This is a genomic window from Streptacidiphilus alkalitolerans (assembly GCF_042511045.1).
In the GTDB taxonomy this organism is placed as follows: Bacteria; Actinomycetota; Actinomycetes; order Streptomycetales; family Streptomycetaceae; genus Streptacidiphilus; species Streptacidiphilus alkalitolerans.
Map to the genome: position 1 here is coordinate 54,409 of NZ_JBHEZX010000007.1, position 54,054 is coordinate 108,462.

The window sequence follows — 54,054 nt, forward strand, 5'->3', positions numbered from 1 at the left end:
ACCCGGCCAGCGAGCTCAAGCACGGTCCGCTGGCGCTGATCGGCCCGGACCTGCCGACCGTGGCGATCGTCCCGGACGACGAGCTGCGGGACAAGAACCTCACCGCGATGGGCGAGATCCGGGCCCGCAGCGGCCCGGTGCTGATGGTCGGTCACACCGCGCCCGACCCCAAGCTGGCCGAGGACTGCATCCTGGTCCCGAAGAACGAGCCGGAGCTGGACCCGATCCTGCTCGGCATCCCGCTCCAGCTGTTCGCCTACTACGCGGCGGTGGCGCTGGAGCGGGACGTCGACAAGCCGCGCAACCTGGCGAAGAGCGTCACCGTCGAGTAGTCAGCGGCGGGTGGCGGCGGTCTCCATGGTGAGGTGGGCGGTGATCACCAGGGTGCCGTCCTCCACCTGGTAGTCCAGCGGGACGCCGAGTCGGCGCAGGGTCGCGATCATGCCGCTGTTGGACGCGGTGGTGACCGCGTAGACCTGGCCGATCCCGGCGTCCGCCGCCAGCTCCACCAGCCGGCGCACCAGCTCGGAGCCCAGGCCCCGGCGCTGCCAGGCGTCCTCGACCAGCACGGCGACCTCGGCGCTGTCGTCGTCCCACATCAGGTGGGCGAGCGCGACGAGGTCGCCGTCCGGCGTCTCCGCGGCCAGGGTCTGGCCGAACCGGGGCTCCAGCAGGTGGCCGAGGTAGCGGTCGCTGTCGGCGGTCGGACCGTGGTAACGGCGGCGCAGGGTCGCGGTGCTGCAGCGGTCGTGCAGCGCCACGGCCGCGGGCCGGTCGGACGGGTCGGCCCGGCGGACGGTGAGCTCGCTCAGCCCGCTGCCCCGCCCGGGGGCCAGGGTGAGCAGGTCGCGGGTGTCCGGGACGCGCGGTCCGAGCTGGGCGTCCAGCTCGATCAGGGCCCGGGCCCGGGCGAACTCGGTCGGGGTGAACGGCGGCTCGTCCCTGGTGACCACCAGCACCCCGCCGGACGGGTCGCGCAGCCGCATGGTGCTGCCGTCCAGGTCGTCCTCCTCGATCTCGGCGGGCAGCGACCTGATGCTGCAGCGGCCGAACAGCTGGCGCAGCGCGAGCGGCAGTTCGGCGGCGTCCAGGGCGGTGCGGGTGGCCAGGTTGAGGATCCTGGTCGGCACGTCCACCAGGTCGTGGGCGTCGGCGCGCTCCAGCCAGACCTCGGTGCCGCCGGCCTCGACCACGGCCCGGGTGATCTCCTGGGCGGCGGTGTCGGCGCTCGCCTGCACCACGAACTCGTCGACGGTCTCCTCGGCCAGCGGGTGCGCCTGCATGGAGATGACATTGACCGGCAGGTCGGCCAGTGCCCGGCAGAGCCCGGCCAGGCTGCCCGGGGCGTCGGGCACGGTCGCCCTGATCCGCCACAGCGCCTGCTCCTCGCCGGGGACCGCGGCGGAGGTGATGTCGCCGGGGGCGGGCCCCGGCGGGGCGTCGGGATGGCGGTGCTTCCACCAGCTGTGCCAGGCGGCCGTGGCCATCAGCGCCAGCGCCGAGGCCACCAGGAGCACCGGACCGTCGTGACCGTGCACCACCACGTTGGCGATCAGATCGGCCAGGGCGACGGCGAGGAAGACGGCGGAGAGCTCCACGGTGTCGCGACGCCAGTTGTGCTTACGGTTCGTCAGTTCGTCCATGGAAGCATCCTGCCTAAGCGGTGTTTCACGTCCACAAACGGATCATGACCAGAACGTTAAGACTCTTTGGTGAGGTTTTGTCCGTAATTTCGGATTCCGGTTACGGTGCTACCGTCGTTCCATGGACGAGCAACGCCTTGCCAACCTCGCGCACCTGCGCCGGGCGCGGGATCTGGTCGACCGTGAGTACGCGCGCCCGCTCGACGTCCCGGCCATGGCCCGGCACGCGCTGATGTCGCCCGGGCACTTCTCCCGCGAGTTCCGGGCCGCCTACGGCGAGACCCCCTACAGCTACCTGATGACCCGGCGGGTCGAGCGGGCGATGGCGCTGCTGCGCGCGGGTATGAGCGTCACCGACGCCTGCATGGAGGTCGGCTGCACCTCGCTCGGCTCGTTCAGCTCGCGCTTCACCGAGCTGGTGGGGATGACCCCGAGCGCCTACCGGGCCCAGGAGCACCCGGCGGTGCGGGCGATGCCCAGCTGCGTGGCCAAGGTCCGCACCCGGCCGATCCGGAACCGGGGAGCGGACGGCCTCGGCGCCGTCTAGCGTTGGCCGCATGACCATTTCGCTCCAGTACTGCCACATCACCGTCAACGACCTGGACGAGTCGCTCGCCTTCTACCGCGACGGGCTCGGCTTCGAGGTGCTCAACGACGTCGCCTCGGGCAGGTTCCGCTGGGTCACCCTGGGCCACTCGGCCGAGCCGGGCCCGGAGCTGGTGCTCTCCGAGCCGCACGCGGGGCGGTCCGGGGCCGACGGCGATGTGCTGCAGGAACTGCTGGTCAAGGGCGTGCTGCCGATGACCGTGTTCAGCACCGACGACCTCGACGCCACCTTCGAGCGGGTCCGGGCCTCCGGCGCCGAGGTGCTGCAGGAGCCGACGGACCAGCCCTGGGGCCCGCGCGACTGCTCGTTCCGGGACCCCTCGGGCAACATGGTGAAGATCTCGCAGGCGCCCAAGGCCTGAGGCCTGAGGCCTGTGCGGCCCGCGGCTCAGGCGGGGTAGCGCTCCAGGGCGGGGCGCTTGGCCGGGCGGTTGTCGCCGGAGGACCGGCCGGTGATGCGGCGCAGCAGCCAGGGCCAGACGTGCAGCCGGAGCCAGCGCAGGTCCTCGCGCAGCTTGGTCGCCCGGGGGACCGGCGCGGCCGGCGGCAGCGGCTCGCGCCAGTCGAAGGCGGCCGGATGGCCGAGGCCCTGCAGCACGGCCTCGGCGACCCGGCGGTGGCCCTCGGCGGAGAAGTGCAGCCGGTCCTCGGCCCACATCCGGGGGTCGTCGAAGGCGGGGACGTGGAAGAGGTCGACCACGGTGATGTTGTCGTGGCGCCCGGCCAACTCGCCGACGAAGCGCTGCATCCGCAGGATCTGCGGCATGATCCGGCCACTGCTCCGCATCCGGCGGCTGGGGTCCACGCTGTAGAACAGCACGAGCCGCCGCGCGTCGGCGGCCAGCCGTTCCGCGAGCGCGCCCAGGGTGCGTTCCACCTGGGCGATGTCGCAGCCGGGGCGCATCACGTCGTTGAGCCCGCCGGCCAGGGTGACCAGCTCGCCGCCCAGCGCGACGGCGGCGTCGCCCTGCTCGTCGGCGATCTGGCCGATCAGCTTCCCGCGGACGGCGAGGTTGGCGTAGCGGAACTCACCCCCGGCCGCCGCGGCCAGCCGCTCGGCGACCCGGTCCGCCCAGCCGCGGTAGTGGCCGTCCGGGAGGACCGTGTCGCACATGCCCTCGGTGAACGAGTCGCCGAGCGCGACCATGCTGCGGAAGGGTGGGATCTGGTTCATAGTGCAACGATCCTAGAGCCTCGCCCCGAGCGGTCTCACCGGGCCTCGTCCTGGTCCAGGGCCTCGTCCAGGGCGATGGCGGCGCTGATCAGCGCCAGGTGGGTGAAGGCCTGGGGGAAGTTGCCGAGCTGCTCGCCGGAGGGGCCGATCTCCTCGGCGAAGAGGCCGACATGGTTGGCGTAGGTGAGCATCTTGTCGAAGGCGTAGCGGGCCGGGTCCAGCCGGCCGGCCCGGGCCAGGGCGTCGACGTAGAGGAAGCTGCACAGGTTGAAGGTGCCCTCGGAGCCGCGCAGCCCGTCCGGGGAGGCGGCGGGGTTGTAGCGGTAGACCAGGCTGTCGGAGACGAGTTCCTGGTCCATCGCGTCCAGGGTCGACAGCCAGTCCGGGTCCTTCGGCGACAGGAAGCCGACCAGCGGCATCAGCAGCAGCGAGGCGTCCAGCACGTCGGTGTCGTAGTGCTGCACGAACGCCTGGCGCTTCTCGCTCCAGCCGCGTTCCATCACCTGGACCAGGATGGCGTCGCGGGCCGCGGTCCAGCGGGGGAGGTCGGCGGGGCGGGAGGACCGCTGGGCGATCCGGATGCCGCGGTCGAAGGCGACCCAGCACATCAGCCGGCTGTAGGTGAAGTCCTGGCGGCCCCCGCGGGTCTCCCAGATGCCCTCGTCGGGGCGGTCCCAGTGGTCGGAGAGCCAGTCCAGCAGGCCGGCCAGGGCGTGCCAGCCGCGGTAGCCGGGGAGCTCGGCCGGCCCGGCGGCCTGCGCCAGGGCGTACGCGGCCTCGCCGTAGATGTCGAGCTGGAGCTGGTCGGCGGCGCCGTTTCCGACCCGGACCGGGGCCGAGCCCCGGTAGCCCTCCAGGTGGTCCAGGACCTCCTCGCCCAGGTGCGGGTCGCCGTCGACCCGGTACATGATCTGCAGCGGCTCGCCGGACGGGGCTCCGCCGTCCCGCAGCCGGTCGCCGAGCCAGCGGCGGTAGGCGTCGGCCTCCTCGGTGAAGCCGAGGTCGACCAGGGCCCGGACCGACAGTGAGGCGTCGCGGATCCAGGTGTAGCGGTAGTCCCAGTTGCGCTCCCCGCCGACCTGCTCGGGCAGGCCCATGGTGGCGGCGGCGATCGGCGCGCCGGTGGGCGCGTAGGTGAGCAGCTTGAGGGTGATCGCCGAACGGTGCACCATCTGCTGCCAGCGGCCCCGGTAGCGGCAGCGCTTGATCCAGTCGTGCCAGAAGTCCCGGGTCGCCTCGAAGGCCGCCCGCGCCGCCTCGGCGGTGAAGGCCGCCGGGGCCGCGCCGTCGGCGTCGCAGGAGGTGAGGGTGATGCCGGCGGTCTGGCCCGCCTCCAGGGTGAAGACGGCCACCAGGTCGGCGTGGTCGCCGGCGGCGTCGTCCCGGCCGAGCTCGATCGGCGCGGCGGCCTGGACGTGCAGGTCGGTGCCGGGGCCGCGGAAGACCGCGGTGTCGCCCTCCAGCTCCAGCGTGTGCGGGGCGCGGCCGTAGTCGAAGCGGGGCCGGCAGCTGAGGGTGAAGCGCAGGCTGCCGCGGACCACGCGCGCCGCGCGGACCACGGTGTGCCGGTCGCCGGCGGTGTGCGGATCGTCCACCGGCATGAAGTCGATGACCTCGCCGACCCCGTCCGGGGTCATGAAGCGGGTGACCAGGATCGCCGTGTCGGGGAGGTAGATCTGGCGGACGGTGGCGTTCGGGTCGTCGACGGACAGCCGGCACTCGCCGCCCCGCTCCCGGTCCAGCAGGGCCGCGAAGATGCTCGGGGAGTCGAAGCGCGGGGTGCACCACCAGTCCAGTACGCCTTCGGTGGAGATCAGCGCCGCGGTCTGCAGGTCGCCGACCAGGCCGTGGTCCGCGATCGGCGGATAGCCGTCCATCATGATCCTCTCGTCGCCCGGGCCTCCAGGCTAGGTCGACCGGCCCGGGACGGCATTCGGAGCGGCGGCGGACCTGACCTCGACGGGGCGTCAGTAGCCGCTGCTGTAGCCGGAGGTGGTCGGGGCCGGGGCGGCCGGGGTGGTGGCGGCGGTGCTGGTGATCGCGCTGCCGCCGGGGCCGACCAGGTACCAGGTGCCGCCGAAGGCGGTGAGGCCCTGGCCGTTGATGTCGCCGGCCGCGGTGTCGTGCGAGAAGTAGTACAGCGGGTGGCCGCCATAGGTGACCTGCGTCGACTTGTCGGCCCTGGTGCTCTCGCCGACGGACGAGGCGGTGAGCCCGGTGGCGCTGGGCGTGCCGGTGGTGGTGTCCGGCGGCCAGGCGACCGCGCAGGCGCCGTTGCAGGTGGAGGTCGTGCCGGTGTCGGCCTGGAAGAGGTACAGGGTCCGGCCGGAGCCGTCGACCAGGATCTGCCCGTCGGCCGAGTCGGCGACCTTGAGCGCGGCGGCCGAGCCCGAGGCGGCGGCCGGCGCGCTGCTCGTCGCCGGTGCGGGAGCGGACGAGGACGCGCTGCTGGATCCCGAGGTGCTGGAGCATCCCGCGGCCAGGGCCACCAGGGCGGCGGCGCCGGCGGTTGCTGCGAGGACACGCTTCATGGCGGACTTCTTCCGTTGGAATCGCCGCTGCGCCGGATGTGCTGCGGCAGAGGGGCCGACCCGCGGGAAGCGGGTCCGCACTTCCCAGTACGCGGTCGGTCCGCCGGGGGTTCACGGCCGGCCGGTGCCGTGCCGACTGGTGCGGACGGGGACGAGTGGGCAGGATCTGGGCATGGCGGAGACCACCGAAGTGCTCGCACGGGCGGGGCTGATCCCGCACGCGGGCCAGCCGTACGCGTATCTGATGCTGGAGGATCCGCGCCGGAGCGTGGTGGTGGAGCAGGGCGGTGAACCCACCACGGTGTTCGTCGCCGCGGCGCTGGCGGCCGGGCTGTACCTGGCCAATACCGGCGACAGCCTGGAGGTGCCCACCGCCGAGGGGTGGAGCGCCGAACTGCGGTCCGGGCGGCTCTCGTTGACCAGTCCGGAGCACCGCGAGCCGTTCCTGCCCTCGGCCACCCTGCAGCTGCCGCACGGGTGGCGCACCGCGGCCCGCTACGACGACGACATCGTGGTGTTCGTGGGCGACGACCTGGGGCTGGCCCGCGAGCGGTCCGGGTCCGCCGGTCCGCTGCCGCTGGGGCAGGCGCTGGCCCGGGCGGCGGAGCGGGGGATGCTCGCGGTCGGCACGGTCGCTTACCACGAGGCCGGGTACTGAGAAAAAATACTGACCACTCATTGACCAGTTGACAGGTGCTGGGCCAGTATCCAGACATGGCCGGTACGGAGAGTCGGGGACGGAAGCGGGAACGGATCCGGGAGCATCTGCTCGACCTGGTCGAGGAGACCCGGGTGGGTGCGGCGATCCCCGGTGAACGGCAGCTGTGCGAGGAGCTCGGGGTGTCCCGTCCCACCCTGCGCTCGGTGGTGGACGACCTGGTGCGGGACGGACTGCTGGTCCGTGAGCACGGCCGCGGCGTGTTCGTCGCCAAGGCCAAGGTCGCCCAGCACCTCGCCCAGGCCACCGACCACACCCTCGGCGTCGGCGGGGTGGACGGGGTGTGGACCAGCCGCACGGTCGACTTCCGCAGCACCAACGCCGGTCCGAGGATCGGCCGGCGGCTGCGGGTGTCCCCGGGCGAGCCGGTGCTGCGGATCACCCGGCTGCGGATCGTGGACGGCGTCCCCATGTCGGTGGAGACCCTGCACGTCCCGCAGGCCCTGGTGCCGGGGCTGACCGCGCACGACCTGGAGCAGCACTCCTTCTACCAGCTCCTCGGCCACCGCTTCGGCATCCTGCTCACCGACGCCTCGCAGATCATCGAACCCACGGTGGTCGACGAGACCGAGGCGGAACTGCTGGGTGTGCCCGTGCACGTCCCTGCGCTGCTGTTCGAACGGGAGACCAGGGACGCGGACGGCCGGGTGGTGGAGTTCACCCGCTCCGTCTACCGGGGCGACCGCTACCGGATCTTCACCCAGCTCTCGCTGGCCGCCCGGCCCGACAACGGACGGGTGCTCGGCGGCTCCTGGTCGGCGGCCTCCACCGTTCCCGGCGCGGACACCCTGGTGGCCGACCCGTACTGGACCGGCCGGGCCTGACAGCTGCCCCCGTACGAACCCGTGTCGGCCGTTCCCGGTCGGCGCGGTGATCCCGCACGCCCTCCGAAGGGATGGATCATGCTTCGTCGCACGCTCGTTCTCACCGCCGCTGCCGCCTGCGCGGTCGCCGCCGTCGGTATCGGACTCGGCTCCGCCGACGCCGGGACCACCTCGCCGCGGTCTGCCCCCGCGGTGACCCCCGCCGCGGCCTCCGGGGTGGCGCTGGAGACCTGGCTCTACCCCGGGTCGCCCGGCGACACCCAGTGCACCGCGCCGTCCGAGTACGCCGACAACCGGGTCCGCGGCGGTGCGCTCAAACCGGAGTACTGGTCGGTCACCGGCAAGGGCAAGGTCACCCTGGAGACCGCGGCGAGCGGCCTGTGCAACGCCTACAGCGCCGCCAATGTCGCCGACCTCAAGGCGCACTCCGCCTACCAGTACCCGACCGTCTCGGGGATGACCACCGCCGACGTGCACGCCCTGGTCAGCAGCAGCGCCAACCGCGGCAGCGCGGTCTCCCAGCTCACCTCGCTGGTGGTCGGCGCCGACCTCAGCGGGGTGGACGTGGACCTGGAGGACTACTGGTCCTGGAGCAGCCAGGACTTCGCCAACTACAAGGTGTTCCTGAGCCAGTTGGCCACCTCGCTGCATGCCCAGGGCAAGAAGCTGCTGGTCGACGCCCCGGCGATGACCGAGAACGCCTCCTTCTACGACTACGCGGCGGTCAGCGCCACCGGCGTGGACGAGCTGGAGGTCATGGCGTACGACGAGGAGTTCGACACCGCGCCGGGCGCCCGCTGCCTGCCGATCACCCCGCTGGCCTGGCTCAAGCAGGTGACCCAGTACGCCCAGAGCAAGGTGCCGGACCACTCCCGGCTGGTGATCGGCCTGCCCTCCTACGGCATCAGCGCGCCCGACCCGTGCGACCTGGACAACGTCACCGGCAACATCCAGTTCAGCGACATGAGGCAGAGCCCCGGCTTCTCCAGCGACCCGTCCACGATCGCCGCCCGCCGCGACCCCTCCTCGGGCGAGATCCGCTGGGTCTCCGGCGGCACGCTGTACGACTACGTGGACAGCACCGCGCTCAACACCAAGCTGGCGGTGCTGACCTCACTGGGCGTCACCAAGGTCTCGGTCTGGTCGCTGGGCGGCGGCAACCCCTGGTTCACCGGCTGACGCACCGTCGAACCGAGGCACCGTCAGAGCCCGAAGGCCTCGCGGTGCTGCGCGCTGAGGGCCACGTACCACTCGGCGTTGAGCTTGATGTGGGCCCGCTCCTCGTCGGTGAGCTCGCGCTTCACCTTGGCCGGCACCCCGGCGACCAGCGAGCCCGGCGGCACCCGCATCCCCTGCGGCACCATCGCGCCGGCCGCCACCAGCGAGCCCGCGCCGATCACCGCGCCGTTGAGGACGGTCGCGCTCATCCCGACCAGCACGTCGTCCTCGACGGTGCAGCCGTGCAGCACCGCGTTGTGGCCCACCGAGACCCTTGCGCCGACGACCGCGGGGAAGCCGAAGTCGGCATGCACCGAGCAGTTGTCCTGTACATTACTATCGGCGCCGATCGAGATCGTCTCGCAGTCGCCGCGCAGCACCGCTCCGTACCAGACGCTCGCCCCCGCGGCGAGCGTGACCGAACCGAGCACCACGCCGTTGGGCGCGACAAAGGCGTCGGCGTCCACGGTGGGGGTCCGTCCGGCGACGGCGGAGATCAGGGGGTCGGCCATGTCGTGCTCCTGGGACAATCGGATGAAGAGGGTTGATGTCCACGTTATCGCCGCCGGGGGGACACTCGGGGGATGACGACCGCGCTCCCCGGTGGGCCCTCCGGCTTCCAGCTGCACCGCTACCGCTTCACCACCCTCTGGGACCTCCCGGCACCGCCCGCGCGGGTCTACGCCGTGCTCGGCGACCCGCGCCGCTACCCGGTCTGGTGGCCGGAGATCCGCGAGGTGCGGCAGCTGGACCCGACCACAGGACTGATGCGGTTCCGCTCCCTGCTGCCGTACGAACTGGCGGTCGTGGCAAGCGAATCGCGGCAGGACCCGGCGGCCGGGGTGCTGGAGGCGCGGCTGACCGGCGACCTGGAGGGGACCACCCGGTGGACCGTCACCTCACGCGGCGACGGTGGTTCGGTCGCCGTGTTCGAAGAAGACGTCGAGGTGCACCGGCCGCTGATGCGGCGGCTGGCCCTGCCGGGGCGCCCCGCATTTCGTCTCAATCACGCCCTGATGATGAAAAATGGGCGCAAGGGATTGACGCACTATCTCTCCGTGTGCGCTCGGACCCGCATTGGTCTTGACCAATGATCGGGGCTGCCCCTACTGTCGCCTTAGTGCAGGGTCCTTTAAGAAATAAGGACTCATAAATAACCAGCGTCACGGACGCACAGGCGGAGGACAGGGTGGGGACCACACAGGCCGCGAACGGGACGGTTGCCGCGACGGCGCCGGAGCCCAAGTACTGGCATCTGCGCACCGTCCTGGTGCGTGCACTCGACTCGGAGTTCAACACCGGCGAGGTGCTGCCCAACGAGCGCGACCTGTCCGCCCGCTTCGGCGTCGCCAGGGCCACGCTGCGGCAGGCGCTGGACCAGCTGGAGCTGGAGGGCCGCCTGGTCCGCCGCCGCGGCATCGGCACGCTGGTCGCCGCGCCGCGGATGGGCGTCCCGGTGAGCGAGGCCGCCGAGGGCTGGCCCGGCACCGGCCGGGACAGCTGGCGGATCGTCGACGCCCAGTCGCTCCCCGCGCCCGCCGCGGTCTGCGCCGCGCTCGGCGTCCCGGCGGACGAGCCGGTGCACACCGTGCGCCGACTGCGGATGATGCACGGCCAGGCCATCGGCGCGGAGACGCTCTACGTGCCCGACGCCGTGGTGCCGCACGTGCCGGCGATCTTCGCCAAGTCCAGCATCGCCGACTCCAGCCGGGCCCGTTCCGTGCTGCGGCAGCTGCAGCGCCTGGAGCTGGACGGCGAGTCCCGCTCGGTGGAGCTCGGTGTCGCCGAGGAGGAGCAGGCCCGCCTGCTCGACCGCCCGCCGGGCACCCCGGTGCTGGTGCTGACCACCCGCTACCAGGCCCAGGGCGGAATCGCCGCGGTCGCCGTCTCCACCTACCGCGCCGACATGTGCCGGCTGACCTTCGGCGCCTCCGGCATCGTGGACGTCACGCCCGCCGCCGACCCGGCCGAGGTCCGCACCGCTTCCTGATCCACCGAGAACAGCTGCTCCTCGGCGTGCTCCAGCGCCAGGCGCAGGGCGCCGGTGGCGATGACCTCGTCACCGAGCGTCGACAGCCGCACCTCCGGCGGCCGCAGGCAGAAGCGTCCGAGCTGCTCCCGCAGCGGCTCCAGGACGCCGTCGAGCCCGGCCGCCCAGCCGCCGATGACCACGACCTCCGGGTCGATCGCCAGCACCAGTGCGGCGACGTCACGCACCAGCCGGGCCAGGAAGCGGTCGCGTACGTCCAGGGCGACCTGGTCGCCCTGCTCGGCCAGCCGCAGCACCCGGGCCACCGCGGCCTCGTCCAGCGGGTCGATCGGCTTGCTGGGGGCGGACAGCAGCTGGGCCGGGTTGGACTCGCGCCCCAGCAGGTGCAGCGAGCCGATCTCCCCGGCCGCGCCGCCGAAGCCGCGGTGCAGCCGTCCGTTGATCAGTGAGCCCGCGCCCGGGCTGAGCCCGGCCAGGACGAACACCACATCGCCCATGCCGACGGCCGCGCCCTGCCAGTGCTCGCCGATCGCGGCCAGGTTGGCGTCGTTCTCCACCAGCACCGGGCAGCGGAACGAGCGGCGCAGCCGTGCGCCCAGCTCGAGGCCGGTCCAGCCGGGCAGCGCGGTGCCGAGCCGCACCACGCCCTCGGTGTCCACCACGCCCGGCGTGCCGACGCCGACCGCCCACAGCGTGTCCCTGGACACCCCGGAACGGCGCAGCAGCTCGGCGACCGTGGCCCGGACCAGGGCGAGCCGCTCGGTCGCGCCGGTGGACTCGTCGATCGGACGGGCGTAGGAGCCCAGGATCCGGCCGGTCAGGTCGGACAGCGCGGCCCGCGCGCCATGGGTGCCGATCTCGATGCCGAGCAGGTGCCCGGCCTCGGCGCGGAAGCGGAAGTGGCGGGCCGGACGGCCGCGCTGGCGGATGCTGTCGGTGCGGCGCCCGGTGTCCGGCTCGACCTCGACCACCAGGCCGGACTCCATCAGGCCCTCGATGACGCCCTCGACGGTGGGACGGGACAGCCCGGTGTCCCCGACCAGCTGGGTCAGCGTCAGGGTGTCGCCCCCGCGCAGTGCGTGCAGTGTCACGGCGGAGTTGATCCGCCGCAGCAGCGAGGAGTCCCCGCCGGTGAGCTGTGCCAACTCTCCGCCCTTCACATCCGCGTCCGGACCCGTCCGCCGTCGTCGCCGGGGGTAGCCGGATCGTATCCGGGCGTGGTCCAAAGCCGCGAGCATTTGTGCTGCTCATGAACGGCTTCGGTATCAAACGGCAACACTGCGCCACGTTTCGGCCAAACGCCGGACCGCCCGGACGATCTCGGCGGTCCCCAGATGGGCGTAGCCCAGCACAAAGCGCCGCGGCGTCGGCGCGCCGCTCGCGGTGTAGTCGCCCAACGGCCGCAGCCGCACCCCGGCCCGGGCGCACAGCTCGGGCGGCACCGGGGAAGGGAACTCCGCGATCAGGTGCAGCCCGGCCGCGATCCCGCTGATCCGCACCTCGGGCAGGACCTCGGCCAGCACCCCGATCAGCGCGTCCCTGCGCTCGCGGTAGCGGCGCTGGCACAGCCGCAGCTGCCGGTCGTAGCGCCCGCTTCGCAGGAAGCCGGCGAAGGCCGCCTGCTCGGTGACGCTGTTGCCGAGGTCGCTGACCCGCTTCGCCTCGACCAGCTCGGGCAGCAGCCGCGCGGGCGGCAGCAGCCAGCCCAGCCGCAGCCCGGGGGCGAGCGACTTGCTGACCGAGCCGGTGTAGGCGACCAGGTCGGGGGCCAGCCCCTGGAGCGAGCCGACCGGCGCCCGGTCGTAGCGGAAGTCGCCGTCGTAGTCGTCCTCGACCAGCAGGCCGTCCACCCGCCGGGCCCAGTCCAGCAGCGCGGCCCGGCGCGCGGGGGAGTGGACCACGCCGGTCGGGAACTGGTGCGCCGGAGTGAGCACGGCCGTCCGCGCCCCACTGGCCGCCAGCGCGGACAGCACCAGCCCCTCCCCGTCCACCGGCACCGGGACCGGACGCAGGCCCGCCGCGCGGTACAGCGGGTACACCGAGACGCTGCCGGGATCCTCGACGGCCACGGTCCGCTGCCCCCGGGCGGCGAGCACCCGGCCGAGCAGGGTCAGCGCCTGGGCCACCCCGGAGCAGACGATCACCCCCTCCGGGGCGACCACCACCCCGCGCCTGCGGCCCAGCAGTTCGGCCAGCGCGGCGCGCAGCGCGGGCAGGCCCTGCGGGTCCGGGTAGTCCAGCGCGGCGTCCGGCAGTTCGGCCAGCGCGGCCCGCTGCGCGGCGGCCCAGGCCGTCCGGGGGAAGGCGGAGAGGTCGGCGAGCCCGGGCCGGAAGTCCACCACCGGGGCGGGCCGGGCCGGATCCGGCCGGGGACGCGGCGGCGCGGACGGCGGGCTCAGCGCGGCCACCCAGGTGCCGGCCCCCTGACGGCTGGTCAGATAGCCCTCCGCGGTGAGCTGCCCGTACAGCTCGCTGACCAGGCCGCGGGACACCCGCAGATCCCGGGCCAGATCCCGGCTGGACGGCAGCCGGGTCCCGGCCGCGAGCCGGCCGTCCCGCACCGCGGCGCGGAGGGCCGCGCCCAGCTCCCGGCCCCGGCCGCGCGGCGGCCCGGAGGCGGCGGGCAGCAGCAGCTCCCAGGCGGGGGAGGGGGCGGGTGGCGGCGGCGAAGTGGTCCATGAACTCGGCACGGGAATGGACCTTATCGTGGACCAGTCGGGGCGGCGAGGCTCGATCCATGCAGAGCCGATCCGTCCACACCCCTTCCCCCGTCAGTTCCGCCGCCGCCGCCCTCGCCGGTGGCGCGGCCATGCTCATCGGCACCTCGTTCGTGGCGATGAGCCTGCTCGGCGGCTATCCCGCGCTGGGCGGCCAGGCCCTGCGCTACGGGCTGGCCGCCGCCGTCCTGCTGCTCCTGGCCGCCCGGAGCCCGGCCGGGCTCGCCCCGGCACGGCGGCTGCGCCCGCGGCAGTGGCTGCGGGTCTCGCTGGTCGCCGCGGCCGGGATGGTCGGCTTCAACCTCGCCGTCATCGCCGCCGAGCGGACCGCGGAGCCGGCCGTCCCCGGGGTGACCGTGGGCTGTGCGCCGCTGGTGATCGCGATCCTGGCGCCGCTGCTGGAACGGCGGCGGCCGTCCCCGCGGATCGCCGGCTCGGCGCTGCTGGTGGTGGCCGGGGCCGCCGTGGTGCAGGGCCTCGGCCGCACCGACGGCGCGGGGCTCGGCTACTCGCTGCTGGCGCTGCTCGGCGAGGTGGCCTTCGGCCTGGTCTCGGTCCCGCTGATCAGGCCGCTGGGCCCGATGCTGCTCGCGGGCTGCGCCTGTGCGGTGGCCACGGTCCAGGCGCTGCTGCTGGGGCTGCTGCTCCGGGGCGGCGCGGCCTTCCGGCTGCCCACGGCGGAGGAGGGGGCGGCGCTGCTGTGGATGGCGCTGCCGGTGACCGTGCTCGCGTTCTGGGCCTGGTACTCGGGGGTGCAGCGGCTCGGGCCCGAGCGGGCCGGGCTGTTCCCCGGGCTGATCCCGGTGGCCGCCGCGGCCACCGCGCCGCTGGTCGGGACCGGCAGCCTGGGCCTCGGCCAGGTCCTGGGCAGCCTGCTGGTCGCGGCGGGTGTCGCGGCCGGGTTGCGGGCCGGGACGACGGCGGCCGCGCCGGTGCCGACGGCACCGGTCAGAGCAGGGCGAACTGGCCTTCCGGCCCTTCCTCCTGATGCAGCAGCACCGACGCCGGGCGGCGGCACCACCCCGGGACCGGCAGCACCCCCGCCGCTGTCAGCTCCGCGGCGCTGACCCACGGCCCGCGCCGCGCCGCCCGTAGCTCCCGCAGCGCCGGGCGGCAGTCCGCGAGCAGGGTCAGCACCGTCGCCAGATCCACCAGGTCCGCGGTGGACTGCTGCGGCCAGCCGCTCAGCCCCAGCGCCTCCAGCGAGCCCGGCTGCGCCTCCGGGTCGGGCACCCGCCGGGCGAACCACTCGGCCAGCACCGGTTCGCCGCCCGCCCGGAACTCCCAGGCCGCCGCCGCGACCGGGGCCAGCCGTCCGTCCCCGAGCAGCACCGACTCCGTCTCCGGCTCGTAACCGAGGGTGTCCGGCGAGCCGCTGATCCGCTCCCGGACGAAGGGCCGCCGCCCGCCCGGCATCCGCGGCCGTCCGATGGGCCGGCCGGCCGCCGGGTCGCCGTAGCGGGCGCCGAAGCTGTGCAGCCACAGCAGCCGCCGTCCCAGCGCCACGCCCTCGGTCCACAGCCCGGGGTCGGCGGGCAGCGGGACCGGGACCTCCTCGCCGCTGCGGCGGTCGGGGCCGTCCTGGCCGTCCTGCTCGGTGGAGGTGGTCGCGGCGATCCAGGCGAGCAGGTCCTCGGCGGTCACCCGCAGCCCGAGCACCCGGCCCAGCCGGCGCAGCAGCCCCGGTGCGAGATTGGGCTCACGGCCGCCCGGGCGGCGGTACAGCGGATGGATCCGCCCGCTGCCCCTGCCGCGGTGGCCGTCCGGCAGTTCGGCCGAGAAGGTCAGCACGGGCCCGTCCGGGTCCTGCGGCTGCACCGTCGCGAACACCTGGGCCTGGTCGGCGACCCGCCACAGCTCGGGGCGGGCCTGGTCCAGCAGCCGCTGGTCCGGCAGCAGCCAGAGCCGGTCGAAGGCCCCGTGCCGGATCTGCACCGGCGCGGGGCACGGTCCCGGTTCGCGGGAGAGCCGGTTGCTGCTGGTGGACTGGCCCGGCAGCTGGGCGACCGAGCTGTCCACCGTCCGCGACCGGCTCGGTCCGAACAGGGCGGCGCGGCGCTCCGGCGCGGCCTCGGCCAACCGCTGCCAGCGCGCGACCAGGACCTCGGGATACGGCGAGACAACCCACCCGCGCCCGGTCCGCAGTCCGGCCACGGACCACGGCATCAGCTCGCTGAGCAGCGGCGCTCGGTCCACTGGCACCTCCCGCGGACATCGTACCGAGCCGGTCCGACCGGCCGATATTGACTGGAGAACGCCCAGCTCAACCTGCTAACCCTGGCTCATGAACGATCTCACCCTGCGCTCCGCCACCCCCGCCGACGTGTCCGCGCTGCTCGACTTCTGGAAGTCCGCCGCCGAGGGCACCAGCATCAGCGACGACGAGGCCGGGGTCGGCCGCCTGATCGCCAGGGACGCCGACGCCGTGATCATCGCCGAGCGGGAGGGCCGCTTCGTCGGCACGGTCATCGCCGGCTGGGACGGCTGGCGCTGCCACCTCTACCGGCTCGCGGTCGCCCCGGACGCCCGCCGCCAGGGCGTAGCACGCGCCCTGCTGGACGCCGCCCACCAGCGCTTCGTCGCCCTCGGCGGCCGACGCGCCGACGCGATGGTGCTCGACCGCAACGCACTGGGCCGCAGCGCCTGGGAGGCGGCCGGCTACGCCCCCGAACCGCAGTGGAGCCGCTGGACCAGGCCACTGGGCTGAGGCTGATCAGGTGTCAGTACGGCGATTCGCACCGGGTGTGCGGGACGATGGCAGCAGGCCGCGATCGAACCCGGGAGGACGCCATGCGCCGACGAGTGTTCGTCTCCGGGACGGCGGCGCTGCTGCTGTCCGCCTGCTCGTCCAGCGGCGGCGGTAGTACTCCGTCGCCCTCCCCCTCCTCGCTGCCGCCCGCTCCGACGACCGCACCGCCGCCCACCAGCGCTGCGCCGTCGTCCGGTGCCCCGGCGGCGAAGGGCGCGGTCACCGTGACCGGGACGGTGGCCACCGGGATCAACGTGCCCTGGGGGCTGGCCCTGCTGCCGGACCGCAGCCTGCTGGTGTCCTCCCGGGACACCTACGGGATCCACCGGGTGGACCACGCCACCGGCGCGACGACCCTCGCCGGAACCGTTCCTGACGTGGTGTCGAACAAGGACGCGGGCGGCGAGGCCGGGCTGCTGGGCATCGCGCTGTCCCCGCGCTACGCCACCGACCGGCTGGTGTACGCGTACTACTCCACCGGCTCCGACAACCGCATCGCCCGGATGACCTACGACCCCGCCAAGGCCGCCGGACACCAGCTGGGCACACCGCAGGCGGTGCTCAGCGGCATCCCGCTGGGCGTGCACCACAACGGCGGCCGGATCGCCTTCGGCCCGGACGGGATGCTCTACGCGGGCACCGGCGAGACCGGGAACACCGCGCTGTCCCAGGACCTGGGCTCGCTGGGCGGCAAGATCCTGCGGATGACCCCGGACGGCAAGCCGCCGCCGGCCGGCAACCCCTTCGCCGGATCGGTGGTCTACAGCTACGGCCACCGCAACGTCCAGGGCCTGGCTTGGGACCCGCAGGGGCGGCTGTGGGCCTCCGAGTTCGGAGACCGGGAGGCGGACGAGCTGAACCTGATCCTTCCGGGCCGCAACTACGGCTGGCCGGCCACCCAGGGCAGGACCTCCAACCCGAAGTACACCAGCCCGGTGGCGCAGTTCGGCACCGAGGAGGACTCGCCCAGCGGCATCGCCTTCGCCGCCGGATGCGTCTGGATGGCCGGGCTGAAGGGCGAGCGGCTGTGGCGGATCCCGCTGGCCGGTGCGAAGACGGCTGCCGCTCCGGCGTCCTTCCTGGACGGCAGCTACGGCCGCCTGCGCAGTGTGCTGGCGGACACCGACGGAACCCTGCTGGTGACCACCAGCAACACCGACGGCCGCGGCACCCCCCGCCCCGCCGACGACCGCATCCTGCGCCTGACCGTCCGTTAGGTCAGCCGCAGGACGCGGTCCGTCCGCTACTCGTGGGCGATCGCGCCCAGGACGTTCATCCGGGACGCCCGCGCCGCAGGCGCGAGCGCGGCGAGCAGGCCGACCAGCGCCGCCCCGACCATCACCGCGATCACCGTGGTCCACGGGATCGACAGCGCCTGCATCCCCTTCAGGGCCAGCAGCCGCTGCGCGGCGAGCCCCCAGACCAGGCCGAGGGCCAGCCCCAGCACCGCCCCGAACAGGGCGATCACCACCGACTCCAGCCGGACCATCCGCCGCAGCTGACGGCGCGACATGCCGATCGCCCGCATCAGCCCGATCTCCCGGGTCCGCTCCACCACCGACAGCGCCAGGGTGTTCACCACCCCCAGCACCGCGATGATGATCGCCAGCGCCAGCAGCCCGTAGACCAGGTTCAGCAGGATGTCGATCGACTGCCGGATCAGCTTCTTGTAGTCGGCCTGGTCCCGCACCTTGACCTGCGGGTTGTCGGCGAGGGCGGTCGTCAGCGCGGTCTTCACCGCGCTCTTGTCCGCGCCCTTGGCGACATCGACGAACAGGGTGCTGTCGAGCGCACCCGGCACGTACCTGCGCAGGGTGTCGGTGCTGACCACCGGGTTGTTGCCGACGCCGCCCAGGTTGGCGGGGTCGACCACGTCGACGGCGCCGATGGTCAGCGTCACCTGCTGCCCCTCCGGGAAGCGCACATTCAGCTTGTCGCCCACGCCCAGCTTGTGGGCGTCCGCGTAGGTGGAGCCGATCATCACCGCGCCGGGGGCCGTCCCGGCCGCGATGCTGCCGGAGCGCAGCTCCAGGTGCACCACCTGCTCCAGCCCGGCCGTGGTGCCGAGCAGCGTGGTCCGGCTCTCGGTGCCCCCGGTCGAGGGTGCCACCCTGGCCTGGGTGGCCTGGGCGTGGACCACGAGGCCGACCCCCTGCACGCCCTGCACCGCCGTCCCGACCTCGGCCGGGAACGGCAGGCCCTGCCCGGTCTGCACGATGAAGTCGGCGCCGATGGTCTTGTCCACCTGGGCGTCGAAGGACGCCGCCATCGACGCGCCCACCACCGACAGCGCGGCCACCAGCGCCAGTCCGATCATCAGCGCGGACGCGGTGGCGCTGGTCCGCCGCGGGTTCCGCAGGGCGTTGCGCTGGCTCATCGCGCCGACCGAGCCGAACACCGCCGGGAACCAGCCGCCCAGCACCCGGATCACCGGCCGGGCCAGCAGCGGCCCGGTCATGATCAGGCCGATCAGCGACAGCAGGATGCCCAGCCCCAGGTATCCCGCCGCCGTACCGGCCGCGTGCAGCGCGGACGCCGCCACCAGCGCCGCCGCGCCGAGCGCCAGCACCGAGCCGCCGAGCCAGGCCCGCCGCCGCAGCGGTGCGCCCTGCCCGGGTGTGTCCGCCTCCCGCAGCGCGGCCATCGGCGACACCGACCCGGCCCGCCGGGCCGGGAGGTAGGCCGAGACGGCGGTCACGATGATGCCCACCGCGTAGGAGGCCACCGGAGTGGGCCAGCGGAAGGCGATCTCACTGCCCTTCAGCTGCATGCCGGCCCCGCCGATGAGCTTGATCAGCAGCTGGGCCAGCCCGATGCCGACCAGCAGCCCGAGGGTGGAGCCGATGATGCCCAGCAGCAGGGCCTCCACCAGCACCGAGCGGTTCACCTGGCGCCGGCTCGCGCCGAGCGCCCGCATCAGTCCGAGCTCCCTGGTCCGCTGCGCGACCAGCATGGAGAAGGTGTTGAGGATCAGTGAGATGCCGACCAGCACCGCGATCCCGGCGAAGCCGAGCAGCGCGTCCTTGATCACGCTGAGGAACCCGCCGAGCTGCTGCGCGGAGTCCTTGGCGGCCTGGGCCGCCGTTTTGACGTCGTATCCGCTGCCCACGACCGCGGTGACCCGCTGCTGCAGCACCTCGTCGGAGACGCCCGGCGCGGCGGTCACATCGACCGAGGTGACCTGGCCGGCCTGTCCGAGCAGCCGCTGCTCCGCCGTCGCGGTGTCCAGGAAGACCAGGGTGGCGCCGGGGTTGGTGGTGTTGAAGGTGGCGAAGCCGGTGATCCGGACCGGGAAGCTGCCGGGGGCGGCGATCACCCGCAGCTGCTGACCGATGACCAGGTGGTGCTTCTTCGCGGTGTCGGCGTCGATCACCGCCTGGCCGTCGCCGGCCGGTGCGTCGCCCGAGGTCAGGGTGACCACGGACTTGGAGGTGGGGACCCAGTTGACGCCGATGGTCGGGGCCCCGCCGACCGAGCCGATGTCGTGGTTGCCGGCGTCGACCAGGGTGATGCCGGACACGCCGACCCCCGGCCGGGCGGCGGCCACCCCGGGCACCGCGGCGACCTTGGCCACCAGCGAGTCCGGCAGGGTGGGCACGGCGCCCGAGGAGTTCGGCTGCGTGTTGTCCAGGTCGGTGTGCACGGTGACGCTGACGTCGGGGGAGGTGTTGCGGAACAGCCGGTCGAAGGTGCCGCTGATGGTGTCGGTGAACATCAGCGTGCCGGCCACGAAGGCCACCGAGAGCACCACGGCGAGCAGGGACAGCACCAGTCGGCCCTTGTGGGCCAGGAATCCGCGCAGAGTTGCCTTCAGCATGGCTCTCCCGCCCCTCAGTCCGTCGGCCGGGTGCCGTCGAAGCGGTTCATCCGCGCCAGCACCGCGTCCGCGGTCGGGTCGGCCAGCCGCTCGACGATCCGGCCGTCGGCCAGGAAGAGCACCAGGTCGGCGTAGGAGGCGGCGACCGGGTCGTGGGTGACCATGACCACGGTCTGGCCGAGGTCGTCCACGCTGCCGCGCAGGAAGCCGAGCACCTCGGCGCCGGCCCGCGAGTCCAGGTTGCCGGTGGGCTCGTCGGCGAAGATGATCTGCGGACGCGAGGCCAGCGCCCGCGCCACGGCGACCCGCTGCTGCTGTCCGCCGGACAGCTCGGAGGGGCGGTGCCGCAGCCGGTCGCCGAGGCCGAGGGTGACCACGACCTGCTTCAGCCAGTCGGGGTCGATCCGCCGCCCGGCGATGTCCGCGGGCAGGGTGATGTTCTCCTCGGCGGTGAGCGTGGGCAGCAGGTTGAAGGACTGGAACACAAAGCCGATCTGGTCCCGGCGCAGCCGGGTGAGCTGTTTGTCGTTGAGCGAGGTGAGGTCGGTCCCGCCGATCCAGACCTGCCCGGAGCCGGCGTTGTCCAGGCCGGCCAGGCAGTGCATCAGGGTGGACTTGCCGGACCCCGACGGGCCCATGATGGCGGTGAAGCGCCCCTGTTCGATCTCGACGTCCACCGCGTCCAGAGCCACCACGCGGGTGTCTCCGGTGCCGTAGGACTTGGTCAGTCCCACCGCGCGGGCGGCGGGTGCGGCTGCTGCGGCGGTGCTCATACGGTTCCCCCGGATGTCGGCCTGTGTGCGGCCGAGCGTAGGGGGTGGCACCGACACCCAGCATCCTCCGCACGCAGGAGCGTGGCCCTGAGAGGGCCCGGTAATTGGTGGCTGGCGTCGCGGGCCGATGGCCGTCGCCTGGCCGGGTTGTCGTCAGTCGCCAGGGCTCCGCCATGGCTCCCTCCTCCGCCCCGCCCAGACTCTCCCCCAAGACTTCGTCCAGGGAGGTGCCCCCGCCCTCGACCCGCTCCTTCCTCCAGCCACCAATTACCGGGCCCTCTTACATGTTCCGGGGGCCTTGACAGCGACACGGCAAGAGGCCACGATCCTCTCCAAGCTGTTAGGAAAGCTTCCTAACAGTTGATCGACACCCCCACCGCAACGGTTTTGAAAGGTCGTCATGGCCAAGTCTCCCGCGCGTTCGCTCGCCCTCGCAGCCACCGCGCTCACCCCCGCACTGGTGCTGCTCGCCGGGGCCCTTCCGGCCCACGCCTCGGGGTCCTTCCCCACCCACTACTCGGCCCCCTACCTGGAGCTCTCCAGCAGTTCGGCCGGGGACATGGCCGCCGACCTGAAGGCCAGCGGCGACAAGTACTACACACTGGCGTTCCTGATCCCCAAGTCCGGCTGCACGCCCAAGTGGGAGGACGGCGACGCCGCCCTGAACGCCTTCACCTCGCAGGTGAACTCGCTGAAGTCGTCCGGCGGCAACGTCATCATCTCCTTCGGCGGCGCCGAGGGCGGCGAGCTGGCGCAGACCTGCACCTCGGTGACCAGCCTCACCGCCGCCTACGCCAATGTCGTCAAGACCTACGGGATCACCCGGCTCGACTTCGACATCGAGGGCAGCCCGCTGGACAACACCGCCTCCATCGCCCGCCGGGACTCGGCGCTGGCGGCGCTGCAGAAGTCCAACCCCTCGGTGCAGGTCGACTACACCCTGCCGGTCGACGCGACAGGCCTGGAGTCCAACGCGCTGAACCTGCTCAAGGACGCCAAGAGCAAGGGCGTCAACGTCAACCTGGTCAACATCATGACCATGGACTTCGGCGACGGCGAGAACGCGCTGAAGGACGCCGAGTCGGGCGCCACCGCGACCGAGAAGCAGCTCGCCTCGCTCTACGGCACCAGCGCCTCGGCGACCTGGAACAAGATCGGCCTGACCCCGATCGCCGGGAAGAACGACGACAACGAGAACTTCACCCAGGCCAACGCCGCCACCCTGGAGACCTTCGCGGCCTCCAAGGGCGTGCAGGAGCTGGCGTTCTGGGAGGTCGACAGCTACGACAAGGCCACCAAGTACGCCTACTCCAAGGTGTTCAACAAGATCACCGGCTGATCGGATCAGCGGGGGCGACACCTGCTGATCCGTCCCAGACCCCGCCCAGGGCGGGTGCCAGACAGGAGCGGGCCGTGGCTTGGAGGGAGACACGGTCCGCTCCCTGGCGTACCAGCCCGGCGGGCAGCGCGCCCAGCAGCGGGGCGCCGGCCACCACCGGCAGGTCCGCCAGGTTGCAGCGGGCGGCCAGGTCGGGCGTGGCCGGCCAGGCGCCGATCACCAGGCCGAGCAGCGGGACGCCCCGGCCGCGCAGCGCCTCGGCGGTCAGCGCCGTGGTGTTGAGCGTGCCGAGCCCGGCCGTGGTGACCAGCAGCACGGTGGACTCAAGCCCCAACTCCCGCAGCGCGGACGGGACATCGGCCAGAGTCGAGCCGCGCTGGTCGTAGCGGACCAGCAGGCCGCCGGCGCCCTCGATCAGCACCAGGTCGTGGTCCACGGTCAGCCGCGCCGCCTCCTTGGCGACCTGCTCCGGCGAGACCGGCGGCAGCCCGCTCCGCAGCGCGGCCGTGGCCGGTGCCAAAGGCTCGGGGTAGCGCGCCAGTTCACTGACCGTCAGTTCCCCGGCCAGCCGCCGGACTTCGTCCGCGTCACCGGCCTCGCCCTCGGCCACCCCGGTCTGCGCGGGCTTCAGCACCGCCACCCGGCGGCCCTCGGCCAGCGCCAGCGCCGCGACGGCGGCGGTGACCACGGTCTTGCCGATCTCGGTCCCGGTGCCGGTCACCAGCATGATCGTCACGATGTGTCAGCCCTTCTCGGCGGCGGCCACGACCCCGGCGCAGAGCACGGCCAGATCGTCGTCGCCGGTCACATACGGCGGCATGGTGTAGACGAGGTCGCGGAACGGCCGCAGCCAGACGCCCGCCCTGGCGGCGGCCCTGGTCGCGGCGGCGACGTCCACCTCGTGGTCGAGCTGGACCACCCCGATCGCCCCCTGCACCCGCACGTCCAGCACCCCGGGCAGCTCGGCGGCCGGGGCCAGCCCGCGCCGCAGGCCGTCGCCGATCCGCTGCACGCCGCCCTTCCAGTCACCGGCGAGCAGCAGCTCGATCGAGGCGTTGGCGACGGCGCAGGCCAGTGGATTGCCCATGAAGGTCGGCCCGTGCGCCAGCACCGGCACCTCGCCGCCGCTGATCCCGGTGGCCACCTCGGTCGTGCAGAGCGCGGCGGCCAGGGTGAGGTAACCACCGGTCAGGGCCTTGCCGACGCACATCACATCGGGGGAGACCCCGGCGTGGTCGGCCGCGAACAGGGCACCGGTCCGGCCGAAGCCGGTGGCGATCTCGTCGAACACCAGCAGCACGCCGTGGGTGTCGCAGAGCTGCCGCAGCACCCGCAGCAGCGCGGGGGAGTGGAACCGCATCCCGCCCGCGCCCTGCACCACCGGCTCCACGATCACGGCCGCGGTCTCGGCGGCATGACGGCCGATCAACTCGTCCAACCGCGCGACATAGGCCGGATCCGGCTCGGTGTCGAAGCCGTCCGGCGGGGCGTCCGCGAAGATCTGCCGGGGCAGCACCCCGGTCCAGAGCTGGTGCATCCCGCCCTCGGGGTCGCACACCGACATCGGGTGGAAGGTGTCGCCGTGGTAGCCGCCGCGCCAGGTCAGAAGCCGCCGCTTGGCCGGGCGGCCGACCGAGCGCCAGTACTGCAGGCACATCTTCGCGGCGACCTCCACCGCCACCGAACCGGAGTCGGCCAGGAACACGTGCCGCAGCGGCTCCGGGGTGATCTCCACCAGCCGGGCCGCGAGCCGCACGGCCGGCTCATGGGTGAGGCCGCCGAACATCACATGGCTCATCCGGCCCAGCTGGTCCCGGACCGCCTCGTCGAGCACCGGGTGCCGGTAGCCGTGGATCGCGGACCACCACGAGGACATGCCGTCGATCAGCTCGTCCCGCCCCTCCACCGGCTCGGCCATCCGCAGCCGCACCCCGCTCGCGGACTCCACCGGGTACGGGGCGAGCGCGGCGGGCATCGCCCCGTACGGGTGCCAGACATGGGCCCGGTCCAGCGCGAGCAGCTGCTCCGGGGTCACGCGTTCGGCGGGAGGTCGGTGCCCGTGCCCCGGCGGCGGACCGAGACCAGGTCCTGACGGGGCGCCTGCTCCGGCACCGCGACCTCGGCGGCAGCCGCCCGGTCACCGGGCAGGGTCTTCTCGTCGGCGCCCTCGACCGTGAAGCCGGCGTCCGCGATCATGTCCAGGTCGGCCTGGCCGGTCTGGCCCTCGGTGGTCAGGTAGTCGCCCAGGAAGATCGAGTTGACCAGGTGCAGCGCCAGCGGCTGCATGCTGCGCAGGTGCACCTCGCGCCCACCCGCGAGCCGGACCTCGATGTCCGGGCAGACGAAGCGGACCATCGCCAGGATCCGCAGGCAGCGCTGCGGGGTGAGGCTCCACTCCTTCGCCAGCGGGGTTCCCTCGATCGGGATCAGGAAGTTGACCGGCACCGAGTCCGGGTTCAGCGCCCGCAGCGCGAACACCACGTCCACCAGGTCCGCGTCGCTCTCGCCCATGCCGGCGATCAGGCCGGAGCAGGCGGACAGGCCCGCGGCCTGGGCCTGCTGCACGGTGTCCACCCGGTCCGCGTAGTCATGGGTGGAGCAGATGTCGCCGTAGGTGTCCTCGGAGGTGTTGAGGTTGTGGTTGTAGGCGTGCACCCCGGCCGCCTTCAGCCGGTCCGCCTGGCCGTCGGAGAGCAGGCCCAGGCAGGCGCAGATCTCCACCTCCTCGTGCTCGGCCCTGATCGCCGAGATGGTGTCGGCCACCCGCTCCACGTCGCGGTCGGTCGGGCCGCGCCCGCTGGCCACCAGGCAGACCCGCTTGGCGCCCCCGGCCACCCCGGCCTTCGCGGCGGCGGCGGCCTGGTCCGGCTTGAGCCAGGTGTACTTGAGGATCTCCGCCTTGGAGCCCAGCCGCTGCGAGCAGTAGGAGCAGTCCTCGGGGCAGAGCCCGCTCTTCAGGTTGACCAGGTAGTTGAGCTTCACCCGGCGCCCGAACCACTGGCGGCGGACGCGGCCCGCGGCGGCGACCAGGTCGAGCAGGTCCTCGTCCGGTCCTGACAGGACGGCGAGGGCCTCCTCACGGGTGGGTAGTTCGCGGCGCAGGCCCTTGGCGACGAGGGTGTCGAGCAGATCCATGACCACGATCCTGCCTTCCGGCGGCGCTCCGCCGCCACTGCCGAACCCGCCAGAAGATCGCGGCCGGGGGTTGCCCGGTTGTCACAGAAGTACCAAATGGGATCTTCCAGGACCCGCCCAACTGCTTCGGGTGCCCTCCCACCAGGCTCACAGCGGCACCCCATACACTCGTCGCCATGACCACGACGGGGTCGCAGCAGCGCGACGTGCAGCCGACCGTCCGGGCGCGCCGACGCGTGCCGAGGACCCTCGCCATGCTGGGCCTGCTCGCCACGGCCGCGGCCGGCGGGACCTGGGCCGAGGTGCACTTCGCCGGACGGATCCACCTGGACCGGCAGACCTCGGCCGACGGGGCCTCGCAGGACAGCGCCGGGGTGCGGAACGCGCTGGTCGGCGGCGCCGGGCAGACCCAGGTCGACGACATCCTCCCCGGCAGCGTGACCTTCCCGGTCACGGTGACCAGCCCCGAGGGCTACCTCGGCCGCCGCTACGCACTGGACGCGAAGACCGCCGACTGCGGCCTGGTGTTCGCGGCCACGGCCCCGGTGACGGTGACCCAGGGCTGCGCCGGCTACCTCACCGCCGACTACGTACGGCAGGACGATCAGGCGGTCTACTCCTCGGTCACGGTCCTCTACTACCCGGACCCGGCCGCGGCGAGCCTGGTGGCGAAGACGCTGAAGCGGCCCGGGGCCGCGGTGGCGGACCTGCTGTTCCGCCAGCCCGGGGCCGGGCTTCCGGCGACCGCCGCGCAGCCGGTCGGCACCCCGGCGGGCGGCCTGGCCTCGGCGGCGGCGGGGATCCTGCCGAACCTGCAGCCCGGCCACGGCCCCGGCCTCGGGACCGGCACCACCGCCTCGCCGTCCGGCACCGGGACGCCGACCCCCACCACGACCGCCGCTCCGCCGCCGGTCTCGCACGATCCCGCCAACGCGGCCACCAGGGTCCAGATCGCCGCGGTGGGCCGGGTGGTGACGGTGGTTCAGTCCGCCTTCGCCGACGGCCGTCCGGCGAGCCCGGACCTGGACACCCCCACCTGGTACCTCTCCTACACGGTGGCCGCCGCACTCGCCTGGGAGCCGGACCAGCCCCCGGCCAGTGCCGCCCCCACCCCCTAGCGAACCGCCCGGGTACGATCGCTGGCGTGGAGCCCGAACCGTACTGCGCTACCGACCTGCCGTCCGTCCCCGCCGTTGCGACGGCCGAGCCGGGGGTGCCGGTCGCCGACTGCGTGCTCTGCGGCGAGCCCACCGAGCACCCGGCCACGGTGAGCGGTGCGACCCTGTGCCCGCGCTGCGAGTGGCAGCAGGCGCAGCGCGGAGCGTGCTCGGGATGACCGCCACCGACGACACCGGCGGCGGCAACCGCACCGCCGAGGCCCCGTTCGACTGGCTGGACGCCGCCGCAGACCGCCGCCGCAGCGCCGGCCTGGTCCGTACCCTGCGTCCGCGCCCCGCCGACGAGGAACTGCTGAACCTGGCCGGAAACGACTACCTGGGCCTGGTCCGGCACCCCCGGGTGACCCGGGCCGCGGCCGACGCCGCGCTCCGCTGGGGCGGCGGCGCGACCGGATCCCGCCTGGTCACCGGCAGCACCGAGCTGCACGCCGAGCTGGAGGCCGAGCTGGCCGCCTTCTGCGGCGCGGAGGCCGCGCTGGTCTTCTCCTCCGGCTACACCGCCAACCTCGCCGCGCTGACCGCCCTGGTCGACCCGGACCCGGCGGCCGGCACGGTGATCGTCTCCGACGCGCTGAACCACGCGTCGCTGATCGACGGCTGCCGTCTCGCCCGGGCCAGGGTGGCCCGGGTCGCCCACCGCTCCCCGGACGCGGTCAGGGCCGAACTGGCGGCCCGCCCCGAGCGCCGCGCGCTGCTGGTCACCGACTCGGTGTTCTCGGTGGACGGTGACGCCGCCCCGCTCGCCGCCCATGCCGCCGCCTGCCGGGACCACGGCGCGGCGCTGCTGGTCGACGACGCGCACGGGCTGGGCGTGCTCGGCCCCGGCGGCAGCGGCGCGCTTGCCGCGGCCGGTCTGGCCGGAGCGCCGGACGTGGTGGCGACGGTGACCCTGTCCAAGTCGCTGGGCTCGCAGGGCGGCGCGGTGCTGGGCCCGCGCCGGGTGATCGAGCACCTGGTGCAGGCCGCCCGCACCTTCATCTTCGACACCGGCCTGGCCCCCGCGTCGGTCGGCGCCGCGCTGGGCGCGCTGCGGCTGCTCCGGGAGGAACCGGAACGCGCCGAGCGGGCCCGCCAGGTCGCCCGGGAACTGTCCTCGCGGCTGGCCGCGGCCGGCCTCGACGTCTCGGTACCGGACGCGGCCGTGGTGTCGGTCCGGGTGCACAGCCCGGAGGCGGCGCTGGCCTGGGCCGCCGCCTGCCGCGAACGGGGGCTGCTGGTCGGCTGCTTCCGCCCGCCGTCGGTCCCCGACCGCTGGTCCCGGCTGCGGCTGACCGCCCGGGCCGACCTCACGGACGATCAGATCGCCCGCGCGGTGCGGCTGATCACCGGGACCGCACCCGCACGGTGAACGTCGCCGTGTGCTGCTGACCCTCCGTCCGGAACTGGACGAACACCCGCCAGGCGCCCGGTTCGGGGAAGCGGCCCCGGAACTCGGCGGTGGGCCCGCCGGCCATCGCCAGCGCGGGGGTGAGCGGGGTGAACGGCGCCAGCGCGAGATCGCCGTCCCTGACCGCGGTCAGCTGGGCGTAGCCGCCGTCCAGCGGTTCCAGCTGCACGGCCGGCCGGGTCACCGTCAGCCGCAGCAGCGCGGGCCGGCCGGCCACCGGCCGTCCGCCGAGCCGCAGCGTCAGCCCGTCCACCGAGGCGGTGGCCGACACCGGGTCCAGCGGGCTGGTCTCCCCGGGGCCCGGGACGGTCAGGGTGCGGCTCAGCAGCAGCCTGGACCCCGGGCCGCCGTCCGGTGCGAACGCCACATAGATCCGCCACAGGCCGGGGTCCAGCTCGCCGAGCCGCGCGCTCCACACTCCCTCGCCCAGGTTGGCCGGGACGGTGCGGCGCAGCCCGGTGAGGTCCGAGCGGACGGCGTAGACCCGGGCGCTGTCGTCGCCGCCCAGGAAGGAGGTCACCGCGCTGCCGTCCGGGGCGAGCACCTGGAACCGGTAGTCGACCGCGCGCACCGCCGTCGGCTCAGGGGTGGCCGACACCAGCCAGTAGCCGCCGGCGGACGCGGAAAGCCCGGTGGTCGGCGCCGCGGCGGACAGGACCGCGGCGGCCGGGGGCATGTCCTGGGACGGGGACCGGGCGGCGTCGGGCGGCGCGGCGCAGCCGGCCAGCAGTAGCCCGGCGGCGGCTGCGAGGACTGTACGCACGACGACGCGATGAAAGACAGACATGCCCTGCTAACGCCGCACCCTGCGGAGACGGCACGGACCCGCCGCCCCCGCGCCTTCACGTCGCTCACCCGGGGGTGATGGGATGGGCCCATGACTCAGAAGATCCGATGGGGCATCCTCGCCACCGGCGGCATCGCCGCCGACTTCACCCAGGACCTGCAGCTGCTGCCCGACGCGGAGGTCGTCGCGGTCGGCTCACGCAGCCAGGAGTCCGCACAGGCGTTCGCCGACCGCTTCGGGATCGCCCGCGCCCACGGCAGCTGGGCCGAGCTCGCCGCCGACGACGGCGTGGACATCATCTACGTCGCCACCCCGCACCACGCCCACTACGAGGCCACGGCGCTCTGCCTGGAGGCGGGCAGGGCCGTCCTCTGCGAGAAGCCGTTCACCCTGGACGCCGCCAGCTCCCGCGCGCTGACCGAGCTGGCCCGCAAGAACGGCGCCTTTCTGATGGAGGGCATGTGGATGCGCTGCAACCCGGCCATCAGGAAGCTGCTCGACCTGGTCGCCGAAGGCGCCATCGGCGAGGTCGGCACGGTCCACGCCGACTTCGCCTTCCCCGGCGACTTCGCGCCCACGCACCGGCTGCGCGACCCCGCGCTGGGCGGGGGAGCGCTGCTGGACCTGGGCGTCTACCCGGTCTCCTTCGCCCATCTGCTGCTCGGCAGCCCGTCCACGGTGTCCGCCTGGGCCTCGCTGACCCCGGAGGGCGTGGACGCCAACACCGCGCTGCTGCTCGGCTACGACTCCGGCGCCCTGGCCACGCTCAGCTGCGGCATCACCTCGGCCACGCCGGGCCGCGCCTTCGTCGGCGGCTCGGCGGGCCGGATCGAGGTGCCGCCGCTGTTCCTGCGCCCGGACTCGTTCAGCCTCTACCGGGGCACCGGTGACGACGTGGAGCCGGAGGTCTTCCGGATCCCCTACACCGGGATCGGCTTTGTGCACGAGGCCGAGGAGGCCATGCGCTGCCTGCGCGAGGGCCTGGTGGAGAGCCCGCTGATGCGCTGGCAGGACACGGTCGAGGTGATGGAGATCCTGGACACCGCCCGGGCGCAGATCGGGGTGGTCTACCCGGGGGAGTGATCAGATGCGGCCGTAGTAGACCGACTTGGTCCAGATCTTCTCCAGCTTGACGTACGAACCGGTGTGCGGAGCGTGCCAGATCTTGCCGCCGCCGGCGTAGATGCCGACGTGGTAGACCGAGCGGCCGGAGTGGAAGAACACCAGGTCACCGGGGCGCAGGCTGGCCTTGGAGATGTGGTGGACCTTGTTGTACTGGGCCTGCGCGGTGCGCGGCAGGGTCTTGCCGGCGCGCTTGAACGAGTAGTACGTCAGCCCCGAGCAGTCGAAGCGGTTGGGGCCCGCGGACCCGTAGCGGTACGGGTCGCCGTGCTTGGATGCCGCGATGTTCAGGGCCTTGGCCTCGATCGTCGCGGCGTCCGCCGAGCCGCTGCCCAGCAGGGTGCCACCGGCCACGGCGGCCAGGGTGAGCACGGAGGTGACGCCTGCACGCCAGCGGCGGCTGTTGTTCCTGCCGGCGGTGCGGTCCTGCTTCAGGGCATGGGTGCGAACGGACGCAGTCATGCGTTTCCTTCCGGAACCGCCTACGAAAGGTCTCCCTGTCGGGTTCGGGCTCCGAAAGCTGCCCGGCCACGCACGTGGCTTCACCCCAAGGAACGGTCCAGCCGTTCCGTCCTGATTGGGTCTCCCGCTCTCGCCTGTCAGGTGTGTGTGCACCTGGCGCCCGACCGGTGGCGAGACTCGGCGTCCGGTCGGACCGCCCCGCCAGGGTGGCGAGGACTTTTGCTGTTCGGCGGACAGTATTGCCAGTTTTTTATGGGATCTTCACGTCCGAACGGCCTTTTGTGACTCTTGTCACCCGAGGTTTCCCAGCGTGTCCAGAGGCGAACACTGCGCGTTCGGAGGAATGAATTCCGGGTATTTACAAGAGGGTTGAGCAATTTCACACCAGCTTTGGGAATAGCCTCTGACCTGCGCACTTCCGGTGATCATGGCTGATTTACCGATCCTCGATCCGGTCATTTATGGCATCAGAAGATCACTCGTCCGAGTGATCTTCGGGAAATGACGACGCCTCACATTCGGGCCTCCATGAGGCTGTTCCGACAAACGGAATGCGTTCGGCGTGTCGCGGCTCCCGGCCCCTTCGCCCCTGCCGGAGGCCCGGTTCGGTCCGCTAACGTGACCGCACACGATCTCCACCCCCGGGCGCGGATCGGACCTGACGGCGGCGGGCAGTGCGGCCCGTGTGCGACGCCGTCCACGTCCGGTACCCCCGCCGCGCGCCGGAGGGCCACCCGCGGCACGACGGCGTGCCCGCGTCCTCTCCCCAGGCCGCCGCGGCATGGGACGCGCCCCGAGGTGCTCGCCGATGAGACTCACCCCGCACGAGCAGGAACGCCTGCTCATCCATGTGGCCGCCGACGTCGCCAGGGCCCGCCGCGAGCGCGGCCTGCGGCTGAACCACCCCGAGGCGGTGGCCCTGCTCACCGTCCACATCCTCGAGGGAGCCAGGGACGGGCGCACCGTCGCCGAGCTGATGGCCTCCGGGCGCACCGTGCTGACCCGCGCGGACGTGATGGAGGGGATCCCGGAGATGATCCCCGACGTCCAGGTCGAGGCCACCTTCCCGGACGGCACCAAGCTGGTCACCGTGCACGAGCCGATCGCATGACCGCCCCCCTGGTCCCCGGCGAGATCCTGCTCGGCTCCGGCGACATCGCGCTGAACCCGAACCGCCCGATCACCGTCCTCGCCGTGGTCAACGCCGCCGACCGGCCGATCCAGGTGGGCTCGCACTACCACTTCGCCGAGGCCAACCCCGGTCTGGAGTTCGACCGGGCCGCCGCCCGCGGGCAGCGCCTCAACATTCCGGCCGGCACCGCCGTCCGCTTCGAGCCCGGCATCCCGGCCGAGGTCGAGCTGATCCCGCTGGGCGGTCGCCGCGAGGTGTTCGGCCTGCGCGGCGAGACGAAGGGAAGCCTCGATGACTGACCCCGCCCTCCGACTCTCCCGCCGGCGCTACGCCGACCTCTTCGGCCCCACCGCCGGGGACCGGATCCGGCTGGCCGACACCGACCTGCTGATCGAGATCGAGCAGGACCTCAGCGCCGGCGGCGACGAGGCGGTGTTCGGCGGCGGCAAGGTCATCCGCGAGTCCATGGGCCAGTCCCGCGCCTCCCGCGCCGAGGGCACCCCGGACACCGTGATCACCGGCGCCACGGTGCTGGACCACTGGGGCGTCATCAAGGCCGACATCGGCATCCGCGACGGCCGGATCACCGCCCTCGGCAAGGCCGGCAACCCGGAGACCATGGACGGGGTGCACCCCGACCTGGTGATCGGCCCGGAGACCGAGGTGATCTCCGGCAACGGCAGGATCCTCACCGCCGGGGCGATCGACGCCCACGTCCACCTGATCTGCCCGCAGATCTTCGAGGAGGCCCTCGCCTCCGGCATCACCACCATCCTCGGCGGCGGCACCGGACCCGCCGAGGGCACCAAGGCCACCACCATCACCCCCGGCAGCTGGCACCTGGCCCGGATGTTCGCCGCCGCCGAGCACTACCCGGTCAACTTCGGCCTGCTCGGCAAGGGCAACACCGTCAACACCGACTCGATGAGGGCGCAGCTCCGGGCGGGCGCCCTGGGCTTCAAGATCCACGAGGACTGGGGCGCCACCCCCGCCGCCATCGACGCCTGCCTCAACGTCTGCGAGGAGTCCGGCGCCCAACTGGCGATCCACACCGACACCCTGAACGAAGCGGGATTCGTCGGCGACACCCTCGCCGCCATCGCCGGACGCGGCGTCCACGCGTACCACACCGAGGGGGCCGGCGGCGGGCACGCCCCCGACATCATCACCGTGGTCTCCCAGCTCAACATCCTCCCCAGCTCGACCAACCCCACCCGTCCGCACACCCGCAACACCGTGGACGAGCACCTGGACATGCTGATGGTCTGTCACCACCTCAGCCCCAACGTCCCCGAGGACCTGGCCTTCGCCGAATCCCGGATCCGCCCCTCGACCATCGCCGCCGAGGACTTCCTGCACGACATGGGCGCCATCTCGATCATCAGCTCGGACTCCCAGGCGATGGGCCGGGTCGGCGAGGTGATCATGCGCACCTGGCAGACCGCCCACGTGATGAAGCGCCGCCGCGGCGCGCTCCCCGGCGACGGTCGCGCCGACAACCTCCGCGCACGTCGCTATGTCGCCAAATACACCATCAACCCCGCCGTCGCCCAAGGCCTGAGCAACGACATCGGCTCGGTCGAAAAAGGCAAACTCGCCGACCTGGTCCTCTGGAACCCGGCCTTCTTCGGCGTCAAACCCGATCTGGTGATCAAGGGCGGCCAGATCGCCTGGGCCCAGATGGGCGACGCCAACGCCTCCATCCCCACCCCCCAACCCGTGCTGCCCCGCCCGATGTTCGGCGCCATCGGCCGGGCCCCCTCCGCCAACTCCCTCAACTTCGTCACCCAGTCCGCCCTGGACGACAACCTGGCCGACCGCCTGGCCGACCTCGGCATCAGCAAAACCTTCACCGCCATCAGCAACACCCGCGGCGTCACCAAGGACCACCTGCACGAGAACACCGCCCGCCCCCAGGTCACCGTCGAACCCGACACCTTCACCGTGCGGATCGACGGCGAGGTGGTCGACCCCCAACCCGCCGCCGAACTCCCCATGGCCCAGCGCTACTTCCTGTTCTGAGGCACTGATGAACCCCGCCCTACTGGTCCTGGCCGACGGCCGCTTCCCGGCCGGCGGCCACGCCCACTCCGGTGGCGCCGAAGCCGCCGTCAAGGCGGGCCGGATCCACGACACCGCCACGCTCCAGGCGTTCTGCCTGGGCCGGCTGCACACCGCAGGGCTCACCGCCGCCGCGCTCGCCGCGGCGGCGGCCGGCGGCCTCGACCCGCTGCGCGCCGACGCCGCCGCCGACGCGCGGATCCCCTCCCCGGCCCTGCGCGCCACCTCCCGCCGCCTCGGCCGCCAGCTGATCCGCGCGGCCCGCACCGTCTGGCCCGACCCCGCCCTCGACCGCCTCGCCACCGACCGCCCCCGCGGCGCCCACCAGCCCGTCGTCCTCGGCCTCACCGCAGCCGCCGCCGGACTCGTCCCCGCCGACGCCGCCTCGGCCGCCGCCTACGAGAGCGTCTCGGGCCCGGTCACCGCCTGCGTGCGGCTGCTCGGCCTCGACCCCTTCCAGGCCACCGCCGTCCTGGCCCGCCTCGCCGAACCCCTCGCCGAGGTCACCGCCCGCGCCGTCCACGCCGCCACCGAGGCGCACACCGACATCGACGCCCTCCCCGCCGCGTCCGCGCCGCTGCTCGACCTCTACGCCGAACAGCACGCCGCCTGGACCATGCGCCTCTTCGCCTCCTAGGAGCCCCATGCACCGCGACCACGACCTCCCCGCCCCGCTGCCCGGCGCCGAGCCCCTCGGCAGCGACGGCAACCGCCGCGCCCTGCGGATCGGCCTCGGCGGCCCCGTCGGCTCCGGCAAGACCGCCACCGTCGCCGCCCTCTGCCGGGAACTGCGCGACGAACTCTCCCTCGCCGTCGTCACCAACGACATCTACACCACCGAGGACGCCGAGTTCCTCCTCCGCAACGCCGTGCTGCCGCCCGAGCGGATCACCGCCGTGGAGACCGGCTGCTGCCCGCACACCGCCATCCGCGACGACATCTCCGCCAACCTGGAAGCCGTCGAGGACCTGGAACACCAGCTGGGCCCGCTCGACCTGGTCCTGGTCGAGAGCGGCGGCGACAACCTCACCGCGACCTTCAGCAAGGGACTCGTCGACTTCCAGATCTTTGTCATCGACGTCTCCGGCGGCGACAAGATCCCCCGCAAGGGCGGCCCCGGCGTCTCCACCTCCGACCTCCTGGTGATCAACAAGACCGACCTGGCCCCCCTGGTCGGCGCCGACCTGGCGGTCATGGACCGCGACGCCAAACTGCAGCGCGGCTCACTCCCGGTGGTCTTCTGCTCCCTCGCCACCGAGGGCGGCGTCGCCCCGATCGCCGGCTGGGTCCGGGCCCGCCTGCTCGAATGGACGGCATGACCGCCACCGTCCAGGCCGTCGCCCGGATCACCGCCGCCCCGGACGGCCGCGGCGGCACCGCCCTGCCCCGGCTCACCGGCGACGGCCCGCTGGCCCTCCGCCGCACCACCCACCCCGACCCCGCCGCCGCCCAGGTCACCCTGGTCGGCGCGATGGCCGCCCCGCTCGGCGGCGACCGGCTGCGGATCGAGGTCCACGTCCGCTCCGGCGCCACCCTGCGGGTCACCAGCGCCGCCGCCACCGTCAGCCTCCCCGGCCGCGTCCCCGCCCCCGCGCACTACGACCTGGACCTGCGCGTCGACCACGGCGGAACCCTGGAGTGGCTACCGGAACCCGTCATCGCCGCCGCCGGCAGCGAACTCCGGATGACCACCACCGTCCACCTCACCGGCACCGCCAAGCTCCTGCTCCGCGAAGAGCAGATCCTGGGCCGCCGGTCCGAGCCCCCCGGCCGCCTCACCACCCAGCTGACCCTCCGTCACAACAGTGAAACCCTCCTGCACCAGCAGACCGACCTGGGGCCCGGCGCCCCCGGCTGGGACGGCCCCGCCGTCCTCTCCACCCACCGCGCCCTCGGCCAGCTCCTGCACTACGACGCCTCGCTCCCGTCCGCCGCCCCCGAACTCCTGAACGCCCCACCCGCCGAAGCCGCACTCCTCCCCCTCGCCGACGGCGCCGCCGTGCTGCTCACCGCCGCAGCCCCCGACGGACTCCAGCTGCGCCGCGCCCTCCAGCACAAACTGACGGATAGGCTGGTCCGGTGACCATCCAGCGCACCACCCGGCGGGCCGCACGGATCCTGGTCCTCGACCCGGACGGCGCGGTGTTCCTGCAGCTCCACGACGACCCCGAGGTCGGCCTGCACTGGGTACTCCCCGGCGGCGGCCTCAACCCCGGCGAGGACGAACTCGCCGGAGCGCTCCGCGAGACCGTCGAGGAGACCGGCTGGACCGACGTCGTCCCCGGCCCGGCGCTCTGGACCTGGGAGCACGACTACACCCGCAAGGGCGTGCCCACCCGCCAGCACGAGGTCATCTTCCTGGGCTCGGCCCCGCGCCGGGACCCGATCGGCGACCTCTCCGACTCCTTCCGCCACGACGGCATCCTCACCTGCCGCTGGTGGACCCCCGCCGAACTCGCCGACTGCCCGGACCCGCTCTGGCCCCCCAGCCTGGTCGCCCTCCTGGACGACCTCCACCGCCACGGCCCGCCCGCCCAACCCCTCAACCTCGGCTACACCCCCAACACCCCCCGGGACGGTCACGCCGACCAGTGATCATCCGAAGAGCAGACCTGTGTCCCTCTCGATGCAGAACTGCAGGACGCCCACCAGTTGCCGGACGTCCTGGATGCGCCGCTGCCAGACCGGATCGAGCGGGTCGCCCTGTATGCCTGCTATCTCGCTGAGGCGGGGCGAGATCGCGGCGCACTGCGCTGGCGTGAGATCGGGGCCGCCGTCGTCCGGATGGTTGAGAAGTGGTGCCAGCGTGGTGGCGACTTCGCTCCAGGGACGGTCCCCGCCGAAGCCGCGCATCTGGTCAAGCGCGAAGCCCTCGATCTGTGCCAGCCACTTCCGGAACAGTCCGAAGCCGGTGTAGGACCAGGAGATGTCCGGGCTGTCGGTGTTGCCGTCTCCGGGGAACAGAACAAGCCCCACTGTGTACTCCTCATCGGTCGAGTACACAGGATCGGTCGCGGGACGAAGTGGCCGCAACTGCAGCTGGCATCGCCCGCACAGCCTTCTCCGGCCGTGAGGTCCTCAGCGGCCCGAATCCACAAAGGGATCTTCGGGCAACTGCGACCAGTCCACCTCGGAAAGCCAATCAGGGCGCCGCCTGGCATCCAGGGCGACAAAAACAACCACGCTCAGAACAACAACCACGGCGATGGCGCCAAGAATGAACAGTGCAACGATCGGTGGCATCGGAACCAGCCCCCTTGGAGTACGACCCGGCAGACCGCCGCATCGACGTAACCACCAGCCTGCCCGCCCACCCGTCCGCCGTCACCTCAATTGATTGACTTCTGAGCTTCCGAATCCCCCTTCGCCAGGGAGAGTTCGGACATGCGCGGGTGCCGAAGATACTGTCCGGTGAGGTCAATGCCGAGCCGGAATGTCTCGGGCGGCGGGCAGCCGGCCCCGTCATAGTCGTCAAGGACGGTCTCGACAGCACCCCAGAGCCGGAGAGGGCCGCTTTCGCGAACCTGCCAGCCCTTTTCACCGCAGGTGAGTGCGGCGACGGAGCCGGTGACCGTGTCGACCAACTGCACTGTTTCGCCTGTGGTTGTCACCTGGGCGTCGGGGACGGCGCACTGGGCGAGGAAGCGGGCGAAGAATGCCTCCGCGGTTGCCGCGCGGATCCGCTCGGGTGAATGCCCTCTCCCAGGCGGGCGGTGTGATCGGGAGGCGGTCGGTAACCAGCCCCATTGCCCACGGCAGGCGTCCCTGAATGGTCGACTGGCTCCAAACGCGCGGGCCCTCGCCACTGGAGGATCGGCACAATCACCGCCGGTTGGCTTTGTGGGAGCTCGCACAGATAGGCGTGGGGGTGCCCCCGACAGCAGTACAGGCACAGGTCTTGGCGATCATGGCCTCCTCGGACCCCCTGCAGCGGCCTGGAAGGTGGCGAGCATCATCCGGGCCCCCTCCTCATCAAGGATCAGTGCCGCCCGGCCGAGCTGTGGTCGCGGTGCTGTGTCTGCTCGGTCGCGTAGGTGCGGATGTGGGCCAGGACGGCGTCGAGACCGGTGCGCAGGGGGGTGGTGTTGCGGCGGGTCTGGGTGAGGAGGAGTCCGCCCTGGAGTGCGACGAGCAGGGCGAGGGCGAGGGCGTCGGTGTCGGTGTCGGGGCGCAGGTCGCCTCGGGTGCGCATGCGGGCCAGGCCCTCGCGGATCGGGGCCTCCCAGCGCTCGAAGCCGTCGACGAGGTCCGCTCGGGCGCGGGGGTCGTTGTCGGCCAGCTCGGCAGCGATCGATCCGATGGGGCAGCCGCCGGCGCAGTTGCGCTGCTCTTGTAGGTCGACGAGCAGGTCACGCCAGCGGTAGAGGCTGTCGAAGCTGTCGAGTTCGTCGAGGACGGGTCGCTGTGCGGCCAGGATGCCGTCGGTCTGGTGGGCGATCACGGCCCGGATCAGGTCGTCCTTGTCGGTGAAGTAGTGGTAGAGCTGCGACGCGCTGACGCCCGCTCGACGCTGAACGTCCTCGATGCCGGTACGGGCCACGCCGTGGGCGAACACCAGCTCGGCGGCGGCGGCGACGATACGAGCCCGGGTTGCCAGACCCTTCGCCGTGAATTTCCGCGCTGCCTGGGGCGTGGACTCGACGACCGCGCCCGTCCGATCCGTGCGGTCTGTCTGGCTTTCGGGCATCGGCTGGTCCATGGGCTCATCATACTCGACTTTGGAGTTGACACTCCAGAAATGTCGAGGCATGGTTTGGAGTGTTCGCTCCACTAACTGAAGGAGTTCTCATGACCACCGATCTGACCGGTTCCACCGCCCTGGTCACCGGCGCCACCAGCGGCATCGGCAAGGCCACCGCCGACCGTCTGGCCGCCTTGGGGGCGCATGTCATCGTGTCCGGCCGGGACAAGGCCCGCGGCGACGCTGTCGTCGCCGGCATCCGCGCCGTCGGCGGGACGGCGGACTTCGTCGCGGCCGATCTGGGCGACGAGCGCAGCGTGCGGGAACTCGCCTCCCGCGCCGCCCAGGCGGGCGGCGGCCACGTCGACATCCTCGTCAACAGCGGCGGCATCTTCCCCTTCGGCCCCACCGCCGACACCCCGGCCGACCAGATCGACGAGGTCTTCGCCGTCAACGTCAAGGCGCCCTACCTGCTGGTGGCCGCACTGGCCCCGGCGATGGCCGAGCGCGGCCACGGGGCGATCGTCAACATCACGACCATGGTGTCGGAGTTCGGCATGGCCGGGATGGGCCTCTACGGCTCCAGCAAGGCCGCTCTCATGCTGCTGACCAAGTCCTGGGCTGCCGAATTCGGCCCCGCCGGCGTGCGCGTGAACGCCGTCAGCCCCGGCCCCACCCGCACCGAGGGAACCATCCCCATGGGCGACGCGCTGGACCAGCTCGCGCAGGGCGCACCGGCCGGGCGCGTCGGAAAGCCCGAGGAGATCGCCGCCGCCATCGCCTACCTCGCCACCGAGGAGGCCAGCTTCATTCACGGTGTGCTGCTGCCGGTCGACGGCGGGCGCCTCGCCGTCTGACGTCTCGACCGCCGGCGAAGGACAGTAAAAGCCGAGGCCCGGTCACATGCGCCGGTCGGCACGCTCCACCCGGACACCGACCCGGGCAGTTCGGAGCAGAGCCGCGGATCCGGGGCGGCAGTGAGCATTCCCTGCCGCCCCCGAACCCCGGGACAATGTGCTGGACAGGACGCCGCCCAGAGCGGCAAGGAGACCATCGTGAACACGTTTGACCAGGTCACCCCGCGGTCGGCGGGAGCTTTGACCTTCAGCCCCGACGGGATCCTCTTCGTGGGCGACAGCAAGCTGGGGGCCGTCTTCGCCTTCGAAACGGACCGGGGCCAGGCGCCGGCCTCGCTCGACCCCTTCCTCTTCGAGTCGATCGACGAGAGGATCGCCGCGGCGCTGGGCGTGACGGCGAAGAGCCTGGTGATGAACGGGATGGCCGTCCACCCCGTGACGCGCGAGCCGTACCTGTCGGTCGGGGTACGCACCGGCGATCGCCTGGAGCCCGCGGTCGTGAGCGTCTCGCTGGCAGGCGAGGTCCGCCCGTTCGACCTCTCCTCGTCGAACGTGACGGTGCACCAGCTGTCCGACGTTCCCGACGAGGGCAAGACTTTCAAGTCCCGGGCCGGCACCTTCCCGATGCCGCCGGCGTCCTACTTCGAGGAGAAGGCGCGGACGCCGCTGCGGTCCATGACGATCGTGGACCTGAAGTTCCACGCCGGAGAGGTGTTCGTCGCCGGCGTCTCGAACCAGGAGTTCTCCTCCACACTGCGGCGGATCCCCTACCCGTTCACCGGCGCCGCCAGCGAGACCCATGTGGAGATCTACCACCTCGCGCACGGCATGTACGAAACGCGTGCGCCGATCCGGACCATGCAGTTCGCCACCATCGACGGCCAGGACACCCTCATCGCCGCCTACGCCTGCAGCCCGCTGGTCACCATCCCGGTCGCAGAGCTCAAGCACGGAGCGAAGGCGAGGGGCAAGACGATCGGCGACATGGGCAACGGCCAGCCCATCAGCATGGTTGCCTACCGCGAGGGGGACGAGGAGAAGCTGTTCATCACCAACCTCGGCCGCGGCCCCATGGTGGTCCCACTATCTGGAATCCGCTCCGCCGGGGGCTACACCCCCGAGAACCGGCCGGCCCAGGGCCCGATGCTGGACCAGTCCCCCTTCATGCCGGCCGGGCCGGTCGGCAAGCAGGTGCTGTTCGTCGGATCCTCGCTGCGGGCGGACCTGTTCAGCGACCGCTTCTTCGTCTCGCTGACCCGCTACCCGGACACCGGCGATCTGACGCTGGAGACCCTGATGGTCGCCCCGCTCCCCGCGCGGCTGGACAAGATCTGGGTGGAGTTCGACTTCCCGGGCGGCGAGAGCCCGCACAAGGTGGCGGCGTGAACGGCAGGCATCACCGTTGAGTGCGCCAGAGCTGCCGATCCGCATCTCTCCCCAAGCAGAGGTCCTGCCCGCCAACACCCTGCGTTTCTACCTCCATTTTCCCAGGCCGGGAGAGGCGCACTTCGATCGTGACCGCCTCTGGCTGCTGGACGAGGAGGAACAGGTGGTGCGAGACCCCTTCCTCGTCCTGTCCTCGGAGCTCTGGTCCGTCGACGGGCGCCGCCTGACGGTCCTGATGGAGCCAGGAAGGATCAAACGCGGTCTGGGAGGAGACCCGTCCCACGAACCGGCACTGGTCGCCGGGCGGACGTACAGCCTCGTCGTCACCGCGCTCGGGCAAACAGCGCGCCATACCTTCCGCGTGGGCGATCCGGTCCTGGAGGCGGTCGACGAGACCCACTGGCGTCTCCTCCCCCCGGCAGCGGGGAGCCTTGATCCCGTCGTCGTGCACTTCGACAGGGTGATGGACGCCGCCCTGTGCCAGGACGAGATCGCAGTCCTGGCCCCTTCGGGGGAGGTCCTTCGGACGCGTGTGTCACTCGCATCGGACGGGACCGCAGCACGGCTCGTCCCCAGCCACCCGTGGCACGCCGGGGAGCACCGCCTCCTCGTCACCGAACGCCTCGAAGACGTCTGCGGCAACAGGCTGGGCGAGGCCCTGGACCACAACCTGGGAACGGAAGGAGCACCACGGACCGGAATGATCAACTTCACGACGCGCAGCCCGGTCGCGGCCCCGTCTGCTCACGCGGTGCGGCCGACGATCACTGTCTCATCGAGGTCAGGGCGGAACGCGTCCCCCGGCCGAGCAACCGTCATGCGATTTCCCTTACACGAAGCGGTGGATGGCCTCGTTGGCGTGGTCCTGAAACGACGGGTTGGCCAAGTCGGGGAAGATGTCCGCTTGATCGACCAGGGGGCCCTTCAGCTTGTTGGCCGCGCTGGCGTAGAACACGCCGCTGGACAGGGTCGGGTCGGTGACGCCGTCGACCAGTCGCTTCGCGCCGACCTCAAGCTTGTGGGAGATCCCCAGGGCGGGCAGGACGTACTTGGACGCCATGCGCAGCGGTAGGGCGATGTCGTTGGAGGCTTGGGTGCCGGTGGTGGCGCCGGGGCTCACGGTGAGGAAGCGGCGGTCGGGGTGTTGGCGGGCCAGGTAGGCCATCCATAGGGCCCCGATGTACTTGGCCTGCCCGAAGGCGAGGTTGAAGTCAGTCTTTCCGTCGGTGAAGAATCTGCCGTCGATGACGGTGGCGAGTTCGTCGGCAGAGGTTGAGGCAAAGGACGGCCGTTTCATCCGCAGCATCGGAAGTCCCCTGGCTGCTTCACTTCCGGCGAGGACCGCGACCTCGCCGAGCCGCCCCTCAGCCAGGAGCCCTTCGAGGAGGACGACGTGGCCAAGAACGTTCGTCGCGAACACCTTGGTGACCCCGTCAGCGGTCGACTCCATCGACTGCGGGCCGATGACACCGGCGTTCATGACCAACGCGTCGACGGATCCGTCGACGGCCGCAAGGCCGGCTCGGACCGAGCCCAGATCGGCGACGTCCATGACGACGATCTCGAAGATGCGCCGGCCGGTAGCGGCTTCGAGCTCGGCCTTTGCCGTTGTCGCCCGGTCTCGGTTGCGGCAGGCCAGGTAGATGCGGGCCGTCTCCGGTCGCAAGGCCAGTTGCCGGGCCACGTCCTTGCCGATTCCGACGTTGGCGCCCGTAATCATCACGGTCTTTCCCGGGAGTGTGCTCATCGGGGTTCTCTCTCATCTTCTGTGGGGGTTGGACGGCTCTTGCTGCGTAGACGAGTCACGCGGCCCTTCTTGGTCGAGGGCTCGGCGCCGCTGCTGAACCCCTGACGTTGGGCGTCAGGTTCCACCCGCAACAAGGGGGGCTCAGGTACTCAGGCGCCGCGAGCGGCGTCAGGTCGACGCTCGGCCCCCGTCAACGGGAACAGTGACGCCATGGATGAAGCTGGCATCCTCGCTGGCCAGGAAGACGATCGCGGAGGCAAGTTCCTCGGGCTCGGCTACGCGGCCTGCTGGTGCCAGACCTGCGAGCTGGTTCACCATCTCGTCGGGGATGCCTTCGGTCATCCGGGTGCGGGTCGGGCCGGGCGCCACGGCGTTCACGCGAACGCCTCGCGGGCCGTATTCGGCGGCCCATGCCTTCGTCAGGAGCTCGAGGGCCGCTCGGCTCGCGCCGTACATCGCCATGCCGGGCTGTCCGAAACTGGCGACCATCGTGCTGACATTGACGATCGAGCCCCATCCACGCTCGGCCATCGCCGGCGCCAGGGCCGCGACGAGGAAGAACGGAACCTTGACGTTCAGTCCGAAGGTCTCGTCGAACTCTGTTTCGGTCGCGGCATCGCTCGGCCCCAGCAGAGCGACTCCAGCATTGTTGACGAGGATGTCGACGTGGCCATCGCCGGCCTCAGTGGCCCATCGCGCCAGGTCCTGTGCCGATTCCAGGTCTCCCAGCGTGGTGAGCCTTGACGACGCCCTACCTCCGCCGCCTTCGATCTCGGCCACGACCCGCCCGGCTCGTTCCGCGTTGCGTCCGACAACCAGGACGTGGGCGCCGCGGGCAGCGAGAGCTATGGCCGTCGCCTTGCCGATCCCGCTGGTGGACCCGGTGACAAGTGCAGTTCTGTCCTTCAGGTCAACAGGCATGCGTTGCGTCCTCCTCCTGCTCAAAGTGGGTTACACAACTCAGTCTGACCCGACCGGACTGGGCTGTCAAACTCAGAATCGCTACTATGGGCGTATGGCGAACAAGACGAACGACCGGCCGCGGCTCACCGCGAAGGGCGAGCGCGTCCGGGCACGAATCGTGGAAGGGGCTGCGGCCTTGATCCACGAGCGCGGGGTCGCGGGCACCACCCTGGAAGACGTCAAGGGGGCAGCAGAGGTCAGCGGCTCGCAGCTCTACCACTACTTTCCCGACAAGAACGAGCTCCTGCAGGCGGTCATCGACTACCACGCCGACACTCTCGTCGATCACAATCGGCAGGCGCTCGGCAGCGAGGACGGAATCGCAGCCTGGCGGAACATGCTGATCGCCGGGGTGATGCACGGCCAGGCAAAGGGCGGCTGCCCACTCGGTTCGCTCGGCGGCCAACTCGCCGAGAGCGACCCCGAGGCCCGAGCCCTCATCGCGGCCGGATTCGAGCGATGGTCAGCCGCCATCAGCGAAGGACTCAGGTCACTTCACGCCGACGGGAAGCTCGCACCCGGCATCGACCCGGACGCCCTCGCCACCACGATGCTCGCCACCCTGCAAGGGGGACTCCTCCTCGCCCAGGTACAACGGAGTACGCGTCCCTTCGAAGTCGCAATCGATACCGTCCTCGCCCTTGCCATCCAGACTTGAGACTCCGATCACCGCCGTCGTGGCGACCCAGACGCTGGCCCGGGTGATCGGAATGATCATCTATGTGCGCGTCGTCCCCGCTTCCTGCCCAGCAGCTGACGACTCGCACACTGCAGGCCACCGAGTCGGTCGGCGCACTGCTCGACGGTGGGCAGCACCCGCTCCGGTGATGGTCGGTGCTTGCGGCCGCCTTCGGGGGGTTTGCGTGTTCTGTGGTCCGCCAGCTGCGGGAACGGTGGGCAGTCCGAGGTGTTCGGCCATCGTCTGGGCAGCGGTCAGGACCCGGCGGCCGAGTTCGGTGGGTTCCATCGGCCGGTCCTTCAGGGTCCGGACCAGTAGCGCTCCGCCGATGTCCCGCTCAAGGCCCCGCAGATGGTCGGTGATGCTGTGTCTGGGTCGGCTGAGTGCCGCCGCAGCGTCCCCGAGGCAGCGGTGCCCGACGATTTTTCTCAATGACTCCCTGCTGCGAACGGCCCTGACGCGCGCCGACACGTCGCCGACCCTTCGCGTGCTCCTGCTGGACCCTGACGCGCCCGCCGTCGCAGCGAGAGCTTCCGAGATCGGGGAGTCGGCCGATTCCATGGCTTCCGGGATCCGCTTGACCGAGGCCCGACTCCGTGAGTTGGCGGGCAAATGCGCCGTGGATGTCTACCACTATGGTGGTCCGCCGACCTGGCGAATCGTCAGGCTGGACGCTGCGCTGTACCTGTCCGCTTTCGACGCGGGCTGGGAGGGGCATGACTCCGCCGTCTACAAGATCATGGCCACGCCGTCGGGCCCGCTGTTCCGAGGCTTCCGCCGGAACGCGTCATGCAAGCTCTGGAGGGCCGCGCCGAGGGTCGTGCGGAGGTCTATGAGGACATCTACTTCGACAACTCGTCCGGCGATCTGGACCGCACGGACCGTGAACTACGCGTCCGCACCGTCCACGGGCGGGATGCGATTCGGTCGCTGCTGACCTACAAGGGCGCGCGGGTCGACGACGTCACCAGGTCGAAACCCGAGCACGAGACCGCCATCGACAATCCGGAGGCGGTGCGCGCCCCGCTGCGGGGCCTCGGACATACACCGTCTATCGCATTTTCGAAGCACTGCCGGAACTACGAATTCGGGGCCGCCGGCCGCAGGATGCTCGCCACCCTGGTCAGGGTCCCCGAGTTGGATGGGACGTTCCTGGAACTGGAGACGATGGTCAACAATGACCTCACGAACGAGCTGTATACCGACGCTGTGGCCGCCCGCCGATAGCTGCGTCGGTATTGTTGGGGGGACGAAAGAGGGACGAGATGTCGCGTTACCACGAGATCAAGTTTCGGGCCGTCACGACGTTCCAGAGGCGGATCGGCAACCCGATCCTCGGCCGGCTGCCCAGCCAGACCCTCCTGGAGACCACCGGGCGCAAATCCGGACTGCCGCGGCGGACGCCGGTCGGCGGGCGGCGCATCGGCGATGTGTTCTGGCTGGTCTCCGAGTACGGCGACAAGTCCCACTACGTACGCAACATCCAGGCGCATCCACACATCCGGCTCCGGCTCAAGGGCCGCTGGCACAACGGCATCGCCACCCCCCTCCCGCAGGACGACCCCCGGGCCCGGCTCCGCACCCTGCCCACCGTCAACAGCGCCACGGTCCGCGCCGTCGGAACGAACCTCCTGACCGTGCGCATCGACCTCGACTGACCCCGGACGAAACTACGGCGAGCGCGACCTCGCTTTTTCCCACCCCCGCACGGGAGGGGGTGGGACGGGGCGGGGTGGTCGCGGCAGGGGCCGTCAAAGCGAGAAACGGGTGCGAGCGGCGTAATAAAGGCACCTCGACTCTTGGCACCCGTTTCGCAGCAGGCCCCAGAGCGACTACCCCGACCCGGCCCGCCCCCGCTGCCATGCACCCACCCGCGCCGCAGGCAAACCGAAACCCCGAACCCCGCAAGCGTCACCGCCCCCCGCTGATCCGATCAAGCCACTCCCGCAACAGCCCCCGCTCCAACTCCGTCAGCGCCGCAGTCTCCGTCAGCACCGCCCGCAGCGCGACCGCCGCGCTGACCGGCCCCGGCGTCGCCACCGCAGGCACCTCACTGGCGATCGCGGCGATCACCGCCTCCCGCGCCAGAGCGGACAGCCCGAGATCCCGCCGCCCCGCGGCCATGCCGATCAGGCTGGCAGCCGTACCGCGCCCACCGGCGTGGACCAGCTGGACGGCGAGCTCCTCGCTGACCCGCAGCCTCCCCGCTTCCGCAATGCGGTGGATGTGTCCGGCGAGGACCTCCATCCCCGCGACCGCCGCCGCAGGCTCCCCGCCGACCCGGGGTTCGCCGTACATGACCAGGTACAGCGCCGGATTGGCCAGCGCGAAGCCGATGTGCAGATCCCAGCCGACCCGCAGGTCCTGCACCGGGTCGTCGCTGGGTTCCAGTCCGGCCTTGCTTTCCAGGTACGCCGCGAAGCCGGCTCCCGCGACCGCGTCCAGCAGCCCCTGCTTGTCGCCGAAGAGCCGGTAGATGGTCGGGGCCTGCACCCCCGCCGCGCTGCCCACGGCTCGCGTCGACACCGCCTCCCGCCCGCCCTCGGCAAGCAGCTCGGCCGTGACGGCAAGAATGCGCTCCCGGGGGCTGCCCTCGGCAGCGTCACTGGCCTCCATGGTGGCAACGATAACAGCACCACGTTAGCGCCCACCGATTACAGTGCTAACATAAAAAGAGTTAGCACTGAAAAAGGGAGCACTCATGATCGTCATCACCGGCGCCAACGGCCAGCTCGGACGAGCAGTCGTCGAGAACCTGCTCGCTCGCGTCCCCGCCGCAGACCTCGGGGTCAGCGTCCGCGACCAGGACAAGGCACGCACCCTGCAGGAGAGGGGTGTCCGCGTCCGCCGCGGAGACTTCACCGATCCCCAAAGCCTCGCGCACGCCTTCGAGGGGGCGTCCCAGGTCCTGATCGTCTCCGCGGACACCACCGGCGAGGCCGCGGTCAACGCCCACCGCACCGCCGTCCAGGCCGCGAAGACAGCAGGCGTGCGCCGCGTCCTCTACTCCAGCCACATGGGTGTCAACCCGTCCTCCCCCTTCGCGCCCATGCCGGACCACGCCGCCACCGAGACGGCTCTCCGCGATTCCGGTCTTGCCTTCACCTCCCTCCGCAACGGCTTCTACGCGAGCACCACGCTGATGCTGCTCCGCGGCGCCCTGCAGACGGGCGAACTCGCCGCGCCGGAGGACGGCCCGGTCTCCTGGACGACCCACGCCGACCTGGCCGAGGCAGCCGCGATCGTACTGGCGACCGAGGGCCGCTTCGAAGGCCCGACCCCTCCCCTCACCGGCTCCGAAGCCCTCGACCTCGCCGACGTCGCGGCCATCGCCTCGGACCTCACCGGCCGCCCGATCAAGCGGGTCACAACCACCGACGAGCAGTACCAGGCAACCCTGGTCTCCCACGGCGTCCCCGAGTCGCAGGCGGCGATGCTCGTCGGTCTCTTCGTCGCCAGTCGCCGGGGCGAGTTCGCCGAGGTCGACCCGACACTCGCCACCCTGCTGGGCCGCCCGCCGACACTGCTCCGAGACTTCCTCAAGGCAACCATCGCAACCACCTAAAAGATCCCACCCACCCCCTCCCTAGGATGCCAAGACAAGATCCATCCAAAAGGAGGCGTCCATGCGCCAGACCCAACGCCCCGTCACCGTCGTGACCGGCGGCAGCCGCGGCATCGGTGCCGCGATCTGCGCCCGCCTCGCCGCCGACGGCCATGACCTCGCCATCGGCTACCGCTCGGACGCCGCAGCAGCCGAGGCCGTCGCCCGGACGGTCCGCGCCGCCGGTGCGGCCTGCGTCACCGTCGCCGTCGACACTGCCGACGCGACCTCCGTCGACCACCTGTTCACCACCACCGCGACCGAACTCGGCCCGGTCACCGGCCTGGTGAACAACGCGGGCGTACGGGGCCCGATGGGCCGCCTCGCCGACGCCGACCCCGACGAGATGCGTGCAGCCCTCGATGTCAACTTCCTCGGCTACCTCCTCTGCGCCCGCCGAGCCGTCCAAGACATGACCGGCACCGCCACCCGCGGCGCCATCGTCAACATCTCCTCCGCCGCCGCGACCCTCGGCGGCCCCGGCGAGTACGTGCACTACGCCGCCGCGAAGGCCGCCGTGGACGGCATGACGATCGGCCTGTCGAAGGAGCTGGCGGCGGACGGCATCCGGGTCAACTGCGTTGCCCCCGGCATCATCTGGACCGAGTTCCACGCGGATCCGCAGCGTCCCGCGAAGCGCGCCGCGGCCATCCCGCTGGGACGCGCGGGCCAGCCGGAGGAGATCGCCGGCGCCGTCTCCTGGCTGCTCTCCGCCGACGCCTCCTATGCGACCGGCACCATCATGCGGGTGGCCGGAGGGATGTAACCGCAGGCCGCGCAACATCAACAAAAGGGACGTCCCCGACCCATCGGGGGCGTCCCTTCTTGCAACCAGCAGAGATTCCTTGCGCAAGAACTCAATGTATGCCCGCAGTTGAATGGCAAAGCTACGAAAATATTTGGTAGGAGCCTTGTGGACCGCCCAGCCGCGTCCTACTGTCGGCTCACCCTCATCACGTTCGCTCCACGCCTCGCGCACACGCACGACGCACACGCACCGCGCACACGCACACGCTTCACCTCGGGCGTCCCCGACGCCCACCCACCCGAAGAGAAACGAGCATTCGATGTCACGGAGCATCACAGGTGCTGCATCGAGCCTGCCCCGCAGGCCCACGCCTCCGCGAAGAGTCGCGGTGACGGCCGCGGCGGTGACCGCGACCGCCCTCGGCCTCACCGGCTTCGTCGGCGGCACGGCCTTCGCCGGCACCGCCGCGCACGGGTCGCAGGGGTCGCACGGGCAGAGCGCTTCCGCCGCCTCCACCCCCGTGGTGACCCGCGCCGCCCTCGACCCCTCGCTGGTCACGGGCCGGGGTGCCACCGTCGGCTTCGCCGAGCAGGAGGCGGAGAACGCCGCGACCAACGGCACCGTCATCGGCACGGGCACGGCCGCCTACACGCTGCCCGCCGAGGCCTCCGGCCGCAAGGCGGTCAGCCTGACGCCGGGTCAGTACGTCGAGTTCACTCTCCCGAGCGCGGCCAACGCGATCACCGTGCGGTACAGCATCCCGGACGCGCCGAACGGCGGCGGCATCACCGCACCGCTCAACGTCTCCGTCAACGGTCAGCACAACTCCACCCTGACGCTGACCTCGCAGTACGCATGGCTGTACAACCAGTACCCGTTCTCGAACGACCCCAACGCCGGGCTGCTGCAGCCCGACTGGTGGATCACCGAGTGCTCCTGCGTGCCGGACCAGACCACCCCGACCCCGGTCATCAACACACCGTTCCGCCCGAACCACTTCTACGACGAGCAGCGCCTGCTGCTCGGCCGTACCTACAAGGCGGGCGACAAGATCCGGCTCGCGGTCCCGGCCGGCAGCGACGCCTCGGCCACCGTGATCGACCTGCTGGACTCGCAGCTGGTCGCGGCCCCGCACGTGGACCTGCTGGCCGCCAACGTGCTGCTGTTCGGCGCGGACCCGACCGGTCGGCGCGACTCCGCCGACGCGATCGACAAGGCGATCGCCTTCGCCAAGAAGACCCACCTCAAGGTCTACATCCCGCCGGGCACCTACCAGGTGAACCGCCACATCATCGTCGACAACGTGACGATCGAGGGCGCCGGCAGCTGGTACACCATCATCAAGGGCCACCAGGTCACCCTGAGCACCCCGGCCCCGGACGGCTCGATCCACACCGGTGTCGGCTTCTACGGCAAGGACGCCTCGGCCGGCGGCAGCACCAACGTCCACCTGTCCGGCTTCGCGATCGAGGGCGACGTCCGCGAGCGCATCGACACCGACCAGGTGAACGGCATCGGCGGGTCGCTGAGCAACTCGACCATCGACGGCCTCTACATCCAGCACACCAAGGTCGGCATCTGGCTCGACGGCCCGATGACCAACCTCAAGATCACCAACAACCAGATCGCCGACCAGATCGCCGACGGCATCAACTTCCACACCGGCGTCACCAACTCGGTGATCTCCAACAACTTCATCCGCAACACCGGTGACGACTCGATCGCCCTGTGGTCCGAGAAGACCGAGGACGCCAACAACACCATCGACCACAACACCGTGCAGACGCCGGTGCTCGCCAACGGCATCGCCGTCTACGGCGGCACCGACAACACCATCTCCAACAACCTGATCGCCGACCCGATCCGTGAGGGCAGCGCGATCCAGGTCGGCTCCCGCTTCGGCTCGGAGGCGTTCACCGGCAACCTGTGGATCACCGACAACACCACGGTCAGGGCCGGTACCTACGAGCTGAACTGGAACATCGGCCTCGGCGCCATCTGGTTCTACGCGCTCGAGAAGAACATCGACGCGAACATCCAGGTGACCGGGGACAACTTCCTCGACAACACCTACAACGCGATCATGCTGGTCACCGACTTCCCGGTGAAGGACCAGTTCTCGATCACCAACGTCCACTTCAAGGACATCAAGGTCGACGGCACCGGGACCTCCGTGGTCAGCGCCCGTTCGGCCGGCGGCGCGACCTTCCAGAACGTGGTCGCCCGCAACGTCGGCGCCGTCGGCGTCAACAACTGCGGCTCGTTCAACTTCACGAGCGCCGGCTCGGAGTTCGCGCTGACCGACCTCGGCGGCAACACAGGGGGCGGCACCACCGGCCCCTGGCTCGCCCCGTGGGAGCTGCCGAACACCATCACCTGCGACGACCGCCCGGCCGTCGTGGTGCCGCCGGCCCCGTCCCCGTGGTGACAGTGACACCACGCCAGTAGGGGACGTCAAGCCCGAACGGGGTCTGCCGGGGTGCCTCCCGGCAGGCCCCGTTCGTGCGTCCTGTTCGTGCGTCCTGATCTGGACTCCGCGCGGGCGGCTGCGTACGGTGACGGGGCCTCAGCAAAAACCGCAACCCTGGAGCCCCGTTGCCCGCCACCCAGCCGAACCAACCTGCCCGACCCGCTGCCGCAGGCCCGCTCGCGGGTGTCCGGGTCGCCGAGCTCGGCGGGATCGGGCCGGTGCCGTTCTGCGGGATGCTGCTCGGCGACCTCGGTGCGGAGGTGGTCCGGGTGGATCACCCGTCAGCGGCCGGACGCCCCAGCCCGTTCCCCGTGGTGCACCGCAACCGCCGTTCCCTCGCCGTGGACCTGAAGCAGCCGCAGGGCGTGGACGCGGTGCTGCGGCTGGTCCAGGACTGCGACGCGGTGATCGAGGGCTTCCGCCCCGGCGCGGTGGAACGCCTGGGCCTCGGCCCGGACGCCTGCCTGGCCCGCAATCCGCGCCTGGTCTACGGACGGATGACCGGCTGGGGCCAGGACGGGCCGATGGCCCAGGAGCCCGGTCATGACATCAACTACATCGCCCTGGCCGGGGCCCTGCACACGATCGGCCCGGCCGACGGCGACCCGGTGCCGCCGCTGAACCTGGTCGGCGACTTCGGCGGCGGCGGGATGCTGCTGGCACTGGGTGTGCTCAGCGCGGTGATCAGCGCACGGACCACCGGCCACGGCCAGGTCGTGGACGCCGCGATGACCGACGGGACCGCGCTGCAGCTGGCGATGACCTACGGCTTCCTGGCCCAGGGCCGCTGGGAGGACCGACGGGGCGTCAACATCCTGGACGGCGGCGCTCCGTACTACGGGGTGTACCGGTGCGCGGACGGCGGGCATGTCGCGGTCGGTGCGATCGAGGGCCCGTTCTACGCGGCGCTGCTGCGGGTGCTGGGGCTCGACACCGACCCGGTCTACGCACGGCAGCAGGACCGCGCCGCCTGGCCCGCGATGCGGGCCGGGCTCGAACGTGCCTTCGGCAGCCGGTCGCGGGACGAATGGGCCCGGCTGTTCGACGGGCAGGGTGCGTGCGTGACGCCGGTGCTGTCGCTCACCGAGGCGGCCGGGCACCCGCACAACGCCGCGCGGGGGACCTACCGTCCGCTGCCGGGCGGCTTCGCCCCCGCCCCCGCACCCCGGTTCAGCGGCACCCCGGCCGCCGAACCGGCACCGGCGGCGACGGTGGGGGCGGACACCGGGCGGGTGCTGGCGGAACTGGGCCTGGCGGACGAGGAGATCACGGCGCTGCGCGACAAGGGCGTCATCGGCTGAGCGGCCCGCCGAGCCGCCCGCCGAGCGGCCGCTCGGCCTCAGCCCACCGCTTCAGCCCGCCGCCTCGGCCTGGTTGAACAGGGCCTGCACACCGTCGCCGAACCGGGCCGCGTAGGAGACGTCCTCGGTATTGCCGCCGGTCTGGTAGCCGCCGATCACGCCCACCAGGGTGCCGGACCCGTCCGTCGGGTCGTAGTCCTCGATCCAGCCGCTGCCGCTGGTGCCGCCCGCGTACCCGGTGCAGTACACGGTCAGCTGACTGGAGCTGAAGCTCCCGCTGCTGCCGGTGCAGCTGATCGGCTCGTCGGTGGCGGACGGGTAGCCGGTGATCTGGACCTGGGTGTCGGTCACCCCGCTGGTGTCCAGCTGGTAGCTGCCGACCACCGACTCCAGCGACTGCCCGTTCAGCGGCTCGACCACGGCGAAGGCCACATCGTGGTCGGGGTCCTGGGAGGAGGTCCAGGCGTCGTCCTCCAGCACCTGGGAGATCTGCCACACGCCGTAGGGGGCGGTGCCGTCGCGGTAGCCGGGGACGAAGGTATGGGTGCTCGTGCCGCTGCTCAGACAGTGCGCGGCGGTGACGATGATGTCCCCGGCGGAGCTGTCCACGACGCTGGCGGTGCAGTGGTGGCCGTCCGCGATGCTTCCGGCGAAGAGCGCGCCGACCTGGCTGGGCTGCTGGGAGGCGGCGAGGGTGACGGACTGCCCGGTGCTGGTACGCGGCGGGGCGCTGACGGACTTGGCGGTGGTCGCCTTGGCCGCTGCTTTGCTCGTCGGCTTGGCGGAGGACGCCGCCGCGGACGGCACAGGTGCGGCGGACGCGGAGGCAGACGCGGAGGCGGTCGCGGTCGGCTGCGCCTGGTCCTGGGCGGCCTGCGGGCGGCTGTCGCTCGCCCGGGCCGCGCCACTCGCGGTGACGAACGCACCACCGCCGAGCATGGCCCCCAGGGCGATCCCGGTCACCACCCGGGCCTTGATCCCGCTGAGCCTGCTCCCCGACCTGCCCGACATGCGTTCCTCCTTGCTTTTGACCCTTCCGATGCTGCGGTGTCGCGCTGAGAGTGGCTTGGGAGCTACCTGAGAGGTTGATGATTACGGAGGGTGCACTCTGGACAGTTAGCTCTTATTAAGAGCTAAAATACATAGGTGGACCGGAACCCTGAAGAGGACGCGACCGAGCTCGCCGAACTGCTGGTCGGCATTCAGCGGTTGATACGCCGCCGACTCCGCCAGGACCTGGAAGGCCCCCGGCTGCGCGGGGCGCAGGTGGAGCTGCTGCGGCTGGTCCGGCTGAATCCGGGCATCGGCGTGGCCGCCGCCGCCAAGGAACTGCACCTCGCCGGAAACTCGGTGTCCACGCTGGTCAACCAGCTGGTCGCGGCCGGGCTGCTGAACCGCGAGACGGACCCGCAGGACGGCAGGGCGGTCCGGTTGACGATCACCGGCGAGGCCGCCGAGCGGATGGGCGGCTGGGACGCCAGGCGCGGAGACCTGGTGAGCCGCAGGGTCGCTGCGCTGTCCGATCAGGACCGGGCGGCACTCGCCGCCGCGCTTCCCGCGCTGCGGGGGCTCGCCGAGGGACTGCACAAGGAAGTCACGGAGGGGATATGACGCTACCGCTGCCCGACCAGGTCTCCGAGCCACCGGCCGAACCTGCGGCCGAACCCGCGGCCGAGCCGGCTACCGCGCCAACCGCCGAGCCGCAGGCCGATAGCCGCTCGGCGGCGGTGCGGTGCAGTGGGTTGGAGTACGCCTTCGGCGACACCAAGGCCGTCGACGGCCTTGACCTGACCGTCGGCGCGGGGGAGGTGTTCGGGCTGCTCGGCCCGAACGGTGCGGGGAAGACCACGGCGATCCGGGCGATCACCACGCTGCTCCCGGTCCCGGTCGGGATGATCCAGGTCTTCGGCCATGACACGGCCAAGGAGAAGATGGCGGTCCGCCGCCTCCTCGGCTACGTCCCGCAGCAGCTCTCCGCCGACGGCGGTCTGACCGGCCGGGAGAACGTCTCCCTCTTCGCCCGGGTGTTCGACGTCCCCCGCCGGGAACGTGCCGCGCGGGTCGCCGAGGCGTTGGAGGCGGTCGGCCTCAGCGAGGCCGCCGAGCGGATGGCCGGCACCTACTCCGGCGGCATGGTCCGACGGCTGGAGCTGGCGCAGGCGCTGGTCAGCGCCCCGCGCCTGCTGATCCTGGACGAGCCGACGATCGGCCTGGACCCGATCGCCCGCACCAGCGTCTGGGAGCGGATCAGCGAG

Annotated in this window: 58 protein-coding genes and 1 riboswitch (2 of these 59 cut by a window edge); of the genes, 34 read left to right on the plus strand and 24 right to left on the minus strand. The window is 71.9% G+C overall.

The genetic code is table 11. The annotated features are described in order from the left end of the window. Window positions 1–332, plus strand: partial view of a glutamine--fructose-6-phosphate transaminase (isomerizing) gene (gene glmS / locus ACEZDG_RS17540; RefSeq protein WP_380509999.1) — the end only. The gene continues 1,495 nt to the left of window position 1, outside the view; only the last 332 of its 1,827 coding nucleotides appear in the window; the start codon falls outside the window, past its left edge; the stop codon is at window positions 330–332. Here glmS and ACEZDG_RS17545 read toward each other — a convergent pair whose 3' ends face one another. Continuing rightward, window positions 333–1,643 carry a GNAT family N-acetyltransferase gene (locus tag ACEZDG_RS17545; protein ID WP_380510002.1) on the minus strand — a complete coding sequence of 437 codons (1,311 nt, stop codon included), beginning with the start codon at window positions 1,641–1,643 and terminating at the stop codon, window positions 333–335. Between the two features lie 121 nt (window positions 1,644–1,764). On the opposite strand from ACEZDG_RS17545, the gene ACEZDG_RS17550 reads away from it, so the two are divergent. Together ACEZDG_RS17550 and ACEZDG_RS17555 are read left to right on the plus strand one after the other, a co-directional pair. After that, a complete protein-coding gene (locus ACEZDG_RS17550) occupies window positions 1,765–2,190 on the plus strand; it encodes a helix-turn-helix transcriptional regulator (protein WP_380510005.1) in 426 nt (141 codons plus the stop codon). Between the two features lie 10 nt (window positions 2,191–2,200). After that, on the plus strand, window positions 2,201–2,611 hold the full coding sequence (locus tag ACEZDG_RS17555; protein WP_380510009.1) for a VOC family protein: 411 nt from the start codon (window positions 2,201–2,203) through the stop codon (window positions 2,609–2,611). 26 nt (window positions 2,612–2,637) lie between these two features. On the opposite strand, the gene ACEZDG_RS17560 is transcribed toward ACEZDG_RS17555, so the two are convergent. The 3 genes from ACEZDG_RS17560 to ACEZDG_RS17570 form a co-directional block, all read right to left on the minus strand. After that, window positions 2,638–3,423, minus strand: coding sequence for an SGNH/GDSL hydrolase family protein (locus ACEZDG_RS17560; protein WP_380510012.1), 786 nt, complete (start codon window positions 3,421–3,423; stop codon window positions 2,638–2,640). Window positions 3,424–3,458: 35 nt separating this feature from the next. Continuing rightward, window positions 3,459–5,300 (minus strand): glycoside hydrolase family 15 protein, encoded by a 1,842-nt coding sequence (locus ACEZDG_RS17565; protein WP_380510954.1) that lies wholly within the window; start codon window positions 5,298–5,300, stop codon window positions 3,459–3,461. Between the two features lie 90 nt (window positions 5,301–5,390). After that, window positions 5,391–5,954: a COG4315 family predicted lipoprotein gene (locus ACEZDG_RS17570; RefSeq protein ID WP_380510015.1), complete on the minus strand. Its 564-nt coding sequence runs from the start codon at window positions 5,952–5,954 to the stop codon at window positions 5,391–5,393. Between the two features lie 172 nt (window positions 5,955–6,126). Here ACEZDG_RS17570 and ACEZDG_RS17575 point away from each other — a divergent pair, with 172 nt between their 5' ends. The 3 genes from ACEZDG_RS17575 to ACEZDG_RS17585 all read left to right on the plus strand — a co-directional run bounded on the left by ACEZDG_RS17575 (window position 6,127) and on the right by ACEZDG_RS17585 (window position 8,675). Then, window positions 6,127–6,612: a hypothetical protein gene (locus ACEZDG_RS17575; protein WP_380510018.1), complete on the plus strand. Its 486-nt coding sequence runs from the start codon at window positions 6,127–6,129 to the stop codon at window positions 6,610–6,612. 56 nt (window positions 6,613–6,668) lie between these two features. Beyond that, a complete protein-coding gene (locus ACEZDG_RS17580; protein ID WP_380510021.1) occupies window positions 6,669–7,496 on the plus strand; it encodes a GntR family transcriptional regulator in 828 nt (275 codons plus the stop codon). A 78-nt stretch (window positions 7,497–7,574) separates the two neighbouring features. Then, window positions 7,575–8,675: a glycosyl hydrolase family 18 protein gene (locus tag ACEZDG_RS17585; RefSeq protein ID WP_380510024.1), complete on the plus strand. Its 1,101-nt coding sequence runs from the start codon at window positions 7,575–7,577 to the stop codon at window positions 8,673–8,675. 23 nt (window positions 8,676–8,698) lie between these two features. Here ACEZDG_RS17585 and ACEZDG_RS17590 read toward each other — a convergent pair whose 3' ends face one another. Continuing rightward, the gene (locus ACEZDG_RS17590; RefSeq protein WP_380510027.1) at window positions 8,699–9,226 is read right to left on the minus strand and encodes a gamma carbonic anhydrase family protein; all 528 of its coding nucleotides are present in this window, start codon (window positions 9,224–9,226) and stop codon (window positions 8,699–8,701) included. A gap of 72 nt (window positions 9,227–9,298) precedes the next feature. Here ACEZDG_RS17590 and ACEZDG_RS17595 point away from each other — a divergent pair, with 72 nt between their 5' ends. Further along, window positions 9,299–9,808, plus strand: a complete 510-nt coding sequence (locus tag ACEZDG_RS17595; RefSeq protein WP_380510030.1) for an SRPBCC family protein — start codon at window positions 9,299–9,301, stop codon at window positions 9,806–9,808. A 95-nt stretch (window positions 9,809–9,903) separates the two neighbouring features. Next, window positions 9,904–10,704: a GntR family transcriptional regulator gene (locus ACEZDG_RS17600; RefSeq protein ID WP_380510033.1), complete on the plus strand. Its 801-nt coding sequence runs from the start codon at window positions 9,904–9,906 to the stop codon at window positions 10,702–10,704. Here ACEZDG_RS17600 and ACEZDG_RS17605 read toward each other — a convergent pair. Next, a complete protein-coding gene (locus ACEZDG_RS17605) occupies window positions 10,608–11,849 on the minus strand; it encodes an ROK family protein (RefSeq protein ID WP_380510036.1) in 1,242 nt (413 codons plus the stop codon). The two genes, ACEZDG_RS17600 and ACEZDG_RS17605, sit on opposite strands and share 97 nt — an antisense overlap. 120 nt (window positions 11,850–11,969) lie before the next feature. Next, window positions 11,970–13,394 (minus strand): MocR-like pyridoxine biosynthesis transcription factor PdxR, encoded by a 1,425-nt coding sequence (gene pdxR / locus ACEZDG_RS17610; protein ID WP_380510039.1) that lies wholly within the window; start codon window positions 13,392–13,394, stop codon window positions 11,970–11,972. A 47-nt stretch (window positions 13,395–13,441) separates the two neighbouring features. On the opposite strand from pdxR, the gene ACEZDG_RS17615 reads away from it, so the two are divergent. Further along, window positions 13,442–14,488 carry a DMT family transporter gene (locus tag ACEZDG_RS17615; protein ID WP_380510042.1) on the plus strand — a complete coding sequence of 349 codons (1,047 nt, stop codon included), beginning with the start codon at window positions 13,442–13,444 and terminating at the stop codon, window positions 14,486–14,488. Here ACEZDG_RS17615 and ACEZDG_RS17620 read toward each other — a convergent pair. Beyond that, on the minus strand, window positions 14,370–15,587 hold the full coding sequence (locus tag ACEZDG_RS17620; RefSeq protein ID WP_449341733.1) for a type ISP restriction/modification enzyme: 1,218 nt from the start codon (window positions 15,585–15,587) through the stop codon (window positions 14,370–14,372). The two genes, ACEZDG_RS17615 and ACEZDG_RS17620, sit on opposite strands and share 119 nt — an antisense overlap. A gap of 118 nt (window positions 15,588–15,705) precedes the next feature. Here ACEZDG_RS17620 and ACEZDG_RS17625 point away from each other — a divergent pair, with 118 nt between their 5' ends. Both ACEZDG_RS17625 and ACEZDG_RS17630 read left to right on the plus strand, forming a co-directional pair. Continuing rightward, window positions 15,706–16,128: a GNAT family N-acetyltransferase gene (locus ACEZDG_RS17625; RefSeq protein WP_380510048.1), complete on the plus strand. Its 423-nt coding sequence runs from the start codon at window positions 15,706–15,708 to the stop codon at window positions 16,126–16,128. Between the two features lie 83 nt (window positions 16,129–16,211). Next, window positions 16,212–17,387, plus strand: a complete 1,176-nt coding sequence (locus ACEZDG_RS17630) for a PQQ-dependent sugar dehydrogenase (protein WP_380510051.1) — start codon at window positions 16,212–16,214, stop codon at window positions 17,385–17,387. A gap of 26 nt (window positions 17,388–17,413) precedes the next feature. Here ACEZDG_RS17630 and ACEZDG_RS17635 read toward each other — a convergent pair whose 3' ends face one another. Both ACEZDG_RS17635 and ACEZDG_RS17640 read right to left on the minus strand, forming a co-directional pair. Next, window positions 17,414–19,987, minus strand: coding sequence for an FtsX-like permease family protein (locus ACEZDG_RS17635; protein WP_380510054.1), 2,574 nt, complete (start codon window positions 19,985–19,987; stop codon window positions 17,414–17,416). A gap of 14 nt (window positions 19,988–20,001) precedes the next feature. Next, complete coding sequence (locus ACEZDG_RS17640; RefSeq protein ID WP_380510057.1) at window positions 20,002–20,760, minus strand: ABC transporter ATP-binding protein; 759 nt, start codon at window positions 20,758–20,760, stop codon at window positions 20,002–20,004. A gap of 400 nt (window positions 20,761–21,160) precedes the next feature. Between ACEZDG_RS17640 and ACEZDG_RS17645 the strand changes: the two genes are divergently transcribed. Then, on the plus strand, window positions 21,161–22,099 hold the full coding sequence (locus ACEZDG_RS17645; RefSeq protein WP_380510060.1) for a chitinase: 939 nt from the start codon (window positions 21,161–21,163) through the stop codon (window positions 22,097–22,099). Here the strand turns inward: ACEZDG_RS17645 and bioD are convergent. Genes bioD through bioB form a run of 3 tightly spaced genes read right to left on the minus strand, consistent with a single transcriptional unit; the run spans window position 22,089 to window position 25,234 of the window. Beyond that, complete coding sequence (bioD, locus tag ACEZDG_RS17650; protein ID WP_380510063.1) at window positions 22,089–22,835, minus strand: dethiobiotin synthase; 747 nt, start codon at window positions 22,833–22,835, stop codon at window positions 22,089–22,091. The two genes, ACEZDG_RS17645 and bioD, sit on opposite strands and share 11 nt — an antisense overlap. Before the next feature lie 6 nt (window positions 22,836–22,841). Further along, window positions 22,842–24,134, minus strand: a complete 1,293-nt coding sequence (locus ACEZDG_RS17655) for an adenosylmethionine--8-amino-7-oxononanoate transaminase (protein ID WP_380510066.1) — start codon at window positions 24,132–24,134, stop codon at window positions 22,842–22,844. Then, complete coding sequence (gene bioB, locus ACEZDG_RS17660) at window positions 24,131–25,234, minus strand: biotin synthase BioB (protein ID WP_380510069.1); 1,104 nt, start codon at window positions 25,232–25,234, stop codon at window positions 24,131–24,133. Before bioB ends, ACEZDG_RS17655 begins: the two co-directional genes overlap by 4 nt. Before the next feature lie 176 nt (window positions 25,235–25,410). On the opposite strand from bioB, the gene ACEZDG_RS17665 reads away from it, so the two are divergent. Genes ACEZDG_RS17665 through ACEZDG_RS17675 form a run of 3 tightly spaced genes read left to right on the plus strand, consistent with a single transcriptional unit; the run spans window position 25,411 to window position 27,760 of the window. Beyond that, complete coding sequence (locus ACEZDG_RS17665) at window positions 25,411–26,352, plus strand: hypothetical protein (protein WP_380510072.1); 942 nt, start codon at window positions 25,411–25,413, stop codon at window positions 26,350–26,352. 26 nt (window positions 26,353–26,378) lie between these two features. After that, window positions 26,379–26,570: a hypothetical protein gene (locus tag ACEZDG_RS17670; protein ID WP_380510075.1), complete on the plus strand. Its 192-nt coding sequence runs from the start codon at window positions 26,379–26,381 to the stop codon at window positions 26,568–26,570. After that, window positions 26,567–27,760 (plus strand): 8-amino-7-oxononanoate synthase, encoded by a 1,194-nt coding sequence (locus ACEZDG_RS17675; RefSeq protein ID WP_380510078.1) that lies wholly within the window; start codon window positions 26,567–26,569, stop codon window positions 27,758–27,760. Before ACEZDG_RS17670 ends, ACEZDG_RS17675 begins: the two co-directional genes overlap by 4 nt. Here ACEZDG_RS17675 and ACEZDG_RS17680 read toward each other — a convergent pair. After that, entirely contained in the window at window positions 27,735–28,562 is an 828-nt protein-coding gene (locus tag ACEZDG_RS17680) for a hypothetical protein (RefSeq protein ID WP_380510081.1), read from the minus strand. The genes ACEZDG_RS17675 and ACEZDG_RS17680 overlap by 26 nt on opposite strands. 114 nt (window positions 28,563–28,676) lie before the next feature. Here ACEZDG_RS17680 and ACEZDG_RS17685 point away from each other — a divergent pair, with 114 nt between their 5' ends. After that, the gene (locus ACEZDG_RS17685; protein ID WP_380510084.1) at window positions 28,677–29,669 is read left to right on the plus strand and encodes a Gfo/Idh/MocA family protein; all 993 of its coding nucleotides are present in this window, start codon (window positions 28,677–28,679) and stop codon (window positions 29,667–29,669) included. Here the strand turns inward: ACEZDG_RS17685 and ACEZDG_RS17690 are convergent, their stop codons facing one another. Then, a complete protein-coding gene (locus ACEZDG_RS17690) occupies window positions 29,670–30,170 on the minus strand; it encodes a C40 family peptidase (protein ID WP_380510087.1) in 501 nt (166 codons plus the stop codon). It abuts the gene before it with no gap. Between the two features lie 2 nt (window positions 30,171–30,172). Further along, window positions 30,173–30,324: riboswitch (cyclic di-AMP (ydaO/yuaA leader) on the minus strand. A 654-nt stretch (window positions 30,325–30,978) separates the two neighbouring features. Here ACEZDG_RS17690 and ACEZDG_RS17695 point away from each other — a divergent pair. The 7 genes from ACEZDG_RS17695 to ACEZDG_RS17725 are packed head-to-tail and all read left to right on the plus strand — an operon-like array spanning window position 30,979 to window position 35,958. After that, window positions 30,979–31,281, plus strand: a complete 303-nt coding sequence (locus ACEZDG_RS17695) for an urease subunit gamma (protein ID WP_380510090.1) — start codon at window positions 30,979–30,981, stop codon at window positions 31,279–31,281. Between the two features lie 8 nt (window positions 31,282–31,289). Then, window positions 31,290–31,601: an urease subunit beta gene (locus ACEZDG_RS17700; RefSeq protein ID WP_380510957.1), complete on the plus strand. Its 312-nt coding sequence runs from the start codon at window positions 31,290–31,292 to the stop codon at window positions 31,599–31,601. Further along, window positions 31,594–33,324, plus strand: a complete 1,731-nt coding sequence (locus tag ACEZDG_RS17705) for an urease subunit alpha (protein WP_380510093.1) — start codon at window positions 31,594–31,596, stop codon at window positions 33,322–33,324. The genes ACEZDG_RS17700 and ACEZDG_RS17705 overlap by 8 nt, the downstream gene beginning before the upstream one ends. Window positions 33,325–33,328: 4 nt before the next feature. Next, the gene (locus tag ACEZDG_RS17710; RefSeq protein WP_380510961.1) at window positions 33,329–34,000 is read left to right on the plus strand and encodes an urease accessory protein UreF; all 672 of its coding nucleotides are present in this window, start codon (window positions 33,329–33,331) and stop codon (window positions 33,998–34,000) included. Between the two features lie 7 nt (window positions 34,001–34,007). Then, window positions 34,008–34,682, plus strand: coding sequence for an urease accessory protein UreG (gene ureG, locus ACEZDG_RS17715; RefSeq protein WP_380510096.1), 675 nt, complete (start codon window positions 34,008–34,010; stop codon window positions 34,680–34,682). Further along, the gene (locus ACEZDG_RS17720; protein ID WP_380510099.1) at window positions 34,679–35,446 is read left to right on the plus strand and encodes an urease accessory protein UreD; all 768 of its coding nucleotides are present in this window, start codon (window positions 34,679–34,681) and stop codon (window positions 35,444–35,446) included. Before ureG ends, ACEZDG_RS17720 begins: the two co-directional genes overlap by 4 nt. Next, complete coding sequence (locus tag ACEZDG_RS17725) at window positions 35,443–35,958, plus strand: NUDIX domain-containing protein (RefSeq protein WP_380510102.1); 516 nt, start codon at window positions 35,443–35,445, stop codon at window positions 35,956–35,958. The genes ACEZDG_RS17720 and ACEZDG_RS17725 overlap by 4 nt, the downstream gene beginning before the upstream one ends. On the opposite strand, the gene ACEZDG_RS17730 is transcribed toward ACEZDG_RS17725, so the two are convergent. From ACEZDG_RS17730 to ACEZDG_RS17745, 4 genes are all read right to left on the minus strand, one after another. Beyond that, window positions 35,959–36,339: a hypothetical protein gene (locus ACEZDG_RS17730; RefSeq protein ID WP_380510105.1), complete on the minus strand. Its 381-nt coding sequence runs from the start codon at window positions 36,337–36,339 to the stop codon at window positions 35,959–35,961. Between the two features lie 102 nt (window positions 36,340–36,441). Beyond that, complete coding sequence (locus ACEZDG_RS17735; protein ID WP_380510108.1) at window positions 36,442–36,606, minus strand: hypothetical protein; 165 nt, start codon at window positions 36,604–36,606, stop codon at window positions 36,442–36,444. An 86-nt stretch (window positions 36,607–36,692) separates the two neighbouring features. Continuing rightward, a complete protein-coding gene (locus tag ACEZDG_RS17740; RefSeq protein ID WP_380510111.1) occupies window positions 36,693–36,953 on the minus strand; it encodes a hypothetical protein in 261 nt (86 codons plus the stop codon). Between the two features lie 389 nt (window positions 36,954–37,342). Continuing rightward, a complete protein-coding gene (locus tag ACEZDG_RS17745; RefSeq protein WP_380510113.1) occupies window positions 37,343–38,062 on the minus strand; it encodes a TetR/AcrR family transcriptional regulator in 720 nt (239 codons plus the stop codon). Between the two features lie 89 nt (window positions 38,063–38,151). On the opposite strand from ACEZDG_RS17745, the gene ACEZDG_RS17750 reads away from it, so the two are divergent. Both ACEZDG_RS17750 and ACEZDG_RS17755 read left to right on the plus strand, forming a co-directional pair. Beyond that, complete coding sequence (locus ACEZDG_RS17750; protein WP_380510116.1) at window positions 38,152–38,901, plus strand: SDR family NAD(P)-dependent oxidoreductase; 750 nt, start codon at window positions 38,152–38,154, stop codon at window positions 38,899–38,901. A gap of 198 nt (window positions 38,902–39,099) precedes the next feature. Beyond that, a complete protein-coding gene (locus tag ACEZDG_RS17755) occupies window positions 39,100–40,287 on the plus strand; it encodes a hypothetical protein (protein ID WP_380510118.1) in 1,188 nt (395 codons plus the stop codon). 10 nt (window positions 40,288–40,297) lie between these two features. On the opposite strand, the gene ACEZDG_RS17760 is transcribed toward ACEZDG_RS17755, so the two are convergent. The 3 genes from ACEZDG_RS17760 to ACEZDG_RS17770 all read right to left on the minus strand — a co-directional run bounded on the left by ACEZDG_RS17760 (window position 40,298) and on the right by ACEZDG_RS17770 (window position 42,955). Then, a complete protein-coding gene (locus tag ACEZDG_RS17760) occupies window positions 40,298–40,687 on the minus strand; it encodes a hypothetical protein (RefSeq protein WP_380510120.1) in 390 nt (129 codons plus the stop codon). A gap of 429 nt (window positions 40,688–41,116) precedes the next feature. Then, window positions 41,117–42,034, minus strand: a complete 918-nt coding sequence (locus ACEZDG_RS17765) for an SDR family NAD(P)-dependent oxidoreductase (protein ID WP_380510123.1) — start codon at window positions 42,032–42,034, stop codon at window positions 41,117–41,119. Window positions 42,035–42,202: 168 nt separating this feature from the next. Further along, entirely contained in the window at window positions 42,203–42,955 is a 753-nt protein-coding gene (locus tag ACEZDG_RS17770; RefSeq protein ID WP_380510127.1) for an SDR family NAD(P)-dependent oxidoreductase, read from the minus strand. 94 nt (window positions 42,956–43,049) lie between these two features. Here ACEZDG_RS17770 and ACEZDG_RS17775 point away from each other — a divergent pair, with 94 nt between their 5' ends. From ACEZDG_RS17775 to ACEZDG_RS17785, 3 genes are all read left to right on the plus strand, one after another. Further along, entirely contained in the window at window positions 43,050–43,655 is a 606-nt protein-coding gene (locus ACEZDG_RS17775; RefSeq protein ID WP_380510130.1) for a TetR/AcrR family transcriptional regulator, read from the plus strand. Between the two features lie 810 nt (window positions 43,656–44,465). Continuing rightward, a complete protein-coding gene (locus tag ACEZDG_RS17780; RefSeq protein WP_380510133.1) occupies window positions 44,466–44,903 on the plus strand; it encodes a class IV adenylate cyclase in 438 nt (145 codons plus the stop codon). Window positions 44,904–44,941: 38 nt separating this feature from the next. Continuing rightward, complete coding sequence (locus ACEZDG_RS17785; RefSeq protein ID WP_380510135.1) at window positions 44,942–45,334, plus strand: nitroreductase/quinone reductase family protein; 393 nt, start codon at window positions 44,942–44,944, stop codon at window positions 45,332–45,334. 253 nt (window positions 45,335–45,587) lie between these two features. Here the strand turns inward: ACEZDG_RS17785 and ACEZDG_RS17790 are convergent, their stop codons facing one another. Next, window positions 45,588–46,292, minus strand: a complete 705-nt coding sequence (locus ACEZDG_RS17790; RefSeq protein ID WP_380510138.1) for a TetR/AcrR family transcriptional regulator — start codon at window positions 46,290–46,292, stop codon at window positions 45,588–45,590. 85 nt (window positions 46,293–46,377) lie between these two features. Between ACEZDG_RS17790 and ACEZDG_RS17795 the strand changes: the two genes are divergently transcribed. From ACEZDG_RS17795 to ACEZDG_RS17810, 4 genes are all read left to right on the plus strand, one after another. Beyond that, complete coding sequence (locus ACEZDG_RS17795) at window positions 46,378–47,241, plus strand: SDR family oxidoreductase (protein ID WP_380510141.1); 864 nt, start codon at window positions 46,378–46,380, stop codon at window positions 47,239–47,241. A 61-nt stretch (window positions 47,242–47,302) separates the two neighbouring features. Continuing rightward, a complete protein-coding gene (locus tag ACEZDG_RS17800) occupies window positions 47,303–48,046 on the plus strand; it encodes an SDR family NAD(P)-dependent oxidoreductase (RefSeq protein ID WP_380510144.1) in 744 nt (247 codons plus the stop codon). Between the two features lie 301 nt (window positions 48,047–48,347). Further along, window positions 48,348–50,456 (plus strand): glycosyl hydrolase family 28-related protein, encoded by a 2,109-nt coding sequence (locus ACEZDG_RS17805; protein WP_380510147.1) that lies wholly within the window; start codon window positions 48,348–48,350, stop codon window positions 50,454–50,456. 167 nt (window positions 50,457–50,623) lie between these two features. Beyond that, complete coding sequence (locus ACEZDG_RS17810; protein ID WP_380510150.1) at window positions 50,624–51,799, plus strand: CaiB/BaiF CoA transferase family protein; 1,176 nt, start codon at window positions 50,624–50,626, stop codon at window positions 51,797–51,799. Between the two features lie 51 nt (window positions 51,800–51,850). Here the strand turns inward: ACEZDG_RS17810 and ACEZDG_RS17815 are convergent, their stop codons facing one another. Continuing rightward, the gene (locus ACEZDG_RS17815; protein WP_380510153.1) at window positions 51,851–52,810 is read right to left on the minus strand and encodes a trypsin-like serine peptidase; all 960 of its coding nucleotides are present in this window, start codon (window positions 52,808–52,810) and stop codon (window positions 51,851–51,853) included. 135 nt (window positions 52,811–52,945) lie between these two features. Between ACEZDG_RS17815 and ACEZDG_RS17820 the strand changes: the two genes are divergently transcribed. Next, on the plus strand, window positions 52,946–53,410 hold the full coding sequence (locus ACEZDG_RS17820; RefSeq protein WP_380510155.1) for a MarR family winged helix-turn-helix transcriptional regulator: 465 nt from the start codon (window positions 52,946–52,948) through the stop codon (window positions 53,408–53,410). Further along, window positions 53,407–54,054 carry the 5' portion of an ABC transporter ATP-binding protein gene (locus tag ACEZDG_RS17825; protein ID WP_380510158.1) on the plus strand. It continues 288 nt past the right edge of the window, so 648 of the gene's 936 nt are visible here — the first part of the coding sequence; it begins with the start codon at window positions 53,407–53,409; its stop codon lies off the right edge, out of view. The genes ACEZDG_RS17820 and ACEZDG_RS17825 overlap by 4 nt, the downstream gene beginning before the upstream one ends.

Bases quoted from the DNA above. Each gene is read 5' to 3' on its own strand.
- ACEZDG_RS17785 (WP_380510135.1), top strand. From the start codon at position 44,942: ATGTCGCGTTACCACGAGATCAAGTTTCGGGCCGTCACGACGTTCCAG.
- ACEZDG_RS17675 (WP_380510078.1), top strand. From the start codon at position 26,567: ATGACCGCCACCGACGACACCGGCGGCGGCAACCGCACCGCCGAGGCC.
- ACEZDG_RS17750 (WP_380510116.1), top strand. From the start codon at position 38,152: ATGACCACCGATCTGACCGGTTCCACCGCCCTGGTCACCGGCGCCACC.
- ACEZDG_RS17800 (WP_380510144.1), top strand. From the start codon at position 47,303: ATGCGCCAGACCCAACGCCCCGTCACCGTCGTGACCGGCGGCAGCCGC.
- ACEZDG_RS17580 (WP_380510021.1), top strand. From the start codon at position 6,669: ATGGCCGGTACGGAGAGTCGGGGACGGAAGCGGGAACGGATCCGGGAG.
- ACEZDG_RS17815 (WP_380510153.1), bottom strand. From the start codon at position 52,810: ATGTCGGGCAGGTCGGGGAGCAGGCTCAGCGGGATCAAGGCCCGGGTG.
- ACEZDG_RS17645 (WP_380510060.1), top strand. From the start codon at position 21,161: ATGGCCAAGTCTCCCGCGCGTTCGCTCGCCCTCGCAGCCACCGCGCTC.
- ACEZDG_RS17695 (WP_380510090.1), top strand. From the start codon at position 30,979: ATGAGACTCACCCCGCACGAGCAGGAACGCCTGCTCATCCATGTGGCC.
- ACEZDG_RS17790 (WP_380510138.1), bottom strand. From the start codon at position 46,292: ATGGAGGCCAGTGACGCTGCCGAGGGCAGCCCCCGGGAGCGCATTCTT.
- ACEZDG_RS17550 (WP_380510005.1), top strand. From the start codon at position 1,765: ATGGACGAGCAACGCCTTGCCAACCTCGCGCACCTGCGCCGGGCGCGG.
- ACEZDG_RS17575 (WP_380510018.1), top strand. From the start codon at position 6,127: ATGGCGGAGACCACCGAAGTGCTCGCACGGGCGGGGCTGATCCCGCAC.
- ACEZDG_RS17720 (WP_380510099.1), top strand. From the start codon at position 34,679: ATGACCGCCACCGTCCAGGCCGTCGCCCGGATCACCGCCGCCCCGGAC.
- ACEZDG_RS17735 (WP_380510108.1), bottom strand. From the start codon at position 36,606: ATGCCACCGATCGTTGCACTGTTCATTCTTGGCGCCATCGCCGTGGTT.
- bioB (WP_380510069.1), bottom strand. From the start codon at position 25,234: ATGGATCTGCTCGACACCCTCGTCGCCAAGGGCCTGCGCCGCGAACTA.
- ACEZDG_RS17635 (WP_380510054.1), bottom strand. From the start codon at position 19,987: ATGCTGAAGGCAACTCTGCGCGGATTCCTGGCCCACAAGGGCCGACTG.
- ACEZDG_RS17745 (WP_380510113.1), bottom strand. From the start codon at position 38,062: ATGGACCAGCCGATGCCCGAAAGCCAGACAGACCGCACGGATCGGACG.
- ACEZDG_RS17570 (WP_380510015.1), bottom strand. From the start codon at position 5,954: ATGAAGCGTGTCCTCGCAGCAACCGCCGGCGCCGCCGCCCTGGTGGCC.
- ACEZDG_RS17630 (WP_380510051.1), top strand. From the start codon at position 16,212: ATGCGCCGACGAGTGTTCGTCTCCGGGACGGCGGCGCTGCTGCTGTCC.
- ACEZDG_RS17770 (WP_380510127.1), bottom strand. From the start codon at position 42,955: ATGCCTGTTGACCTGAAGGACAGAACTGCACTTGTCACCGGGTCCACC.
- ACEZDG_RS17640 (WP_380510057.1), bottom strand. From the start codon at position 20,760: ATGAGCACCGCCGCAGCAGCCGCACCCGCCGCCCGCGCGGTGGGACTG.
- ACEZDG_RS17555 (WP_380510009.1), top strand. From the start codon at position 2,201: ATGACCATTTCGCTCCAGTACTGCCACATCACCGTCAACGACCTGGAC.
- ACEZDG_RS17665 (WP_380510072.1), top strand. From the start codon at position 25,411: ATGACCACGACGGGGTCGCAGCAGCGCGACGTGCAGCCGACCGTCCGG.
- ACEZDG_RS17560 (WP_380510012.1), bottom strand. From the start codon at position 3,423: ATGAACCAGATCCCACCCTTCCGCAGCATGGTCGCGCTCGGCGACTCG.
- ACEZDG_RS17585 (WP_380510024.1), top strand. From the start codon at position 7,575: ATGCTTCGTCGCACGCTCGTTCTCACCGCCGCTGCCGCCTGCGCGGTC.
- ureG (WP_380510096.1), top strand. From the start codon at position 34,008: ATGCACCGCGACCACGACCTCCCCGCCCCGCTGCCCGGCGCCGAGCCC.
- ACEZDG_RS17795 (WP_380510141.1), top strand. From the start codon at position 46,378: ATGATCGTCATCACCGGCGCCAACGGCCAGCTCGGACGAGCAGTCGTC.
- ACEZDG_RS17780 (WP_380510133.1), top strand. From the start codon at position 44,466: ATGCAAGCTCTGGAGGGCCGCGCCGAGGGTCGTGCGGAGGTCTATGAG.
- ACEZDG_RS17595 (WP_380510030.1), top strand. From the start codon at position 9,299: ATGACGACCGCGCTCCCCGGTGGGCCCTCCGGCTTCCAGCTGCACCGC.
- ACEZDG_RS17545 (WP_380510002.1), bottom strand. From the start codon at position 1,643: ATGGACGAACTGACGAACCGTAAGCACAACTGGCGTCGCGACACCGTG.
- ACEZDG_RS17685 (WP_380510084.1), top strand. From the start codon at position 28,677: ATGACTCAGAAGATCCGATGGGGCATCCTCGCCACCGGCGGCATCGCC.
- ACEZDG_RS17590 (WP_380510027.1), bottom strand. From the start codon at position 9,226: ATGGCCGACCCCCTGATCTCCGCCGTCGCCGGACGGACCCCCACCGTG.
- ACEZDG_RS17625 (WP_380510048.1), top strand. From the start codon at position 15,706: ATGAACGATCTCACCCTGCGCTCCGCCACCCCCGCCGACGTGTCCGCG.
- ACEZDG_RS17805 (WP_380510147.1), top strand. From the start codon at position 48,348: ATGTCACGGAGCATCACAGGTGCTGCATCGAGCCTGCCCCGCAGGCCC.
- ACEZDG_RS17765 (WP_380510123.1), bottom strand. From the start codon at position 42,034: ATGAGCACACTCCCGGGAAAGACCGTGATGATTACGGGCGCCAACGTC.
- ACEZDG_RS17690 (WP_380510087.1), bottom strand. From the start codon at position 30,170: ATGACTGCGTCCGTTCGCACCCATGCCCTGAAGCAGGACCGCACCGCC.
- ACEZDG_RS17615 (WP_380510042.1), top strand. From the start codon at position 13,442: ATGCAGAGCCGATCCGTCCACACCCCTTCCCCCGTCAGTTCCGCCGCC.
- ACEZDG_RS17775 (WP_380510130.1), top strand. From the start codon at position 43,050: ATGGCGAACAAGACGAACGACCGGCCGCGGCTCACCGCGAAGGGCGAG.
- ACEZDG_RS17705 (WP_380510093.1), top strand. From the start codon at position 31,594: ATGACTGACCCCGCCCTCCGACTCTCCCGCCGGCGCTACGCCGACCTC.
- ACEZDG_RS17620 (WP_449341733.1), bottom strand. From the start codon at position 15,587: ATGCCGTGGTCCGTGGCCGGACTGCGGACCGGGCGCGGGTGGGTTGTC.
- ACEZDG_RS17565 (WP_380510954.1), bottom strand. From the start codon at position 5,300: ATGGACGGCTATCCGCCGATCGCGGACCACGGCCTGGTCGGCGACCTG.